Consider the following 41,861-nt stretch of genomic DNA (forward strand, 5'->3'; position numbering starts at 1 on the left):
CCGTGTTCGCCCACGTCGCCGTCGTCCTCGACTTCGATCCGGTCGACGACGAGGGGCCACTCGGCAACGTCGTCGTCTTCGCGAGCGACGCACCGCTCGCGGCCGTGACGCACCCGCAGCTCTTCGGCGCTCCCGCCCCCGAGCAGCTGCACGGTGACGCCCTGACGGCCTGGATCGACGGCGCGACGATCATGACCGACGCCGACGGCGAGGACTCCCCCGACCCGGACGACCCTCGCTGGGACTGACGACCGGACCGTCAGCGGGCCCCTCCCTATGCGCGCTCAGCCCATTGCGCTACGGTGGGCGTAGCGCAATCGACCGATCCGACCGGACTCCGGCGTCGCGCGGAGGAGGTTGGTCGGTGCCCGTCTCCCGACGCGTCTCCCGCGCTCAGCAGATGAGCGACCGCATCCTCGACGCAGCCCTCGACCTCATGCGCTCGCGTGGCTCGGTCGCCGTCAACATCGAGGCGGTCGCGGAGACCACCGGCGTGGCGAAGACGACGATCTACCGGCGGTACCGCAACCGCTCGGAGCTGCTCACGGCGGCCGTCGCCCGCGCCATGGAGACTCCGGTCGAGATCCCCGAGAACCTCTCGACCTACGACACCTTCACCTGGCTGCTCCACGAAGCCCGGGCGATGATCGAGGACGTGGTGGGCCGGGGCACGATCGCGTCGATCCTGCTCCAGGACGACCCCGAGTTCTCGACGCTGCTCCGCGACCTCACGAGGAACCGGGCGCGCGCGCTGTCCAACCTGGTCGACGAACGGATCTCCACCGGCGATCTGAAGCCCGGACTCGACGGCCGGCTCGTCGCGACCCTGCTCCTCGGCGCGGTCCTCGGACAGCTCGTCCGCGGCGCCGACATGGACGACGACTGGGCGGAACAGGTCCTGTCCGTCCTCTGGCCGGCACTGGCCGCATGACGCGAGGCAGCACCCCGCCGCACGCTGCGGTGATCTACAACCCGACGCGCATCCAGCTCGAGCGCGTGACGAGGCTCGTCGACGCCGCAGCCGCCGAGGCCGGCTGGGGCCCGACCAGCTGGATCCCGACCCGCGAGCGGTCGACCGCGGTCGACCAGGTCGCGGAGGCCCTCGGGGGCGGCGCGGCACTCGTGATCGCCGCCGGCGGTGACGGGACGGTCCGCGAGGTGGCCGGGGCGATGCGTCACACCCGGACGCCGTTCGCCGTCGTCCCCGTCGGTACCGCGAACCTCTTCGCGCGGAACGCCGGGATCCCGATCGACACGGTCGCCGCGGTGCGGGCAGCGTTCACCGGCGAGGACCGCAGCGTCGACGTCGGCCTGATCGAGTACCGGAACCCGGAGGGCGTCCGGCGCAGCACCCCGTTCCTCGTCATGTCGGGCTTCGGTGTCGACGCGGACATGGTGGCCTACGCCGACCCGGTGCTCAAGCGCCGCTTCGGCTGGATCGCCTACGTCGTCCCGATCATCCGCGGACTCTTCCGCCGCGACCGGCCCCGCGTCTCCTGGAAGGAGGACGGCGGACCGATCCGGAGCGGACGGACGCACACGATGTTCGTCGGGAACTGCGGCACCGTCTCGGCGGGCCTCGACGTCCTCCCCGACGCACTCCTGGACGACGGTGTGCTCGACGTCCTCATGGTGCGGTCCCTCGAAGGGTGGGACGGGGTCCGGGTCACGCGCTGGCTGCACCGCGCGAACAATCCCGTCGCCCGGTTCTCCAAAGGCAGACGGACACGGGGCCGCCGCGTGCAGCCGAGTGCCGTCGAGACGGCCGGTTCCGCCGGAGGTGCGCTCCGCTACCTGCGCGTACGACGCATCGACGTGACGGTCTCACCGCCCGCCGAGTTCCAGGCCGACGGCGACGGAATCGGCCTGGTCTCTGCGGCCCGGCTGACCGTCGACCCTGGTGCACTCATCGTCCGGCTGCCGGCGACTGCGGTGCGATCGGGTCGGCTCCGGCCCTGAGCCCGCCCTTCGACAGGCTCAGGGACCGGAGAAACGGCTCAGGGACCGCAGGACCACTCAGGGACCGCAGGACCACTCAGCGACCGGGCTCAGTCCGCGAGGATCTTGCCGGGGTTGAAGTTCGAGCCGGGGTCCGCGCTGTCAAAGAGGCCGCGCATGATCGCGACGCCCTCGGTCGAGATGTCCTGCTCCATCCACGGCGAGTGCTCGACGCCGACCGCGTGGTGGTGCGAGAGGGTGCCACCGTGGTCGACGAAGGACTGCTGGATCGCCGACTTGACCTGCTCGTATTCGCCGATCGGGTCGTCGCCGGTGATGAACGCGAACGTGAAGTACAGGCACGCGCCGGAATGGTACGAGTGCGAGAGGTGGCACATGATCCACCCGTGCACCCCGAGCTTGTCGTACGCGGCGTTGGCGGCGTCGTTCGCGGCGTCGTAGACCTCCTGCAGGCGCGACCAGGGCGCTGCGGTCTCCGAGACGTCGGCCGCAGCTCCGCGGTCGAGGAGGAAGTCGCGCAGGTACGGGGTGTCGAACTTCTTCTGGTCGTAGAGGGCGCCGGGGCCCTTGCCGACGCCGATGCCGCCGTGCTTCCGGACGATCGAGCCGACGAGGCCCTTCTCGTATCGCACGTGCGACGCGCTGCCCTCGTAGCCGATGAAGGAGAGGCACAGCTGCTCGAGGTCCCAACCCCTGGCCGTGAGCACCTTCATGAGCCCCTTGGTGACCTGCGCCGAGACGCCGGTGCTGGCCTTGCGGGTCGCGAGCGAGAAGCCGCTCTCCCGGGCGTTCGACACCCGGGTGACCGAGGGGCTGGCGTCGCTCTCCGCGATCTCGTGCATCGCCGCGAGCCCGGCCTCCCAGGTGGGGAAGAAGTAGCCGAGGACCTCGCGGACGGCCGGCGTCCGGTGGACCTGCACGGTGACCTCGGTGATGATGCCGAGTCGACCCTCGCTGCCGATGATCATCTCGCGGACGCTCGGTCCGGTCGACGCGCTCGGGACGGGGCGGATCGCCACGATGCCGTTCGGGCGCACCATCCGCAGGCCCTTGGTGATGTCGGCGATGTCGCCGTACTTGTCGGACTGCATGCCCGAGGAGCGGGTCGCGACCCATCCGCCGAGCGTGGAGTGCGTGAAGCTGTCGGGGAAGTGGCCCATCGTCCAGCCCTTGGCGCCGAGCTGCTCCTCGATCGAGGGGCCCTGCGCACCGGCCTGGATGGTGGCGAGACCGGAGCCCTCGTCGATCGACAGGACGCGGTCGAGCCGGCCGAGGTCGAGCGAGATGATGACCCGCTCCTCCGTCGGCTGGGGGTCGAGCGAGCCGGCGATGTTGGTGCCACCGCCGAACGGGATGATCACGGCGTCTGCGGCGACGGCTGCAGCGACGACCGACGCGACCTCGGCCTCATCAGCCGGGTACACGACGAGGTCGGGCGTGCGGGGCAGGTCGTTCGCGCGGATCCGCAGCAGGTCGCGGATGCTCTTGCCGTAGGTGTGGACGACGCGCTCCTGGTCGTCCGTGGTCACGTGACCCTGGCCGACGAGCGTCGAGAGCTCGGCGATGAACTCCTCGGACGCACGGGACGCCGGGACGGTGAGCTCGTCGAAGCTGAGGTGTGACTGCGCCGGCTTCCGGAGGTCGAGACCGACGGCCTGCTTCACGAACGGCGCGAAGTCCGGCTTGTTGCTGTGCTCGAAGGCGACCCCTTCGACTCCCCAGCCCCACCACTTCATGTGCTCCACAGACGTCATCCGGCTTCCTTTCGTGGTGTGTCGATCGAAACGTGTGCTCCCGGCTCGACCGAGGCGCGCAGCGCGACGATCTCGGCGACGACGCGGTCCATGAGCTGGACGGGCGTCTCGTTCGGCTGCGGGTGGATCGGTTGCCCGAAGACGACGCGCACCGGCGGTCGTCCGGGGACGGGCCAGTTGCGACCCTTCGGCATGGCGGAGTGGGTGCCGAGGACGGCCACCGGGAGGCAGGGGATGCCCTGGCGGGTGGCGAGTGCCGCGGCACCGGGCTTGAACCGGCCGAGCTCGCCCGTCCGCGACCGGCCGCCCTCGGGGAAGATCAGGATCGGGACGCCGCTCTCGAGCAGCTGCCGAGACACGCCTGCACGCTTGCGGTCGCCCGAGCGGTCCACCGGGAAGGCGTTGAAGAAGAGCGCGGCGAAGATCCGACGGGCGGGGACGTCGAAGAAGTAGTCGGCCGCCACACCGGCGGCGAGGTAGCGCGACAGCCGACGAGGCATGGCCCCGACGACGAGCGGTGCGTCGAGGTGCGACTGGTGGTTGGCGACGACGATGTACGGCCCGGTCACGCCCGACAGGCGCTCGCGACCCGTCACCGTCACGCGGGTCAGCGACCAGACGAGCGGCTTCAGCAGCAGACGCTGGGCGACGAAGCGCGCGTTGGCGTGGAGGGAGGAGGTGAACCGCGGCTCTGCGGTCATCGGCGGGCTCCTGACTGGGCGGCGTTGGCGGCTCGACGGCTCGAGGACATCCGGCCGGAGATCCACCGGATGGACGCACGGGGCGCGAACTTGACGAGGGCCATGAGGGCTTTGAAGCGGAAGCTCGGGATGGAGATGACGACCCCCCTCCCGGCGTCGCGGAGGGCGTCGGCGACGAGCCGGTCCACATCGATCCACAGACCCGACGGGATCGAGCGGGTGCTGATGCCGGCGCGATCGTGGAACTCGGTGCGGACCCATCCGGGGCACAGGGCCGTCACGCGGACACCCGAGCCGGCGAGCTCGACGGCGAGCGCCTCGGTGTAGGTGGTGACGAACGCCTTCACCGCGGAGTACCCGCCGGTGGTGATGTACCCCGCCGTGCTCGAGACGTTGATGATGGTGCCGCGTCCGCGTTCCCGCATGGCGCGGGCCGCGGCGCCCGAGAGGGTGGTGACGCTCCGGCACATGACCTCGATCGCGTTGTCGAGCTCGCTCGTGTCGGGATCGGTGAGGCGGGCGTGCACGCCGAACCCGGCGTTGTTCACGACGACCTCGATCGGCGACGCCTGGTCCTCGATCCGTGCGGCGAGTCTCGCGACGTCGGCGCGGTCCGAGAGGTCGGCGCTGATCACCTCGACGGTGCGACCGGTCGCGCGCAGTCGCTCGGCCGATCGCTCGAGCCGCTCGACGTCACGGGCGACGAGCACCAGGTCGAAGCCCCGTCCGGCGAGCGCCGTGGCGAACGCGGCACCGATGCCGGACGTCCCACCGGTGACGAGAGCTGTAGCCATGGGGATCAGAATACGCTACGCGTTGCGTATCGTTGCAAGCTACAGTGATGAGGTCGGATCGTCACGGAACGGAGACGCCATGGTGAACCGGGATTCGCCGCGCGGAACAGCACCCGCAGCCCTCGAGGACGCGGAGCAGGAGAGCGCCATGCTGCGGCCTGCCCACGGGTTCAGCGTCCGCGACTACGCGAAATCCGCCGTCGGCAGTCGTCGCAAGGAGATCGACGCCGAGGCATTCGCCGAGACGCCGCTGAGTGCTGAGACGGTCGCGCTCCTCCGGGCCCTGTCGGACATCGAGCGCGCGACCATGCAGTACCTCCGCGGAGTGCTCGTCACCCCCACCCACAAGGACGCCAGGGTCACCGCGTTCCTCATCACCTGGGCGTACGAGAAGTACTGGATCACCGACACCCTCGACACCGTGCTCAAGGCGAACGGGACCCCTCGCGACAAGACGCGTTCGACGGGTCTCCGCCGCACCGTCCACGGCGTGCGCGACCGCTTCGCGCCCATCGGCCAGGCCCTCATCGCGAACGTGCTCGGCGAGGACATCATCGCCTGGCACATGACGATCGGGACGATCGACGACCTCATCACCCACGCGGCGTACCGCACGGTGCGCGAGCGCGAACCGCACCCCGTGCTCGACCGTCTCATCGACGAGATCCTGGAGACGAAGGCCAGGCACCTCGAATTCTTCACCGCGCAAGCGAGTGACCGCCTCGCCGCGTCGCCCCGTGCGCAGGGCATCACCCGTCGCCGCATCCGGAACGCCGTGTGGCCCACCGGCTCCGATGCGAACGGCCCCCGACAGACGGCACGGTTCGCCGCGCTCGTGTTCCGCAGTACCGCCACCTGGAGCGACCCCGCCGTCCTCGGCATCGACGCGTCGATCGACGCGCTGCCCGGTCAGTCGGGCCTCCATCTCGCCGCAAGACTTGCCCGCCGCGGACGCCGCGGCAGCCTCGAGGAGAACCGATGACCGACACCCCCACGCCAGACGCCGAGCAGCCCGCCGCGCAGGAGCCCGAGGCTCAGCAGCCCGCCGCTGAGCAGCCCGCCACCGTCCCGGACGCCCTCGACGGCGCGCACGTGCTCGTCACCGGCGGAACCGGTTTCCTCGGTCAGGCGGTGCTCGAGCGCCTGCTCGCCGATCACCCGACCACCCGTGTCAGCCTGCTCATCCGGAAGAAGGGGTCGGTGCGCGGAAGCGACCGTCTCCAGACCCTGCTCCGCAAGCCGGTGTTCAAGGCCTGGCGCGAACGCGTCGGCGCTGAAGCCGCTGCGGCGATCGTGGCCGAACGCGTCAGCGTGATCGAGGGTGGCCTCGACGAGATGGCACTGCCGGCCGACCTCGACGTCGTCATCCACAGCGCGTCGACCGTCTCCTTCGACCCGCCGATCGACGAGGCCTTCGCCACGAACGTCGGCGGCGCGACCACCCTGTACGCGGCGCTCGCGAAGAGCGGCGCGACCCCGCACGTCGTCCACGTCTCAACCGCCTACGTCGGCGGCACGCGGAAGGGCATCCAGCCGGAACGCAGCCTCGCACACGACGTCGACTGGCGCGTCGAGGCCGAGGCAGCCCGCTCGGCGCGCGTCCGCACCGAGGAGTCGTCCCGTCGTCCGGAGGTCCTGCGCAAGCTCATGCAGACCGCCCGCCGCGAGCACGGCAAGGCAGGCCCCCAGGCCGTCTCGAACGCCGCCGAGGCCGCACGCATCGCCTGGGTCGACGCCCGACTCGTCGCCCACGGCCGCGCACGCGCCGAGAGCCTCGGCTGGACCGACGTCTACACCTTCACGAAGGCCATGGCCGAGCGGGTCGCCGAAGAGCGCTGGGCCGGCGAGGGCAACCGACTGTCCGTCGTGCGCCCCTCGATCATCGAGAGCGCGCTCGCGCACCCCTTCCCCGGCTGGATCGACGGCTACAAGGTCGCCGACCCGCTGATCATCGCCTACGGCCGCGGGCAGCTGCCCGACTTCCCGGGCCTCCCCGACAGCGTGCTCGACATCATCCCCGTCGACTTCGTCGTCAACGCGATCCTCGCCGCGGCCCAGACCCCGCCGGAGCCGGCTGCGGCGCGCTACTTCCACGTGAGCTCAGGAGCCAGCAACCCGCTGCCGTTCCACAAGATGTACGCGAACGTGCACAGCTACTTCACCGAGCACCCGATCCCGGCGGACGCCGGCGACATCAGCGTGCCGACCTGGAACTTCCCCGGCGGGCGCGCGATCGAGCGCTCCATCGACCGGCGGCAGAAGGCGACGACGGCTGCCGGCCGGGTCGTGTCCCACCTGCCGGCGAACGCGACCACCCGCGGGTGGCAGGACCGGATCCGCAAGGCGTCGAGCGACCTCGGCTCGCTCCGCGACTTCACCGGGCTCTACCGCTCCTACGTGCAGAGCGAGATCGTCTTCGACGACCAGCGCACCCGTGCCCTGCACGCCTCGCTGACGCCCGAGCAGCAGGCGGACCGCGGGTTCGACGTCACGACGATCGACTGGGACGACTACTTCCAGCGCATCCACTTCCCCGCCGTCACGACGCTGACCCGCGCCTTCGCCAACCGCAAGGCGGGCGCCGCGAAGCAGCAGAAGATCCTGCCCGTGCGCGACGACGTCCTCGCGGTGTTCGACCTCGAGGGCACGGTGCTCGCCTGGAACCTCATCGAGCAGTACCTCTGGCTGCGGCTCGCCGCGACCTCGCGGTCGCGCTGGCCCATCGAGATCGCTGCGCTCGGCGCCTCCATGCCGGGGTACATCGGTGCTGAACTCCGCGACCGCGGTGAGTTCATCCGTACGTTCATGCGCCGCTACGAGGGCGTCGACGTGGCGCAGCTCGAGAAGATCGTCCGGGGCGGCTTCGGCAAGGCCGTGCGGTCCCGCCTCCTCCCCCAGGCGCTCGAGCAGATCGCCGCGCACCGGGCGGCCGGTCACCGGACGATCCTCGTCACGGGCACCATCGACCTCATGACGGCTCCGCTCGAGCCGTTCTTCGACGAGGTCGTGGCCGGGGCGATGCACGCCGAGAACGGTCGCCTCACGGGCTACCTCGACAGCCCGCCGCTCGTCGACGAAGCGCGCGGCGCCTGGCTCACCCAGTACGCCGAGCAGCACGGCATGGACCTCGCGCACTCCTACGGCTACGGCGACTCCCATGCGGACGCCGCCTGGCTGCAGCTGGTCGGGAACCCGGTCGCCGTCAACCCCGACCACACCCTGTACAAGCTGGCGCAGGCCGGGCGGTGGACGGTGCGAGAATGGGCACGAACCACCGGAGGCGTCCGCTCCGAAGACGAACTGACCCGCGCACCGCGCCCCGCACAGCCGAGAGGAGAGCGGACGGCCGAGGACACGATCCCCGACCGCCCCAACGCACATGGCGTTTGACATCGACAAGTTCACCGAGACGAGTGTCTCGGTGAACTGGAGCGACCTGGACTTCGACGAGTTCAAGACGAACCCGCTCCCCGCTTCCACCCTGCGCAGCCTGCGCTACATGTGCGACATCGAGTACCACACGGTCTGCTACCTGCGCGACATGCTCATGACGCCGTCCCATGAGGACGACGAGGTCGGCGCGTTCATGACGATGTGGAACCGTGAGGAGTTCTGGCACGGGGAGGCGCTCGCCGCCGTCCTCGCCGCCCACGACATCACGGTCGACTTCGACGAGCTCAAGGCGACGCGCCTGAAGCTCGGCTGGAAGGACCGCCTCGACCCCATCAAGCAGTCGATCCTCGGCAACCTCGTGGGCACCGACTTCATCGCGGTGCACATGAGCTGGGGCGCGGCGAACGAATGGTCCGCGACCGCCGCGTACACCCGCCTCGCACAGCTGGAGCGGCACCCGGTGCTCTCGGTCCTCCTCAAGCGGATCGCGAAGCAGGAGACCCGTCACGTGGCGTTCTACGCGAGCCAGGCCAGGGCACGCCTGGAGTCGTCGAAGAGCGCCCGTCGACTCACCCGGTTCCTCCTCCGCAAGGTGTGGGGCCCCGTCGGTTCCGGCGTCATGCCCGACTCCGAGGTCACACACGTCATGGGACACCTCTTCGGCGACGAGGACGGCCTGGCCGAGGTGCGCCGCATCGACGGGCACATCGCGAAGCTCCCCGGCATGGAGGGGCTCACGATCATCGAGAACTCGCTCCGCGTGCGCGGCGTCGCGGCCTGAACCGCACCACCTCGGACAGCAGCCCCGGTCGGATCTCCGACCGGGGCTGCTTCGTTCGTGCGGGCCGTGTCTCAGCTCTGCGAGACGATGCGGGCGCCGTGGACCGGCCCGTGGGCTCGGATGACCTTCAGCCCCGACGAGGCGAGCGTCACCTGCAGTTCGACGGCGTCGTCGGTGTCGGCCGTCAGGAAGGCGATCGTCGGCCCGGAGCCGGAGACGAGGCTGCCGAGGGCGCCCTGGGAGTCGCCGAACTCGAGCACCTCGCCCAGCACCGGACGCAGCTGCAGCGCGGCGGCCTGCAGGTCGTTGTAGAGGACCTCGCCGAGGAGGTGGGCGTCGCCCGCCCGCAACGCCTGCAGCACCGCGGCGTCGACCGTCGGCTGACGACCGGACGGCGAGATGTCGAGGATGTGCCGCGCCCGGTGGGCGTCGAGCTCCTGGTAGACCTGCGGGGTCGACATCCCGAAGTCGGCGAGGGCGAGGACCCACTCGAACTGCCCCTTGGCCAACGCACTGCTCAGTTGGTCGCCGCGGCCGGTGCCGACCGCGGTGCCGCCGAGCAGCGCGAAGGGAACGTCCGCGCCGAGGCGTGCCGCGAGCGCCAGGAGATCGTCGCGGCTGCGTTCGGTCCCCCAGAGGGCGTCACAGGCGAGCAGCGTGGCCGCCGCGTCGGCTGAGCCGCCGCCCATCCCGCCGGCGACCGGGACGTGCTTCTCGATCTCGAGCCGGACACCGCCGCGGTACCCCGTCCGGCGCGCAAGGGCCTTCGCGGCGCGGATGGCGAGGTTGCTCGTGTCGGTCGGCACACCCGACACGTCCACCGAGCCGGAGAACGACACGCTGAAGTCGTCGGCCGGGTACGCGTGCACGTCCTCGTACAAGGAGATCGCCTGGTACGCGGTCGCGACGTCGTGGTAGCCGTCGTCCATCACTTCGCCGACTTTGAGGAAGACGTTGATCTTCCCCGGTGCTCGCACGTGGACGTGCTTGAGGATGGCCTCGGTGGTCATTGTTCCAAGTTAGTCGATCGAGCAGGCGCCTCAGACCGCGTCACTTGTCGGAGGAGTCCGCCCAGATGTTGACGTCGGCGCCCTCCGCGAGTCGGTCGATCTCCTCGAGCTCCTCGGTCGTGAACGCGGGGCCGTCGAGCGCCGCCAGGTTCTCGTCGAGCTGCTCGGGGCGGGAGGCGCCGATGAGGGCGGAGGTGATCGCGGGGTTGTTCAGGACCCAGGCGAGCGACATCTGCGCGAGGGTCTGGCCACGCTCCACGGCGATGTCGTTGAGGGACCGGAGGCGGGTCGCCATCTCCTCGCTCACCTGGCGGTCGGGCAGGGAGGGACGGTTCGTCGCACGTTCGGCCGGGCCGTCGCCGAGGTACTTGTCGGTGAGCAGGCCCTGCGCGAGCGGCACGAAGGCGATCGCGCCGAGGCCGGACTCGGTCAGCACCTCGGTGAGGCCGTCCTCGACCCAGCGGTTGAGGATCGAGTACGACGGCTGGTGGATCACGAGCGGCGTGCCGAGCTCGCGAGCGACGGCGTGCGCGGCGGCGGTCCGCTCGGCCGAGTACGACGAGATGCCGACGTACAGGGCCTTGCCGGAGCGCACGATCGCGTCGAGCGCGCCCACGGTCTCCTCGATGGGCGTGACCTCGTCGACCCGGTGCGAGTAGAAGATGTCGACGTAGTCGAGACCCATCCGCTCGAGCGACTCGTCGAGGCTCGCGGTCAGGTACTTCTTCGAACCGAAGTTGCCGTACGGGCCTGGCCAGAAGTCGTAGCCGGCCTTCGAGGAGATGATGAGCTCGTTGCGGTACGGACCGAAGTCCTCGCGCATCATGCGACCGAAGTTCGTCTCGGCGGAACCGTAGGGCGGGCCGTAGTTGTTCGCGAGGTCGAAGTGGGTGATGCCGTGGTCGAACGCGTGGCGCAGCAGCGCGCGCTGCCCGTCGAACGGCCGGTTGTCGCCGAAGTTGTACCAGAGGCCGAGCGAGATCGGCGGGAGGAAGAGGCCCGAGGTGCCGACCTGGCGGTAGTCGTTCCGCGCGTATCGGTCGTCCGCCGCGGCGTACGGGCGGTGGATGTCGGGGACGTTCAGCGGGAATCGAGCATCAGCGGTCATGCGCCAACGTTATCGTCCCGCACGCACGATCGACAGGAAGTCGTGGACCGTGAGCTCCTCGCCGCGCGCCGTCGGCTTCACCCCGGCGGCCTCCATCTGCTCCGTCGCGGCCTGGGAGCTGCCGAGGACGCTCCCGAGTGCCTGCCGGAGCATCTTCCGACGCTGCTGGAACGCCGCGTCGATGAGCGCGAAGGTCTTGACACGCTCCTCCTCGGTGCCGATGACGTCGCTGCGTCGTTCGAATCCGACGAGCACGGAGTCGACGTTCGGGATGGGCCAGAACACCTGCCGGCTCACCTGGCCGGCGATGCGCCACGCGCCGTACCAGGCGGCCTTCGCGCTCGGGGCGCCGTAGACCTTGCTCCCCGGGACGGCGGCGAGTCGGTAGCCGACCTCGGCCTGCACCATGACGACACCGGCCGTCAGCGAGGTGAAGTGCTCCAGGAAGTGCAGGAGGACGGGCACGGAGATGTTGTACGGCAGGTTGGCGACGAGTCGGTTGGGCTGCGCCGGGAGTTCCTCGATGCGCATCGCGTCCTCGTGGACGACCGACAACCGGTCGATCATGCCCGGTGCCATCTCCCCGACGGTGAGCGGCAGCTGCTTGGCGAGCCGACCGTCGATCTCGACGGCGACGACGCTCGCGTCGGCCTCGAGCAGGCCGAGGGTCAACGAGCCGAGGCCGGGGCCGATCTCGACGACGACGTCGCCCGGAGCGACGTGCGCGACCGACACGATCTTGCGGACGGTGTTCGCGTCGATGACGAAGTTCTGACCGAGCTTCTTCGTCGGCGTCACGTCCAGCAGGGTGGCGAGATCTCGGATCTCGGCGGGGCCGAGCAGGGCGACGGAGGCGGTCATCCCTCCAGTATCCCTGATCGGGGAGCCGGTCCTCGTCGGGCGACGGGCGCGCGGCTCGGCGACGGGCTCGGTCGCTCAGTCGGCCCAGGAGCCGTAGACGCGCTCGGTGTTCGTCGCGAGCTGCGTCGCGAACGCTGCGACGTCCTCACCCAGGTGCTCGGCCATGCCGCGCACCGTGTACGGGAGGAGGTACGGCGCGTTCGGCCGACCGCGGAACGGGGCGGGCGTGAGGTAGGGCGCGTCGGTCTCGACCATGATCAGCTCGCGGGGCATGATCGCGAGCGCCTCACGCAGCGGTGCGGCGTTCTTGAACGTCACCGTACCGGCGAAGGAGGCGTACCAGCCGTGCTCGGCGCACAGCTGGGCGAGCTCCGGGCCGCCCGAGAAACAGTGGAAGACGGTGCGTTCCGGAGCGCCCACCCGCAGGAGCGTCTCGACGACCTCGTCGTGGGCGTCGCGATCGTGGATCTGCAGCGCGATACCGTGGCGCTTCGCGATGGCGATGTGCGCTTCGAACGACGCGAACTGCGCCGCTCGGCCGTCCTCCTCGGTGCGGAAGAAGTCGAGGCCGGTCTCGCCGACGGCGCGGACGCGAGGCTCCGCCGCCAGACGGTCGATCTCGGCCAGCGCCTCGTCCAGGGTGCCCGCGCGGTCGAGGTCCGGCGCGTCGTTGGGATGGATCGCGACCGCCGCGAGCACACGGGGGTCACGAGCGGCGATCGCCGCCGACCAACGGGAGGTCTCGACGTCGGTGCCGACCTGCACGATGCCTCGGACCCCGACGGAGCCCGCGCGGTCCAAGTGCTCCGACGGGGTCAGCGGGGCGTCGCCGTCGGCGTGCTCGAGGTGCGTGTGGTTGTCGTAGACCGCGACCGGCAGCGCCTCAGGTGCCTCGGGGTAGCTCAGCTGCTTCCGCTCCCCCGCTTCGCGCTGCCGCAGGTGCGGTGTGGCGGCCGGATCCGGCGCGACGCCCCCGCTCATTCGGCGACGGCCTCGATCCGCGGGAACAGGGGCTCGAGCCCTGCCACCGAAGTGCCGGCGGGCAGCTGCCCCCAGGTGCCGACATCGCCGATGCGCTGTGCCCCGAGCTCGCCGAGGGCGGCTTCGGCGCCGAGGGCGGACCACAGCTTGGTGGTCGCCTTCGGGACGAAGGGGTGGAGCAGGACCGACAGGGCGCGCAGGCCCTCGACCGCCGTGGCGAGCACGGTGCCGAGCCGCTCCCGCTTGGCCTCGTCCTTCGCGAGCGCCCACGGCTCCTGCTCGGTGATGTAGCCGTTCAGCTCGTCGACGATCCGCCAGATGGCAGCGAGCGCGTCCTGGATGGCGAGGCGCTCGATCGCGGCGTCGGCGTCGACTGCAGCCCGGGCGACCGTCTCCTGGATGGCCACGTCGGCCGGTTCGGCAGGGCCACTCGCCGGCACGACGCCGTCGAAGTACCGCGTCACCATGGCGAGCACGCGCGACGCGAGGTTGCCGAAGCCGTTCGCGAGCTCCGCCTGGTACCGCGCGGAGAGATCCTCCCAGCTGAACGAACCGTCCTGCCCGAAGGCGATGGCGCGCATGAAGTAGTAGCGGAACGCGTCGGAGCCGAAGGTGTCGGTGATCTCACTCGGTGCGATACCGGTGAGCTTCGACTTCGACATCTTCTCGCCGCCGACGAGCAGCCAGCCGTGACCGAAGACCCGCTTCGGCACCTCGAGCCCGGCGGCCATGAGCATGGCCGGCCAGATGACCGCGTGGAACCGCAGGATGTCCTTGCCGACGATCTGCGTGGCGGGCCAGCGCTCGGCGAACGCCTCCTCGTCGGAGCCGTACCCGGCGGCGGTGATGTAGTTGAGCAGGGCGTCGAACCACACGTAGACGACGTGGCTCTCGTCCCACGGGACCTTGATGCCCCAGTCGAATGTCGAGCGGGAGATGGACAGGTCCTTGAGCCCCTGGCGCACGAACTGGATGACCTCGTTGCGCGCCGACTCCGGCTGCACGAACTCCGGTCGCTCCTCGTAGAGGGCCAGTAGGCGCTCGGCGAAGTCGCTCATGCGGAAGAAGTAGTTGCTCTCCTGGAGCAGTTCGACCGGCTTCGAGTGGATCGCGCACACGAGCTGCCCGACGTACTCGCCGGTGCCCTGCACGAGGTCGCTCTCCTGCTTGTACTCCTCACAGCCGACGCAGTAGTACCCCTCGAACTCACCGGTGTAGATGAAGCCGGCGTCGTACAGACGCTGGAGGAAGAGCTGGACGTTCTGCTCGTGCCGTTCGTCCGTCGTGCGGATGAAGTCGTCGTTCGAGATGTCGATCGTGTCAAGCAGCGGGTACCAGGACTCGCTGACGAGCTTGTCGGCCCACTCCTTCGGCGTCACACCGTTCGCGGTCGCCGTGCGCAGGATCTTCTGGCCGTGCTCGTCGGTCCCGGTCAGGAACCAGGTGCGGTCGCCGGCCTGACGGTGCCAGCGCGCGAGGACGTCCGCGGCCACCTCCGTGTAGGCGTGCCCGATGTGCGGGGCGTCGTTGACGTAGAAGATGGGCGTGGTGATGTAGAACGAGGTGCCGTCGGCCATGGGGTCAATCCTAGGACGAGCGGGCGTCGCCACCGTGCCTGTTACGGTGCGGGACGCACCTGCGCGTCCGGCGACGCCTTCGGGGGCCGGGCTGCGAGGGCCGCCTGGTACAGGTCGCGCTTCGAGAGACCGGTGGCCTCGGCGACCTCGTTGGAAGCGTCCTTCAGGCGCGTGCCCGAGGCCACGAGCGCGAGCACCTGCTCGAGCGCGGTGGCCGGATCGGCCTCGACGGCCTCCGCACCGGCGATGACGATGCAGATCTCGCCTTTCACACCCCCGGACGCCCACTCGGCCAGTTCAGCGGCAGTCCCCCGCTTGACCTCCTCGAACAGCTTGGTCAGCTCCCGGCACACCGCCACGCGACGACCAGCACCGAGCACGGAGGCGATGTCCTCGAGGGAGGAGGCGAGTCGGTTGGGCGATTCGAAGAACACCATCGTGCGCGGCTCGGTCGCGAGCGCTCGGAGGCTGCTGCGTCGGTCGCCCGGCTTCCGCGGGAGGAACCCCTCGAAGGTGAAGCGGTCCGTCGCGAGGCCGGACACGGCGAGCGCCGTCACGACCGCCGACGGCCCGGGGATCGCGGTGACCTGGACGTCTGCGGCCGCCGCCGCGTCGACGAGGTGGAAGCCGGGGTCGGACACGGTCGGCATGCCGGCGTCGCTGAGCACGAGGACGTCGGTCTCGCGGGCCAGTTCGACGATCTCGGCCGCACGTTCGCGCTCGTTGTGGTCGTGCATGGCGATGAGCCGTGGCCGCGATTCCACACCGAGGGCGCGCAGCAGGTGGATGGCCGTCCTGGTGTCCTCGGCGACGATGACCTCAGCCGCGGCCAGCGCCTCCCGGAGTCGTGGCGACGCATCGCCGAGGTTGCCGATGGGGGTCGCTCCGAGGATGATCACCGGACCAGTCTCCCATCCGGTCGGGGTGGTTAGATGAGACGGTGTCGGTCGATCTCGTGAAAGCCCCTGAGACGGGATCCCGCCTCGACCGATGGTGGGAGCGGATGCTTCGCACCGAACGCCGCCGGAAGCTCTGGATCTGGGGCGGCCCGGCCGCCGTGACGCTCCTCGCGTTCGTGCTGCGGTTCTGGAACCTCGGTCACCCGCACTCGCTCGTCTTCGACGAGACCTTCTACGTGAAGGACTCGTGGTCGCTGTGGCTGAACGGCTACGAGAGCACCTGGGCGGACGGGGCGGACGAGGGCTTCGCGAACGGCGACGCGGGCAGCCCCAGCACGAACCCCTCCTACGTCGTGCACCCACCGCTCGGCAAGTGGCTGATCGCGCTCGGCATCGCCGTGTTCGGCATCGACGACAGCACCGGGTGGCGCATCTCCACCGTGATCGCCGGAACGCTCGCGGTCCTGCTCGTCACGCTCATCGCCAAGCGGTTGTTCACTTCCTCGATCCTCGCCGTCCTGGCCGGGTTCCTGTTCGCCATCGACGGGCACGCGATCGTCATGGCCCGGGTCTCGCTGCTCGACAACTTCGTCATGTTCTTCGTGCTGGCGGGATTCGGGGCGATCCTGTTGGACCGGTCGTGGCACGCGTCACGCCTGGCGGCGAAGGTCGCGTCAGCCCGGGCGAGGGGCGCCGACCCGGCCTGGGGTCCCGTCCTCTGGTGGCGGCCGTGGCTGCTCGCCGCAGGGGTCGCGTTCGGCGCGGCCACCGCGGTCAAATGGAACGGACTGTACTTCCTCGCCGCGTTCGGCGTGTACGTGATCGTCACGGATCTCCTGCTCCGACGCCGACTGGGCCTCAGCCTGTGGGCGAGCGCGGCGGTCCTCAAACAGGGCCCCGTGTCCTTCGTGACCCTCGTCCCCGTGGCCGCCGTCGTGTACCTCGCCAGCTGGACCGGGTGGATCAGGACGTCCGGCGGGTACGACCGTCAGTGGGCGGACGCGGTGGGGAACGCGTGGACCGGCACCTTCGCGTGGGTCCCCCACTGGTTCCAGAGCCTCCTCCACTACCACCAGAGCGCCTACAGCTTCCACGTCGGCCTCAGCACCCCGCACCCCTACGCCGCGAACCCGCTCGGCTGGCTGCTCATGATCCGGCCGACGAGCATGTACTACCAGTCCCCCGCCACCGGGACCGACGGCTGCGCGTGGGACGCCTGCTCCTCCGCGATCACCTCGATCGGCAACCCGCTCATCTGGTGGGGCGCCGCCGTCGCGCTCGGGTACTGCGTCTACCGGCTCGTCCGGTACCGCGAGTGGCAGGTCGGGCTCATCGTCCTCGGAGTCGCAGCGGGGTACCTGCCCTGGCTGCTCTACCTGAACCGGACGGTGTTCCAGTTCTACACGATCGTCTTCGAGCCGTACCTCATCCTGGCCCTCGTCTTCGCGATCGGGAAGATCCTCGGGTCCCGCGACGACCCGGAGGAACGACGGTTCGCCGGCGTCGGCGTGATCGGGGTGTTCGTGACCATCACGACGCTGTTGAGCATCTTCTGGTATCCGCTCTGGACCGCGATCACCGTGCCCTACTGGTTCTGGCACCTGCACGCCTGGTTGCCGTCATGGGTGTGACGGGAGGACGACGATGAAGGCGCTCCCCGGGGTGCTCGTCGCGGGTGCAGCGGCGCTCGCCGCCCTGGGCCTCCACACCCTCCTGCCGGTCGTCCCGCTGCTCACCGCGAGCGTCCTGCTCGGCATGGTCATGGGCCAGCTGCCGCCCTTCCAGCGGCTCGCGGCGGGCGTCCTGAAGCCGGGACTCGGGATGAGCGCGAAACGGTTCATGCGGATCGGTGTCGTCCTGCTGGGGCTGAAGCTGAGCCTCGTCGACATCGCCGGCCTGGGGTGGGTCACGCTCGCCACCACGGTCGCGATCGTCGTCGTCACCTTCTTCGTCACCCTCTGGCTCGGCCGGAGACTGGGGCTCACGGGCCCCGAACCGCTCCTCATCGCCACGGGCTTCTCCATCTGCGGCGCCTCCGCCATCGGCGCGATGAGCGGCGTCGTGAAGGCGAAGGACGAGGAACAGGCGACGCCCGTCGCGCTCGTCACGCTCTGCGGGACCCTCGCGATCTTCGTCCTCCCGGCGCTCCGCGGCCCCCTCGGGCTCAGTGACGAGCAGTTCGGCCACTGGGTGGGGGCGAGTGTGCACGACGTGGGTCAGGTCGTCGCGACCGCCCAGATCGCCGGCACGAGCGCACTCGCGATCGCCGTCGTCGTCAAGCTCACCCGCGTCGTACTCCTCGCCCCCATGGTCGCCGCCGCCGCGACGATCGAACGCCGCCGACTCCTGGCGGTGTCGGCCGGCGCCGGTGCGCAGGTCGACACCGACGGGACCGCGACCGCAGCCCGACCGCCGATCGTCCCGCTCTTCGTCGCGGGCTTCATCGCCGCGGTGCTCATCCGAACCCTGCTCCCGGTGCCCGAGCTCGTCCTCGACCTCGCCGACGGCGTGCAGACCGCACTGCTGGCGATGGCGCTCTTCGCGCTCGGTGCCGCTATCCGCGTCCGCACACTCGTCACCACCGGGTGGCGCGCGCTCGTCGTCGGGCTCGTCTCGTGGCTCCTCATCGCGGTGCTCGCGCTCGGAGCGGTGCACCTGGCCTGAGGCAGGCGTGCGTGCCTGACCAGCGCGGCTAGGCCGTGTCTGGTTATCGCAGGTCTCGGGCGACGTGCTCTTCTACGGGCGTTCATCTAGGGTCGGGTCATGCGCGAAGTAACGGGGACCGTAGCTCGAATCCTCAGCACGACCGGGTTGGCTGGCGTATCCGTGCTCCATGCGGTGTGGGCAACCGGCTCGCCGTGGCCGGCAAAGGATGAGAAACACCTTGCTGAGGCTGTGATCGGGTCTCACGGACCGATGCCGGGCGTTGCTCCGACGCTGGTGGTCGCTGGTGGGACGGCCGTAGCGGCGCTTCTCGCGTCGGGGGCTCTGGGAGAGGGCCGTGTGCAACGGCTCGGTCTTCGGGCGATAGGAACAGTCATGCTGATGCGCGCACTGTTTGGCGGTAACGCAGCCATCGCCGCGATGGGGCTTCCTCCCGCGGGCCGTACCTTCCGGCAGCTCGACAGCCACTTCTATCGTCCGCTTACTGCGCTACTGGGCGTCTCGCTGTGGCTTTCCTTGCGCGCGCCCAAACGCTAGGACGCATGTGACAGTCGTCGAGTCCAGGCGATGGCGGCGTGGATGAGGACGGCGGCGCGATACGTGATTGCATGTTCGTCGTAGCGGGTTGCGAGGCCGCGCCATTGTTCGGTGCGGCAGAAGCGGCGCTCAATCACGTTGCGGTTCCTACAGTCGGCGGCGTCCAGGCCGATGGGCCTGCCACCCCGTGATCCGCGGCGCTTGCGAAGACCTTGCTGGTCGCGGGGTTCTGGGATCACTGCCTTGATCCCGCGACCGCGCAGGTGTGACCGGATCGCGCGGCGGCCGACGAGGCGCGGGACCCGGAGTTGTTCCAGCAACGGGATCGACACCGGCGAATCACCGACCTGTCCTGGGCGTGATTACCGTGACCAGGGGAAGCCCGTGGCCATCCGATGGTGCCACGTCCACCCCGTCTGCCTCGACACCCGACCAGGATCTCAGCCCACCACCGACCTGTTTGTCAGACACGCCCTAGTGCTCGCCGCCCACGATCTTCAGGCCGATGACGCAGCCGATGAGCCCGAGGATGAGGAGCACCTTGATCACCGACAGCTGCTCGCCGCCGAAGGTCATGGCGTACCCGACGGTGAGCGCTGCGCCGATCCCGACCCAGACCGCGTAGGCGGTGCCCACCGGGATGTCGCGCATGGCCCAGGCGAGGCCGGCCATGCTGAGCACGAGCGCCCCCGCGAACGTCACGGTCGGCCAGAGCTTCGTGAAGCCCTCGGACTTGCCGAGCGCGGTGGCCCAGACTGCTTCCAGGACGCCGGAGGCGATGAGTACGATCCACGACATGACGATCACTCCCAAGTGGTCAGTCTTGTCGCGTTCCGGGTACTGCGCCCTCGTCCGGCAACCCGATCAGGGCTGTGACGCACACGATACGCCGACGCCCTGGGCAGGCCCTGTGCAGCGCGGTCGAATGCGACGCAATGTTGCAGCACGGTGAAGCGCTCGACGGTGCTCCGGTAGCGTGAACGCATGGCAGATCGTGAGTATGGCTTCCGCACGCGTGCGATCCACGCGGGCAACATCCCCGACCAGGTGACCGGCGCACGGGCGCTGCCCATCTACCAGTCGAGCGCCTTCGTCTTCGACGACACCGCCGACGCCGCCGCCCGCTTCGCACTGCAGAAGTACGGGAACGTCTACTCCCGCCTCGCCAACCCGACGGTCGCGAGCTTCGAGGAGCGCATCGCCAGCCTCGAGGGCGGCCTCGGTGCCGTCGCGACCGCCTCCGGTCTCGCCGCGCAGTACATCACCTTCGCCTCGCTGGCCGGTCAGGGCGATCACATCGTCGCCTCGGCCAACCTCTACGGCGGCTCGATCACGCAGCTCGACGTCACCCTCCGCCGGTTCGGTATCGAGACCACCTTCGTGCAGTCCTCCGACGCCGCCGACTACGCCGCCGCCATCCAGGAGAACACGAAGCTCGTCTTCGCCGAGACGGTCGCGAACCCCTCGGGCGAGATCGCCGACATCGAGGGCCTCGCCGACGTGGCGCACGCACACGGCATTCCGCTCATCATCGACTCGACCATCGCGACGCCCTACCTCAACCGCCCGATCGAGTGGGGTGCCGACATCGTCACGCACTCGGCCACCAAGTTCCTCGGCGGCCACGGCACGACCCTCGGTGGCGTCGTCGTCGAGAGCGGGCGCTTCGACTGGAACACCGACAAGTTCCCCCTGTTCGGCCAGCCCGTCCCGAGCTACGGCGGCCTGCAGTGGTCGGGCAACTTCGGCGAGTACGCCTTCCTCACCCGGCTGCGCGCCGAGCAGCTCCGCGACATCGGTCCGGCGCTCGCACCGCACTCGGCCTTCCTCCTCGCCCAGGGAGTCGAGACGCTGCCGTTCCGGATCCAGGCCCACGTCGACAACGCGCGGATCGTCGCCGAGTGGCTCGACGCCGACCCGCGCATCGCCGCCGTCAACTGGGCCGGACTCCCGGATCACCCGCATCACGAGCGCGCGAATAAGTACCTGCCGAAGGGGCCGGGCTCGGTCTTCAGCTTCGAGGTGAAGGGCGGCCGTCAGGTCGGCCAGAAGCTCATCGAGTCCGTCGATCTCGCGAGCCACCTGGCGAACATCGGCGACGCGAAGACGCTCATCATCCACCCCGCATCGACGACGCACGCGCAGCTCTCCGACCAGCAGCTCGTCGACGCCGGTGTGCTGCCGGGCATCGTCCGACTGAGCGTGGGCATCGAGGACCCGGACGACATCATCTACGACCTCGACCAGGCGCTCGCCGCAGCGGTGAAGGAGTAATGGCATGAGCACTTCGACAAGCTCAGTGACCGGTGAGGGCGCGACCGAGACGGTCCGGCTCACCAACGGCCTCACCTGCGCGCTGCCCGCCGATTCGCCGCTCGCGAAGCTGCTGCGTTCGCAGCGCACCTGGGCGGGCCCCGACGCGAAGGCCCGTCTGAAGCTCCTCCGCGAGGCGAAGTCCGTCGCGATCGTCGGCGCCTCCCCGAACCCGGCGCGTTCCTCGTACTTCGTGGGCACCTACCTGCAGCAGTCGAGCGACTTCAGGATCTACTTCGTGAACCCGAACGCCACGCAGATCCTCGGGCAGCCCGCCTACCCCGACCTCGCCTCCCTGCCGGAGGTACCCGACATCGTCGACGTCTTCCGCAAGGCGAGCGACATCCCCCAGGTCATCGACGAGGTCGTCGCCGTCGGAGCTCCGACCGTCTGGGTGCAGCTCGGCATCTGGAACCAGGAGGCCGCCGAGTACGGCGAGTCGAAGGGCCTGAACGTCGTGATGGACCGCTGCATCAAGGTGGAGCACGCCCGGTTCCACGGTGGACTCCACCTGCTCGGATTCGACACCGGCCAGATCACCGCCCGCAAGACCCTGCGCTGACGCCTCGGTTCCCTGAACTCGTCGGCAGGTCGCACTTCGACAGGCTCAGTGACCGGGGGGGCGGCTCAGTGACCGGGGGGCGGCTCAGTGACCGGGGACGGCTCAGTGACCGGGGGCGGCTCAGTGACCGGGACGGTACGGGATACGGCCCTGGATACACTCGTGACGTGCCTGCGTCGAACCTCCGAGTGACCGTCCTGGGGCCGGTGCTCGTCGAGGGACGCACCGGCCGGCTCGTCGAACCCGGCGGCCGGCTCGCCAAAGCGCTGGTGACGATCCTGGTGCTCGCGGACGGGCGCGCCGTGTCGACAGCCGCCCTCATCGACGAGCTGTGGGACGACGCACCGCCCGCGGGTGCGAAAGCTGCACTGCAGACCCTGGTCTCACGGGTGCGCGCCGTGTCGGCACCCGACCTCATCGACTCCTCGGCCGCCGGCTATCGACTGTCGATCGACCAGTCCCTGGTCGACCTCCACGTCGCCGCGCGGGCGGCCGATGCGGCGTCGACGGCCATCCGCGCCGCAGACCCGGACACCGCTGGCATGCTCGCCCGGGACGCGCTCCTCCTCTGGACGGGTGATCCCGGCGCTGAACTGGACGGTCCGATCGGCGAGGAGCTGGCGCACCGCGCGGCGCGACTCCGCGACGAGCTGCGTCGGGTGCGTGCTCAGAGCCGCCTCGAGCTCGGCGACGGCGCGGCCGTGATCACCGATCTCGAGGCGCTCGTCGCCGCCGACCCGCTCGACGACGCCACCCAGCTCATGCTCTTCAACGCCTACGCGCAGAGCGGACGTCGCTCCGACGCGATGCAGCTCTTCGCCGATCACCGTCACCGGCTCCGCGACGAACTCGGTGCCGACCCGACGTCGGCACTGGTCGCGGCACACACGGCGCTCCTGCAGGACGCCGTCGAGCCGTCTCCGCCGGTGGCCACTCCGGTGACCACCCGGGTATCCAGCATGGTGCTCGGGCTCCGGACGGCGCCGAACGAACTCCTCGGTCGCGACACCGACCTCGACGCGATCGGCACGCTCGTGTCCGAGGTCCGCCTGACCACGATCCTCGGCCCCGGTGGCCTCGGGAAGACCCGACTCGCCCAGGAGGTCGCCCGGCGTGCTACCACGACCACACCCGGCGTCGTCGTGGTGGAACTGGCGAGCGTGCGGGACCCGGACGATCTGCCGCTCGCGGTCGCGACCGCACTCGGCATCCGCGAGGCTCCGACCCCGCGTCGGCTGAGCGAAGCGATCATGGTGCAACCGGTCGAACTGCGCGAGCGCATCATCGACCGTCTCTCGGAACGGCCGACGCTGCTCGTGATGGACAACTGCGAGCACCTCGTGGACGCGGCGGCACGCTGGATCGCCGATGCGCTGGCCTGGGCCGGCGGCCTCCGCGTCCTCGCGACGAGTCGGAGCCCGTTGTCGATCGCCGCCGAGCACGTCTACCAGCTCGACCCGCTGGACGCTGCCGTGGACGGCTCCGACCTCGAACACGCGGGCCCGGCGGTGCGGCTGTTCGTCGAGCGTGCCCGCGCCGCCCGTCCGGGTCTCCATGTGCCACTCGACGTCGCGGCGCGTCTCTGCGCGAAACTCGACGGCCTGCCGCTGGCGATCGAACTCGCGGCGGCGCGCACCAGATCCATGTCGGTCGAGGAGGTCGAGCGACGACTCGGGAACCGCTTCACCCTGCTGACCGCCGGTGATCGCAGTGCGCCTGAGCGCCACCGCACCCTGCTCGCCGTCATCGACTGGAGTTGGAACCTCCTAGGCGAGCACGAACGTGTCGTCCTCCGTCGCATGTCCAGGTTCCCCGACGGCTTCGATCTGGAGGCGACTGCAGCGCTCGCCCCCGAGGTCGAGGTCGTGGAAGCGCTCGACGCGCTCGTCGGCCAGTCGTTGCTCACCGTGCAGGACGACCCGGCCACCGGGACCGTGCGATTCCGGATGCTGGAGACGGTCCGCGAGTTCGGCGCGATCAAGTCCGCCGAGGCGCACGAGGACGACCTCGTACTCGACCGCACGCGGACCTGGGCGGTCGCACTCGCCGAGACGCTCCTCCCCGCCATGCAAGGGCCTCGACAGGTGGCGGCGTTCGCGCGCCTCGCCGTCGAACAGGACACCCTGGTGGACGTGCTCCGCGGGGCCGTCGCCGAGGATCGCGCCGATGTCGTCGCCCCGGTCTACGCAGCACTCGCCCTCTTCTGGACGATCCGCAGCGCGCATCAGGAGGTCCTGGTCTTCGGCGCGGCCGTCCTCGACGTGCTCCGCCACCAGGACCCGGAGTCGGTGTCGACCGACACCCCCGCCATCGCCGTCGCCATCATCACCGTGACGTTCCTCGCCACCGATCCCCGCACGTCCGCGCGGGCGATCGGCGTCCTCCGCCGACTCGAACGGGCGCGGACGACACAGGCCCCACGGATGCGCGCGATGGTCAGCCTGTTGCTGGCCGCGGGTCGCCCCGAACGCGCGGAGGCCCTCCTCCGCGAGTACTCCCGGTCGACCGACCCGCACGTCGCGAACCTCGGAAACCTCATGTCGGCACAGGCGGCGGAGAACGACGGCGACCCCCGCGCCGCCGAAGCGGCCGCCCTGCGCGCGAACGACCTCTCGCTCACGCTCGGAGATGTCTGGGGCGCCGCCATGAGTGCGCACATGCTCGCCCAACTGCACAGCCAGAACGACGAGCCGGAGGAGGCGCTCGTCTGGGCGGCCCGCGCTGCCGAGGGGCTGACCGCGATCGGTGCCGAGGCGGACCTCCGTCAACTCGAGTGGCTGATCGCGATCGGCGACATCGCCCGTGGTGACCACGCCGCCGCCGCCACCGTGCTCGACCGGTTCCTCTCGGACGACGTCTCGTTCTCCGCGTTCGCCCCGCTCCCCGAACGCCGGTCGATCGGCTGGGCCGGTCTCGCCGAGATAGCGCGGGCCCAGGGCGACGCCGCACGGGGAGCCGAGCTCTACGGGAAGGCGCTCGTGGCGTTCGCTCCGGGTGAGTCGCGCCGATCGCCGTGGTTCCCCCTCGTCGGCTCCGCCGCGATCGCCGCCGCCGTGCTGGACGGTGTCCCGGACGCCACCGAGGTCCAGCATCTCGTGCGGCGGGTCCGCACCCGCACCATCGCGCTGGGACGCCTCCTCCCGAACCGGTTCGACCGACCGGTGCTGGGTTCCACCGTCGTCGCCCTCGGCGCCTGGTACGTCCGCTCGGACGACGACGAGGTGCGGTTGATCGGCGCCGAGCTCGTCGCGCTCGCCAGTGCGCTCGCCTCCCGTCAGGACATCCCATCGCTCGTCCGCACACCACACGAGGCAGCAGCGGCGGCGCGCCTCACGGCGACCGAGCGCGACCGCCTCGCCGAGCGGACCCTCTCCCTGCAGGCGCACGAGAGCGCCGCCAGGGCGTTCGAACTGCTCGGCAGTCCTGCCCTGGCGGCGCGCTGATCGCTCGCTGCGGTCGTCTCGTCGTCAGGCGCGGCGCATGTACGCCCGCACGGTGAGCGGTGCGAAGACCGCGACGATGACGGCGGCTCCGAGGAGCGCCAGCCAGGCGTCGCCGCCGAAGACACCCGTGTTCGCGAGGTCGCGGACCGCGGTCACGAGGTGCGAGACGGGGTTCACGTCCACGAAGCCCTGGAGGAAGCTCGGCATCGTCTCCGGGTTCACGAAGGCGTTGGAGAGGAACGTGAGCGGGAACAGGACGAGGAACGAGATGCCCTGCACGCTGCTCGCGCTCCGGGCGATGACCCCGAAGAACGCGAAGATCCAGCTGATGGCCCAGGCGCAGACGATCACGAGGAGGCCGGCGAGGGCCACGAAGCCGATGCCGCCCTCCGGTCGGTACCCCATGACGAAGCCCATCGCGAAGGTGAGCGTCGTGGCGATCGTGTAGCGCACCGTGTCGGCGAGGAGGGCACCGGCCAGCGGTGCGATGCGGGCGATGGGCATCGACTTGAAGCGGTCGAACACGCCCTTGTCCATGTCCTCGCGGAGCTGGATGCCGGTCACGACCGAGGTCGTGATGACGGTCTGGACCAGGATGCCCGGGATGATGATCGGCAGATAGCTCGCGACGTCGCCGGCGATCGCGCCGCCGAAGATGTACGTGAACATCAGCGTGAAGATGATCGGCTGGACCGTCACGTCGATCAGCTGCTCGGGCGTGCGCTTGATCTTGAGCAGTCCGCGATACGCCATGGTGAAGGAGTTGCGGACCGTCTGCGAGAGGCTGACGTGGTTCCGGAGGGACCGGTCTGCGGCCGGGGTGATGGTGATGGTGCTCATGCGTGGACCTGCTCTGCGGTGTCGAGGGAATCGGTGTCGGACACGGCGTCGGCGTCGTCCGCGTCGACGCCGTGCCCGGTGAGGGTGAGGAAGACCTCGTCGAGCGTCGGCTTCTGGACGCTCATCTCCGCGAGCCGGATCTCGGCTTCCCGGAGCGTGATGAACAGGTCGGTCACGGCGTCGGGGTCGCGCATCGGGGCCGTGATGCGGGTGGCCTCCGGCGACACGACGGTGTCCACACCGAGGACGCTCGAGATGACCCGTCGCGCATCCTCCAGGTCGGCGGGGTCCGCGAGCCGCAGCTGCAGCGACGACTCGCCGACGGAGGCCTTCAGCTCGTCGGAAGTGCCCTCGGCGACGACGAGACCGCGGTCGATGACGGCGATCCGGTCGGCGAGCTGATCCGCCTCGTCGAGGTACTGGGTGGTCAGGAGGACGGTCGAGCCCGTCGCGACCAGGCGGCGGATCGTGTCCCACATCTGCGCGCGGGTCCGCGGGTCGAGGCCCGTGGTCGGCTCGTCGAGGAAGATGAGGGGCGGCTGGGCGATGAGGCTCGCCGCGAGGTCGAGACGACGACGCATGCCGCCGGAGAACTTCTTCAGTGGTCGCGACGCCGCGTCGCTCAGGCCGAACTCCTCGAGGAGTTCCGCGCTCTTGCGCTTCGCCTCCGCGCGGCCGAGTCCGAGCAGTCGCGAGAAGATGACGAGGTTCTCGGTGGCCGAGAGGTTCTCGTCGACAGACGCGAACTGCGCGGTAACGCCGATGAGCTGGCGCACGACCTGCGACTCCCGCTGGATGTCGTGTCCGAAGACGGTGGCGGTGCCGGCGTCAGGACGCAGGAGCGTCGCCAGCATGCTGATGGTGGTGGTCTTGCCGGCGCCGTTCGGGCCGAGGACGCCGTAGACGGTGCCGGTGCGGACCGAGAGGTCGACACCGTCGACCGCCCGGTTGTCGCCGAAGGTCTTCACGAGGCCGTGGGCTTCGATCGCCCAGTCGGAGCTGATGCTCATGCGGATGCCTTTCGAAATCAGGTGTGGGGCGCCGGTGGGCGACCCGGACAACAGTGTGGGCTGGGGCACTCACGGAGTGCTCACCTGCCGCTGACACCCGCTGACACCGCACCCGGCGCTGAAGACGCTTAGAGTGAGAGGAGCCAGTCGCACCGAAGGGGGTCGTCCAGTGACCGCATACGTGTCCGCGTTCGACCTCTTCTCCATCGGGATCGGGCCGTCCAGCTCGCACACGGTCGGACCGATGCGGGCGGCCCAGGCCTTCGCCACCGGGCTCGCGGACGACGGCCTGCTCGACCGGGTCGACCGCGTCACGTGCTCGTTGTACGGATCGCTCGGCGCGACCGGCATCGGCCACGGCACCCCCGACGCCGTCGTCGCGGGACTCCACGGGCTCACCCCCGAAGGGTGCGATCCCGCCGAGGTCCGACGGGCCTGGAGCGACCACCCCGACGGCGCTCCGCTCACGCTCGCCGGGACGCGGGTCATCGCGTTCTCGAAGGACGACGTCTCGTTCGTGCCCAGGACGAGGCTGCCGGGCCACCCGAACGCCATGACGCTCCACGCCTGGGATCAGCGGAGCGACCTCCCGGTGCGCTCCGAGACGTACTACTCGGTCGGCGGCGGCTTCATCCGTCGTGACGGCGACGACCCGAGCACGGTGCTGCCGTCGACACCCGTGCCGATGCCGTTCCGGACCGCTGAGGCGCTCATCGGGCTCTGCGACGAGACGGGACTCCCGATCGACGCGATCGCGAGACGCAACGAGGAAGCCCTGCGGCCAACCGTCGAGGTCGACGCCGGCCTCGACGCCATCTGGACGGCCATGCACGAGTGCGTGACCGCCGGGCTCGCCGACACCGGCACCCTCCCGGGCGGTCTCGGCGTCAAGCGCCGGGCACGTGCCGTCCGTGAGCGCCTCGACGTGGCCGAGGCCGAGAGCGGGCGTGAGCTCCCCACGGAGTGGCTGCACGCGTTCGCCCTGGCGGTCAACGAGCAGAACGCCTCCGGCGGGCGGGTCGTGACCGCACCCACGAACGGGGCCGCGGGGATCATCCCGGCCGTCGGAAGCTACTACCTGCGGTTCGTGCCGGGCGCCTCGCTCGACGGTATCCGTCGCTACCTGCTCACGGCGACCGCCATCGGCTCGCTCTTCAAGGCGAACGCGTCCATCTCCGGGGCCGAGGGCGGCTGCCAGGCCGAGGTCGGCTCGGCCTGCGCCATGGCCGCCGGTGCCCTGTGCGCCGTCCTCGGCGGCACACCGCGTCAGGTCGAGAACGCCGCGGAGATCGCGATGGAGCACCACCTCGGCCTCACCTGCGACCCGGTGGGCGGGCTCGTCCAGGTCCCGTGCATCGAACGCAACGCGATCGCCTCCTCGACGGCCGTCAGCGCCGCACGGCTGTCGCTGCACGGCGACGGGACGCACCTGGTGTCGCTCGACACCGTGATCGAGACCATGCGCCAGACCGGCGTCGACATGTCGACGAAGTACAAGGAGACGAGCGAGGGCGGTCTCGCGGTCAACGTCATCGAGTGCTGAACGCCGGCGTCGTGTGACCGCGTGTTGCCGACCACCGTGGTCATCCGGGCCGCGGCCTCCTACGGTGGGCGCATGACCTCCAAGCACGCGCCGTTCCTGGTGGACCCGCTCGTCTCCACCCAGTGGCTCGCGGACCATCTCGGCAGCGAAAGCCTCATCGTCCTCGACGCGAGTGTCGTCGAGCTGCCTGCGCTGGACGGCGGCCCGGTGCGACTGGTGAGCGGCTACGACCTGTACCTCTTCGACGGGCACGTCCCCGGCGCCGTGTTCGTCGAACTGCTCGATACAGGCCGGGGGCTCGGAGCGTCCTCAGCGGAGGAGGTCCGACGCGGTGCGGCGGCCATCGGCGTCACGGAGCAGCACACGCTCGTCCTGTACGACCAGTTGGACGGGCGCTCCGCCGAGCGCCTGCGAGCGGCGCTGACCGGAGCCGGGTACGAACGCGTCGCGCTCCTCGACGGTGGACTCGGGCGCTGGCGCTCCGAAGCACGCGAGCTGCGGTTCGGCCGTCCGGACGGCTCGTTCGGCACCTGACCCACCCAGGTGTCGGGTCGACGGGTGCGCTGGATCAGCGGGCGTCGAGCTGCGCCACGTCCGTCACGGGGAGACGGCAGACGAAGTCCCGGCACTGGTAGGCGGTCGACCGGCCGTCGCGACTCGTCCGTTCGGCGAAGACGTCGAACCCGCTCGTCGCCCAATCCGCCGCCTGCCGCTCGGAGACCACCGCCACGACGTCGTCCCGACGCGTCCTGACCGCGTCGCGCATCGCCCGATCCGCCGTCGCGCGATCCTCGTCCTGGTCCGAGTCCACCCGATCCGGCCCGACGACGATGAGTTGCGACGCCGGCCCGGTGAGCGATGCCGCCAGGGCCAGACTCGCGCCGAACGCGGTCGGTGCCGACAGCGCAGCCGACGCGGCGAACCGGACCGCGCCCTCTGCGGCGTCCCGGAACCGGCCGTCGGCCGTCAGCTGGAACAGTAGCAGCGACGCGCGTCCGAGCGACGATATCCCCGAGGGATACGCGCCCTCCGACGGGTCGCCGTCGATCCGCATGCCCTGGGCCGACAGCACCGGGTCGCCGCCGCCCGGCAGGATGAAGCCGGCCACCGCGGCGGAGGAGGCGTCGGTCACGGTGTCGTCGGGCAGGGTCTCGTCTGACAAGCACCGGTCGACGAGGTCGCGGGCGACCTCCGCGTAGCGGACCTCGCCCGTCGCGAGGCCGAGGCGCAGGAGCCCCTCCGCGAGCATCCCGTAGTCCTCGAGGGTCGCCGACGCATCCGACCGCCGTTCATCGAGCGAGGCCCGAGCGAGCGTGCCGTCCGAGCCGAGGTGGTTCTCGACCACCGCGTCCGCCGCCCACCTCGCCGATTCGAGCCACTCGGGGCGGTCGAAGACCGTCGAGGCCTCCGCCAGCGCGCCGATCGCGAGCCCGTTCCACCCGGTGAGCACCTTGCGGTCGACGGCCGGCGGGTTCAGCGTCGCCCGGCCGTCCGCATCGCGTCGGTAGTAGCCGCCCTCCGATCCGACGCCGTCGACGATGCTCTCGGAGTCCTGCGCCGACCCGAAGCCGCCGCTCGGCTGCTGCAGCGTGCCGATGAGGAACTCGGCGATCCCGGCGGCGACACCGGCCGCCCACGAGCTCGGACGCTCGGCCCACGCCCGGGTGTAGGCGGTGAGGAGGAGCGCATTGTCCGTCAGCATGCGTTCGTAGTGCGGCTCGCTCCAGTCCCGGTTGACCGCGTACCGGAAGAACCCGCCTTCGACCGGGTCACGGAGCGCCGATGCCCCCATCGTCCTGAGGGTGCGTTGCGCGAGGTCGACACCACGGCGAGCGGCGTCCCCCTCGCGCGGCGTGAGTAGGAAGTCGAACAGCGGGGCCATCGGGAACTTCGGAGCCGTGCCGAAGCCACCGAGCTCCCGGTCCTCGAGCGCCTCGACCGCCTCGACCGCCGCATCGAGCTCGCCGGTCTCCGGCAGCGGCGCGTCATCCGTGGACGACATCGTCTCGGCGATCGCCCGCGCGAGCCCGTCGGCGCTCGCGACGACCTGCTCACGTCGCTCGGTCCACGCGACCCTGACGGCCTCGAGCACCTGCGGGAACGAGGGATGCCCGCGGAGCGGCACGGGAGGCGAGTAGGTCCCCGCGTGGAAGACGTGTCCGCGCGGCGTCACGAACACGTTCAGCGGCCAACCGAGGTCACGGGTGAACGCGCCGGCGGCGGCGAGGTAACTGGCGTCCACGTCGGGATGCTCCTCGCGGTCGACCTTCACCGCCACGAAGTCGCGTCGGAGGAGCTCGGCGATGTGCTCGTCCGAGAACGACTCGCGTGCCATGACGTGACACCAGTGACACGTCGAGTAGCCGATCGAGACGAGCAGGGGGACGTCGCGACGGGCCGCCTCGGCGAAGGCCTCCGGTCCCCACGGGTACCAGTCGACCGGCTGCTCGGCGTGCGATCGGAGGTACGGGCTCATCGCCTCGGCGAGCCGGTTCGTCATGCGGGGTCCGTGGCTCTGGACCTACTGGCCGAGCGGCAATCGCTCGCCCGCCGTGATCCGCGTTCGGAGCCGGTTGTTCGGTGCCGGCAGCGGGCACACGTAGTGGTCGCTGAACGCGCACGGCGGCAGGTACGCGCGGTTGAAGTCGACGAGGACGTGGCCGTCCGAGGTCGGGGCCGGCATGCTGATGAAACGGAACCGGTAGCTCTCGTCGCCACTCGTGCCGTCGGAGAACACCGCCCAGAGTCCGTTCGGGCCGCCGGTGACCGTCAGCGACACCGCTTCATCACCGAGCTCGAACTCGACCCGGCCGACAGGGGTCTCGGTGGTGACGTGGCCGTCGATCGACTCGGTCTCGACCGTGACGTCCGGAGACGGCACGAACCGTGCCGGCCGGATCCAGGCGACGTCGGGGGCGAACGCGCTGATGCCGTCGAGCGAGGTCCGCGTCGGCGCCTCCGGATCGAGCACGCGCAGGGCGTACACGCCGTCCCGCTCCATGCCTCGGAGCAGCGCGTCGCCGAAGTGCAGTTCGTCGCCGTGGACCAGCTCGACGCGGTCGGTCATGATCTGGGCGCCACTCGGCGTGGTCAGTCCGGTCCCCGTGAGCCGCTCACCGACGACGCCGGTCGCGTCCGCACGCCAGGTGCCCGGCGCGCCCTCGAGGGCGGTCGCCTCCTCGGTCAGCCAGTGGGTGAACCGGAGGGCGGCGATACCGTGGGGTGCTCGGACGGAACGCTCGCGAGCGGTGTGCCAGGCGGTCCAGGACGCGATGAACTCTGCGGGGGTCTCGGAACTCATACCCTGACGCTACCAACTCCTCAGGTGTCGGAGACCCCCTGGACATCCGGCTGCAGCCGGATGCGCTCCCCGCGAACAGCGCGATGGCGCCGCCCGGAGGACCGGACGACGCCATCGACGTGTGGCTGCTGCTCAGTCGAAGAGCTTCTTGTCCTTCAGCCAGTCGGCCGCGAGGGTCTTCGGAGCTGCCTTCTCGTCGCCCTGGTTGCGGGCGTTGAGCTCGATGAGGTCTTCGGTGGTCAGCTCCGCCGACACGGCGTTCAAGACCTCCTTGACCTTGTCGCTGGCCTTGGCCGAGTTGATCAGCGGCAGGACGTTCTGCGGGAGGATCAGGTTCTCCGGGTCCTCGAGCGTGACGAAGTCGTTCTCGGTGATCGACGGGGTCGTGGTGTAGATGTCGGCGAGCTGGACCGTACCGTCGAGCAGGGCCGCGGTGGTCTGGGCGCCGCCGCCGTCGCTGATCGGGACGAAGGTGAGCTTGTCGGCGGGGACGCCGTACACCTCGGTCAGGCCCTTCGGGCCGTACGGACGCTCAGCCAACTCGGGTGCGCCGCCGATGGCGAGCGGGATGGTGAGGGCCGCGAGGTCGGCGAGGCTCGTGACGTTGTTCGCCTCGCTGAACTCCTTCGTGACGTTGTAGGAGTCCTTGTCCTCCGCCTTGGACTGGTCGAGGACCTCGTAGCCCTTGGGCGTGGCCTCCTGCAGGGCGGAGTAGACCTCGTCGCTCGACGTGGCCGTGGCGGAGTCGTCGAAGAACTGCAGCAGGTTGCCGCTGTAGTCGGGGACGAGGTCGATCGAGCCGTCTTCGAGCGCTGCGATGTAGACGTCGCGAGCGCCGATGTTCAGGGACTCGGCCGTCTTGATGTCGTTGGCCTCGAGCGCCTGGATGTAGATCTGCGCGATGATCTCCGACTCGGGGAATCCGGCCGAGCCGACCGTGATCGTGTCGGATGCCGCGGTCTCCCCGGCGGTCGGGTCGCCTGCGGAGCAGGCGCTGAGTGCGAGGGCCGCGACGGCGGTCGCGGCGATGCCGACGGCGAGGCGTCGACCCTGTCGAACTGTGAACATGGTGTTTCCTATCTGTGATGGGCGAGAACGGTGGTGCCGTTGTGGGTCTGGGAGCCGGGCGGTGCTGTCACCCGGGGTGGTGGGACGCTTCAGTCGTTGCGGTATGCCGCGGTCTGCATGTTCGCCTCCGCTTCTGCGACGACGGGGTCTGGAGCGGTGGACCGGTCGCCACCGCTCGTGGCGTGACCCCGGGTCTCGTCGACCCGTGTGTGGGTCGCCTGGACGCCGCGCGGCACGACGGCACGCTGCAGCAGGGAGAAGACGCCCTCGAGGAGGAGGGCGAGCACGATGATGATGATCGAGCCGGCGAGCATCTGCGCGTAGTCCCGTACGGGCAGACCGTCGAGGATGTAGCGACCGAGACCGGGGCCGTTGGTGAGGAACGCGACGACGGTCGCGGTCGCGATCGTCTGCAGGACGGCCGAGCGCACGCCACCGATCATGAGCGGGAGCGCGAGCGGAATCTCCACCTTGCCGAGGATCTGCCACTCGTTCATCCCGACGGCACGCGCGGCGTCGATGGTCTGGCGGTCGATCGCCTCGACCCCTCCGTACGCACCGGCCAGGACCGGCGGGACGGCGAGCACGACGAGGGCCGTGATCGCGGGGACGAGACTCGTGCTGGAGAAGCCCCACCCGAGGGTGATGAGGGCGAGGAGCGAGAGCAGACCGAGCGTGGGCAGCGCCCGGAGCGCGCCGGTGATCGCGACCGCGACCTCTCGTCCCTTCCCGGTGTGCCCGATGAGGAGCCCGAGCGGGATCGCGATGACGCAGGCGATGAGCACGGTCAGGCCGGTCACGGCCAGGTGCTGGAGCACCCGCACGGGGATGCCGCCCGGGCCCTCCCAGTGCGCGGGGTCGAGGATCCAGGCGAAGGCGGCGAGGAAGTTGATCATGCGGTTCCTCCCCCGGCGGTCGCCAGCTCACGGGCTTCGGTGGCCGCGCGACGACGACGGATCGCACCCTTCGAGCTGGTCCGCGTCCACGGCATGAGGATTCGGCCGAGGAGCACCAGCAGGACGTCGAACACGATCGCGATCACGACCGTCCCGACGATGCCGGTCAGGATCTCGATCGGGAACTGCCGGTTGTAGCCGTCGGTGAAGAGGTAGCCGAGGTTCGTCACGCCGATGAGGGCGCCGACGCTCAGCAAGCTGATGGTGCTCGCGGAGACCACGCGGACGCCGGCGAGCATGAGTGGGCCCGCCAGTGGGAACTCGACCCGCCAGAACCGCTGGCCGGCGGAGAACCCCACGGCCTGTGCCGACTGCCGGACCCCGGCGTCGACGGCGTCGAGCGCGTCGGCGACCGTGCGGACGAGCAGGGCCACGGCGTAGATGGTGAGCGCGATCACGACGTTCGCCGGATCGAGGATCTTCGTGCCGATGAGGGACGGCATGAGGACGAAGAGCGGCAGGGACGGGATCGCGTAGAGGATGCCGCTCAGCGTGAGCAGCACGCCTCGCGACCACCGGTACCGGTGCGCGAGCCAGCCGAGGGGTAGGGAGATGAGGAAGCCCAGGATGATCGGGGGCAGGCTCAGCTGGACATGGGTGAGGGTGAGGTCCCAGATCATGTCCCAGTTCGCGATGACCCAGCTCATGTGGATGCGCCGTCCTTCCGGACGTCCAGGCCGGTGCGGTCGCCTGCGCCGGGCCCGGCTCCGAGGACGCCGGCGGGGCGGCCCGACTCGTCGACGACGACGTCGCGTCCGTCGACGCGCTCGACGTGCAGGGTCCGCTGGCCGCGATCGGCGCCGATGAACTGGGCGACGAAGTCGTCGGCTGGGTTGGCGACGATCTCGGCCGGCGTGCCGACCTGGGCGATGTGGCCGCCCTTCTGCAGGATGACGACCTGGTCGCCGAGGAGGAAGGCCTCGTCGATGTCGTGGGTGACGAACACGATCGTCTTCGCGATGTCGCGCTGCAGTCGGAGCAGCTCCCGCTGGAGCTCGGCACGCACGAGCGGGTCGACGGCACCGAACGGCTCGTCCATCAGCAGGATGTTCGGGTCGATCGCAAGGCCTCGTGCGACGCCGACGCGCTGCTGCTGGCCACCGGACAACTGACTCGGGTACCGGTCGGCGAGCGCGCGATCGAGTCCGACGGTGTCGAGGAGGGTGAGGGCGTCCGCCCGGGCCTGCTTCTTGTTGACGCCGGTGAGCATGGGCACCGTCGCCACGTTGTCGATCACGGTGCGGTGCGGGAGGAGACCGGAGTTCTGCATGACGTAGCCGATGCGGCGACGGAGACGGACGGGGTCGACGGCGGAGACGACCTCGTCGTCGATGACGATGCGTCCCTCGCTCGGATCGACCATGCGGTTGATCATCCGCAGGAGCGTGGTCTTGCCACAGCCTGAGGACCCGACGAAGACCGTGGTGGAACGCGACGGGATCGTGAGGGAGAAGTCGTCGACCGCGAGGGTGCCGTCGTCGAAGCGCTTGGAGACGTGTTCGAAGGAGATCATGCTGGACCGATGCCTCTTCTCTGCACGGCTGTTCGTGACAGGTCGTCTTCCAAGGGCCGTCGCCGCCGCGGTCGGTGGCTCGCTGAACGTCTCTCGGTCGGTGGTCCGAACCTACCGGAGGGCACCGACATCGCCCACCCCCTCGACACGTGTCGAAATACATGGCATGCGACGACGTGGGTGCGCCCGCGCACCGTCACCCGCCGGCCGCCGTCGCTCAGGATCGGTCGACGCCCAACGCGGCGAGGGCCGCCGTGACGAGCTGCTGACCGTGCAGCTCCTGCTCGATCGCCGACCGGAGGCCGGCATGGGCGACGGAGAACCCGACCGCCCACTCGTCGTGCTCGCCCGGGCCGAGCGCGTCCGCCGCGACGATCGCCTCGACCGCCAGCACGTCCGCGAAGAGGGCGGTCGAACGTTCCAGCAGTCGCAGCGAGGTCCCGGCGAAGGAGGCCGGGTCGTCCGAGCCCTCGTCCGGCACGCCGGCGGTGACGACCGGCGTCGCGAGCACGCGCAGTTCGGCGACGAGGTCCGCGGCCGACTGACCGAGCCGACCCGGTACGAGCCCGTGCCCGGTCCCCCGGTGGTCGGCCCCGCCTCCGTCGACGCGTCTGAGCCGTCGCTCGGCCGCAGCGGCGGTGTGCGCGATGGCCACGCGCAGCCCGTCGAAGGCGCGGGCGAGCCGCGCGCCGTGGAGCAACCCGCCGGCCCGCAGGACACCCGACGCCTGGTCGACGAGTGGATCCTCCGAGGCCGTTCCGAGCGTCGCTTCCACGAGCTGGACGGCCGCGGTGACCTCGTCGGCGAGGGCACCGTTGATCTGCGGGGTCGCCCGGAGCCGCAGTCCGTCCAGGTCCCGCCCGCCACGCGCACCCTCTGGGCCGACCGGCGTCGCCAACAACTCGGAGATCCGCTCGCCACTCGCCCGGGTGCCGGCCGAAGGGGTGCCGGCGAGGACCGTCGCGTCGAACGCCGGTCCTCGCCCGCCGCGCCCGGACCGCGCAGCCGCCCGGGACGAGAGGGCGCTCGTGGTGTCCGCGAGTCGACTGAGCGCGCCGAGCCGGTGGAGGGCGAGCGCGCCGACGCCGAGGGAGTAGGCGTTGTGGTGGACGAACGCCAGCCCCTCGTGCACAGCGAGGTCGAGCGGCGCGAGCCCGACCCGTGACAGGGCGACCTGCGCGGGGAGCCGTTCGCCCGCGAGGACCGCCTCCCCCTGTCCGATCACGAGCGTCGCGACGGATGCCAGGTGGGTCTCGTCGCCGTCGCCGAGGGAGCCGATGGACGGGATCACCGGGGTCACCCCACGGTTGAGGAGTTCCGCGACGAACACGGCGGTCTCGAGGCGGATCCCGGATGCCCCACGGGTCCAGCCGGCGAGCCGGGCGGCGACCACCGCCCGAGCACGGTCCACCGAGAGCGGCAGTCCGATGCCGCCACGGCGGTCATGGACGACGCGCTCCTCCACCGCCGAGACGTCGAGCGTCGCGGTGCGCGGAGCCGCTCGTCCCCCGGCGGCCCCAGGGATCCGTGGACCATGGGGCCGAGAACCCTGCGCGCCGACTCCGACCGGCGTCGTCTGCCGGTCGATGATGGCCCGGCCGGCGCCGATGCGGTCGAGCGCCGGGGTGTCGAGGACGACGATGGCGTCGTCACGGGACACGGCCACGAGGTCGTCGACCGAGATCGGGCCGGTGCCGAACACGACGGGCGCTCCCATCAGTGCGCGCCCGTCGATCGGTCGGCGGCGTTCGTCTGGTCTGCGCTGCTGGACACGGGTCGCTCCATCCGCTCGTCGAGGGGCCGTGGACCGGCCGGGATGGACGTCAGCGTACGAGCGCCTCGCGGCCGGTGCACGGTGTGTGTCGACGTATGACGGCACGCGGGAACAGCCCGTGTTCGGCGAGGTGTCCGTCGACCTCAGCGGTAGCGGCGGCCCTCGTCGCGGCGGTGGAGGGCGAGGACGACGACGGTCAGGACGAGCGTCCACGCCAGGACGCCGACCCACGACCACCACGGCAACTCGCCACCCTGGACCGCCCAGACGACGAGCTCCCGGGTCTGACGGCTCGGGAGGAACATGGACAGCCGGTCGAGCCACGGGGCGAAGAGGAACGGTGGGATGAACAGTCCGCCGGCGAAGGCCAGCGAGAACATGACCACCTGCACCACGGCGATCGCGGCCTTGCTCGGGAGGGCGTACCCGATCGCGGTGCCGAGGAGCATGAACGGCAGGGCACCCACCAGGAGCGCCACGATGCCGCCGAGCAGTCCCATCGGAGTCGTGGTGGCTGCGGTCAGGAACGCGCCGAGCACGACGACCGGTATGACGGCCGCGAACCCGAGGAGGCCGACCGAGCACAGGTGCGAGAGAACACGGGCGACACCCGTCACCGGAAGCGTGCGGAGGTACGGATCCCACGCCTGTTCCCTCGCCTGGGCGATGGTCAGGCCGAAGCCGAACAGGGAGTTGGCGAGCACGGCGAACACGATGAGGGAGATGACCGCCTGGGTCGCGATGACGGGATCGCCGGCGACCTGCGCCTGCGGGACGACGAAGAACAGTAGCGAGAGCGCCGGGAAAACGAGCGAGCCGATCAGCGCGATCGGGACGCGCACGGTCTCGAGCAGGGAGTACCGCGCGTGCAGGGCGGTGAGCTGGACTGTGCTGGCCATCAGGCGGCGCTCCGTTCGACGTCCGCCCGGGCATCCGCGGTGAGGGTCAGGAACGCCTCCTCGAGGGTCGCTCCGCGCACGGCGAGATCGGTGAACGGGGCCTCGGACCGGACGAGCTCGCGCACGAACGCGTCGGCGTCACGGACGTCCAGTTCGACGGCGTCACCGTCACGACTCGCCTGGACGACCCCGGTGAGCCGCTCCACCGCTCCGGGGTCGGTGGTCCGGAGCCGCACCCGGTGGATACCGACGAGCCCGAGGACGTCGCGCAGCGGGGCGTCGGTGATGACCCGTCCGCCACCCAGGACCACGACACGCTCGGCGAGCGCTTCGATCTCCTCAAGGTAGTGACTGGTGAGGACGATGGTCGCCCCGAGCTCGTGTTGCCGGCGGATCGCGTCCCAGAGGGTTCGGCGGGCGTCGACGTCGAGGCCCGTCGTCGGCTCGTCGAGGAGCACGAGACGCGGTCTGCCGACGAACGCGAGCGCGACCGCGAGGCGGCGCTGCTGGCCGCCCGAGAGCGAGCCCGTCTGGCGTCGGAGGAGGTCACCGAGACCGAACTGTTCCGCCAGGGCGGTCGTCGGCACGCGGTCCGCGAAGTGGCGTCCGATGAAGTCGACGACCTCTCCCACCCGGAGCGTGGGCGGCAGTGCCGTCTCCTGCGGTGTCGATCCGAGCCTGGTGCGGTTGACCGCATGGGCGGGATCGCCGCCGAAGAGCGTCACCGTGCCGGTCGTCGGACGTCGGGTGCCCTGCAGCAGGGAGAGCACGGTGGACTTGCCGGCGCCGTTGGGCCCGAGGAGCCCGACGAGCGAGCCCGGCTCGATACTGAAGTCGACGTCGTGCAGCGCGGTCACGTCGCCGTAACGTCGTGTCACGCCCTCGAGGGTGGCCAGTGGTGTGATCGTCATGATGTCCCCGTTCCCGACGCGCCGCCGAGCATCGCTCGGAGCCCGGTCATGTAGTCCTCGAACGCGCGGCGCCCGAGCGTGGTGAGTTCCAGGTAGGTGACCGGGGTGCGTCCCCGGTGGGTCTTCGTGACGAGGACGTAGGCGCCGTCCTCGAGCTTCCGCAGATGCGTGGAGAGGTTCCCGGCGGTCATGTCGAGCATCTCCTGCAGGCGGGGGAACGACATACTGCTGTCCGCATCGATCGCCGCGAGCGTCGACATGATGCGCAGGCGGGCCTGTGCATGGATGAGGGGGTCGAGTTCGTCCATCGGTCACGCCGCCGATCGGTTGGCACGCCGACGGCGGGTCGCTTCGAGGAAGGTCGCGTACACGAGGAACCCGCCTCCGCCGGCGATGGCCATGATGAGCGCGTTGCCCGGCGAGCCGAAGAACGGCGCGGCCATGCCGACCACGATGATCCAGATGCCCATGCCGTACATGAGGCGGTCGCGCCAGACTGCTCCACCTGCGAGGTAGAGCAGACCGACCACGAGGCTGTAGATCGCCGGGTAGAAGATGGCGGCGAGTGCGGGTGCCATCCCCGCAGCGAACAGTGCGCCGCCGAACACCGCCGCTGCCGTGCACCCGATCGCCCAGGCGATGCCGTACATCGTCCCCTGCACCTGCTGTGCTCCCTGGATCCCACGCGACACACGGGAGCCGATGATCGACGACGAGACGATGCCGCCCACCATGAGGATCCCGAAGAGCCATCCGGCGACCGCCGGCGGCGTGGTGAACCAGGGGTTCTCGTCGCTCGCGGACCAGAGGGCGAGGAACCCGACGGTCCACGCGACACCCCAGACGTACACGATCGCGATGGTGGGCCTCGTGAAGATGTCGTCGACACGGCTCGCCTGTCGCTCCTGCAGAGCGAGCATGGCGGCCGGGTCGAGCGCGTCCGAGCCGTCGGTGGGTTCCATCGGTGAAGTCATACCTACTTTGTAACGCAAACCACTCTGCGAGGCAACCCTGTTTGCGACACCGCGCATGAATATCCCCGCTTCGCACCGAGGCGCCGCAGCCCAACTGCCCTTCGACAGGCTCAGGGAGCGAATCGCCTCCGGCGAGCCCCTCCAGCGACTCAGCTCGGAAACCGAGGCGGTGCGAACACACTCTTCCCGGTCACTGAGCTTGTCGAAGTGCCCACGAGGACGCCTCGCCATTTCGAGCACACCTCTCCCGGTCACTGAGCCCGTCGAAGTGCCCGCGGGAAACCCTTCGACAGGCTCAGGGACCGGAGCTGGTCAGAACGGCGCGGGCTCTGGTTCCGTCCGGTGGTGTTTGCCGTCGGGTGTCGTCCACTCGAGGACACCACCGGGCCCATGGTCGAGATTCCACCCGGGAAGGTGCTTCATCCGATGGTGATGTCGACAGAGGCAGGCAAGGTTCCCGATATCCGTCGTCCCGCCGTCCTCCCACGCGACCGAATGATCGAGATCGCACGCTCTGGCGCGCCTGCCGCAGCCCGGTGCTCGACAGGTGCCGTCTCGTAGGCGGACCGCGCGTTGCAGGTCGGCCGGCACCCGGTACTGGTTCCGCCCGACGGAGAGCACGGATCCGGTTTCCGGTTGGACGAGGATCCGGGTGAAGCTCGGCGCGTTCACCGCGATACGTGCCGCGGTCTCCGGGTCGATGGGACCATACCCGTCGAGGGTAGCCGGTGCGTCGGAGACACAGGCCATGCTCAGCGCGGGGACCGTGATCTGCACGGTCGGCACGATGTGCTCCTGGACCTCGATGGGGTGCGGGAGCCTCAGGCTCGACATCACGTCCTCCGGGGTCACGCCGGTGAGGGCGAGGGCTGCGAGGGCGTCGGCCTCCAGTTGTGCGCAGGTGCGGGTGTCACCCGCCGAGCGTGACTCGGCCGCGGCCGCTTCGACCCGCTCGACGATGCCCTGCGCGATCGGCGCCGTGGTGAAGAGGTGCACCCAGGCCATGCCGTCGGCGGCGGGCTCGAACTCCACCCGGCGGTCCGCCTCCGAGCGGACCGCGCGGGCGGTGATGGACTCGGGGTGCAGGCGCTCGCGGAGCACACGGGCGCGGTTCTTGAGTCCTGCTGCGGTCATGCGCTCCGCTTCCGGCAGGACCTGCTCGAGGAACGCAGCCCGCCCGGCGGCCGGGACGTCGCAGAGCTGGTCCGTGATCACCTGCGCATGCCGCGCCGAGATGCGCCCCGCCTCGAGCGACGCCAGCACGGCCGGCGCGTCGTTCACGAGCCGCTCGGCGTCGTTCGTCGCACACTGGACCGTCCGCTCCGGCATCCGGGTCGCCATCGCGAGAGCCGCACACGTCGACCGACGAGACAGTGCCTGGCGCTCGGCCGGCGGGAAGACCGCCGGCACGGTGGCGTCGGCGAAAGCGTCCGCGTAGGCAGCTGAACGGGCCAGGAGGCGCGCTTTCCGTGCGTCCAGGACGGCCTGCTGGCGGTGGAGGTCCGCCCACTCATCCGAGAACTCCGCGAGGCGCGTGGCGTGCTCGTCGCTCGCGCGGATCGCGGCGGAGGTGGTCTCGGTCATGACTCCAGTCCACCACGAGCCACTGACATTCCAGATGCCGAGTCGAGGCGGTTGTGGAAGTCCTCCCGTGTGCCCTTCGACAGGCTCAGAAACCGGGATGAACAGCCCCGGAACCGTGGGGTTCTCCGTGTGCCCTTCGACAAGCTCAGGG

38 protein-coding genes, 1 pseudogene and 1 riboswitch (1 of these 40 running past the window's edge) are annotated in these 41,861 nt (G+C 70.3%); of the genes and pseudogenes, 14 read left to right on the plus strand and 25 right to left on the minus strand.

Going from position 1 to position 41,861, the window contains the following annotated elements; genetic code table 11:
* From QRN44_RS13160 to QRN44_RS13170, 3 genes are all read left to right on the plus strand, one after another.
* On the plus strand, window positions 1-248 hold the 3' portion of the coding sequence (locus QRN44_RS13160) for a spermidine synthase (protein ID WP_121289885.1). Its footprint begins 628 nt before the window's first position; 248 of the gene's 876 nt are visible here — the last part of the coding sequence; its start codon lies beyond the left edge, outside the window; the stop codon is at window positions 246-248.
* A gap of 116 nt (window positions 249-364) precedes the next feature.
* Window positions 365-931 (plus strand): TetR/AcrR family transcriptional regulator, encoded by a 567-nt coding sequence (locus QRN44_RS13165; protein WP_121289883.1) that lies wholly within the window; start codon window positions 365-367, stop codon window positions 929-931.
* A complete protein-coding gene (locus tag QRN44_RS13170; protein ID WP_121289880.1) occupies window positions 928-1,959 on the plus strand; it encodes a diacylglycerol/lipid kinase family protein in 1,032 nt (343 codons plus the stop codon). Before QRN44_RS13165 ends, QRN44_RS13170 begins: the two co-directional genes overlap by 4 nt.
* An 89-nt stretch (window positions 1,960-2,048) precedes the next feature.
* On the opposite strand, the gene QRN44_RS13175 is transcribed toward QRN44_RS13170, so the two are convergent.
* The 3 genes from QRN44_RS13175 to QRN44_RS13185 are packed head-to-tail and all read right to left on the minus strand — an operon-like array spanning window position 2,049 to window position 5,208.
* Window positions 2,049-3,713 (minus strand): FAD-binding oxidoreductase, encoded by a 1,665-nt coding sequence (locus tag QRN44_RS13175; protein ID WP_175116167.1) that lies wholly within the window; start codon window positions 3,711-3,713, stop codon window positions 2,049-2,051.
* The gene (locus tag QRN44_RS13180) at window positions 3,710-4,414 is read right to left on the minus strand and encodes a lysophospholipid acyltransferase family protein (RefSeq protein WP_071261107.1); all 705 of its coding nucleotides are present in this window, start codon (window positions 4,412-4,414) and stop codon (window positions 3,710-3,712) included. Before QRN44_RS13180 ends, QRN44_RS13175 begins: the two co-directional genes overlap by 4 nt.
* Window positions 4,411-5,208, minus strand: coding sequence for an SDR family NAD(P)-dependent oxidoreductase (locus QRN44_RS13185; protein WP_285039336.1), 798 nt, complete (start codon window positions 5,206-5,208; stop codon window positions 4,411-4,413). The genes QRN44_RS13180 and QRN44_RS13185 overlap by 4 nt, the downstream gene beginning before the upstream one ends.
* Before the next feature lie 79 nt (window positions 5,209-5,287).
* Between QRN44_RS13185 and QRN44_RS13190 the strand changes: the two genes are divergently transcribed.
* From QRN44_RS13190 to QRN44_RS13200, 3 genes are read left to right on the plus strand one after another with little or no spacing between them, the layout of a single operon-like run.
* Window positions 5,288-6,190: a hypothetical protein gene (locus tag QRN44_RS13190; protein WP_121289874.1), complete on the plus strand. Its 903-nt coding sequence runs from the start codon at window positions 5,288-5,290 to the stop codon at window positions 6,188-6,190.
* Window positions 6,187-8,598: an SDR family oxidoreductase gene (locus QRN44_RS13195; RefSeq protein WP_285039337.1), complete on the plus strand. Its 2,412-nt coding sequence runs from the start codon at window positions 6,187-6,189 to the stop codon at window positions 8,596-8,598. Before QRN44_RS13190 ends, QRN44_RS13195 begins: the two co-directional genes overlap by 4 nt.
* On the plus strand, window positions 8,588-9,382 hold the full coding sequence (locus tag QRN44_RS13200) for a ferritin family protein (protein WP_056007527.1): 795 nt from the start codon (window positions 8,588-8,590) through the stop codon (window positions 9,380-9,382). Before QRN44_RS13195 ends, QRN44_RS13200 begins: the two co-directional genes overlap by 11 nt.
* Window positions 9,383-9,453: 71 nt before the next feature.
* Here the strand turns inward: QRN44_RS13200 and QRN44_RS13205 are convergent, their stop codons facing one another.
* The 6 genes from QRN44_RS13205 to rsmI form a co-directional block, all read right to left on the minus strand.
* Window positions 9,454-10,392 carry a 4-(cytidine 5'-diphospho)-2-C-methyl-D-erythritol kinase gene (locus QRN44_RS13205; RefSeq protein ID WP_121289871.1) on the minus strand — a complete coding sequence of 313 codons (939 nt, stop codon included), beginning with the start codon at window positions 10,390-10,392 and terminating at the stop codon, window positions 9,454-9,456.
* 40 nt (window positions 10,393-10,432) lie between these two features.
* Window positions 10,433-11,500 (minus strand): L-glyceraldehyde 3-phosphate reductase, encoded by a 1,068-nt coding sequence (mgrA, locus tag QRN44_RS13210; protein WP_285039338.1) that lies wholly within the window; start codon window positions 11,498-11,500, stop codon window positions 10,433-10,435.
* 9 nt (window positions 11,501-11,509) lie between these two features.
* A complete protein-coding gene (gene rsmA / locus QRN44_RS13215) occupies window positions 11,510-12,361 on the minus strand; it encodes a 16S rRNA (adenine(1518)-N(6)/adenine(1519)-N(6))-dimethyltransferase RsmA (RefSeq protein ID WP_071261112.1) in 852 nt (283 codons plus the stop codon).
* A gap of 75 nt (window positions 12,362-12,436) precedes the next feature.
* Window positions 12,437-13,342 (minus strand): TatD family hydrolase, encoded by a 906-nt coding sequence (locus QRN44_RS13220; protein WP_285039339.1) that lies wholly within the window; start codon window positions 13,340-13,342, stop codon window positions 12,437-12,439.
* Window positions 13,339-14,919, minus strand: coding sequence for a methionine--tRNA ligase (gene metG, locus QRN44_RS13225; protein WP_121289865.1), 1,581 nt, complete (start codon window positions 14,917-14,919; stop codon window positions 13,339-13,341). Before metG ends, QRN44_RS13220 begins: the two co-directional genes overlap by 4 nt.
* A 41-nt stretch (window positions 14,920-14,960) precedes the next feature.
* Entirely contained in the window at window positions 14,961-15,818 is an 858-nt protein-coding gene (rsmI, locus tag QRN44_RS13230; RefSeq protein ID WP_175116172.1) for a 16S rRNA (cytidine(1402)-2'-O)-methyltransferase, read from the minus strand.
* Between the two features lie 104 nt (window positions 15,819-15,922).
* On the opposite strand from rsmI, the gene QRN44_RS13235 reads away from it, so the two are divergent.
* From QRN44_RS13235 to QRN44_RS13245, 3 genes are all read left to right on the plus strand, one after another.
* Complete coding sequence (locus QRN44_RS13235) at window positions 15,923-17,449, plus strand: dolichyl-phosphate-mannose--protein mannosyltransferase (RefSeq protein ID WP_175116173.1); 1,527 nt, start codon at window positions 15,923-15,925, stop codon at window positions 17,447-17,449.
* A gap of 13 nt (window positions 17,450-17,462) precedes the next feature.
* Window positions 17,463-18,482 (plus strand): YeiH family protein, encoded by a 1,020-nt coding sequence (locus tag QRN44_RS13240; RefSeq protein ID WP_121289861.1) that lies wholly within the window; start codon window positions 17,463-17,465, stop codon window positions 18,480-18,482.
* A gap of 99 nt (window positions 18,483-18,581) precedes the next feature.
* Window positions 18,582-19,019 (plus strand): DUF3995 domain-containing protein, encoded by a 438-nt coding sequence (locus tag QRN44_RS13245; protein ID WP_121289859.1) that lies wholly within the window; start codon window positions 18,582-18,584, stop codon window positions 19,017-19,019.
* On the opposite strand, the pseudogene QRN44_RS13250 reads toward QRN44_RS13245, so the two are convergent.
* Together QRN44_RS13250 and QRN44_RS13255 are read right to left on the minus strand one after the other, a co-directional pair.
* Window positions 19,016-19,412, minus strand: a pseudogene (locus QRN44_RS13250) (transposase); the annotation flags it as partial. The gene QRN44_RS13245 and the pseudogene QRN44_RS13250 sit on opposite strands and share 4 nt — an antisense overlap.
* Window positions 19,413-19,493: 81 nt before the next feature.
* Window positions 19,494-19,817 (minus strand): DMT family transporter, encoded by a 324-nt coding sequence (locus tag QRN44_RS13255; protein WP_121290354.1) that lies wholly within the window; start codon window positions 19,815-19,817, stop codon window positions 19,494-19,496.
* A gap of 14 nt (window positions 19,818-19,831) precedes the next feature.
* Window positions 19,832-19,896, minus strand: a riboswitch (guanidine-III (ykkC-III) riboswitch).
* A 107-nt stretch (window positions 19,897-20,003) separates the two neighbouring features.
* Between QRN44_RS13255 and QRN44_RS13260 the strand changes: the two genes are divergently transcribed.
* The 3 genes from QRN44_RS13260 (at window position 20,004) to QRN44_RS13270 (ending at window position 25,337) form a co-directional block, all read left to right on the plus strand.
* Complete coding sequence (locus tag QRN44_RS13260; RefSeq protein ID WP_285039340.1) at window positions 20,004-21,293, plus strand: O-acetylhomoserine aminocarboxypropyltransferase/cysteine synthase family protein; 1,290 nt, start codon at window positions 20,004-20,006, stop codon at window positions 21,291-21,293.
* A 4-nt stretch (window positions 21,294-21,297) separates the two neighbouring features.
* Window positions 21,298-21,894, plus strand: coding sequence for a CoA-binding protein (locus QRN44_RS13265; RefSeq protein ID WP_285039341.1), 597 nt, complete (start codon window positions 21,298-21,300; stop codon window positions 21,892-21,894).
* A 167-nt stretch (window positions 21,895-22,061) separates the two neighbouring features.
* Window positions 22,062-25,337, plus strand: a complete 3,276-nt coding sequence (locus QRN44_RS13270; protein ID WP_285039342.1) for an AfsR/SARP family transcriptional regulator — start codon at window positions 22,062-22,064, stop codon at window positions 25,335-25,337.
* 24 nt (window positions 25,338-25,361) lie between these two features.
* On the opposite strand, the gene QRN44_RS13275 is transcribed toward QRN44_RS13270, so the two are convergent.
* Together QRN44_RS13275 and QRN44_RS13280 are read right to left on the minus strand one after the other, a co-directional pair.
* Window positions 25,362-26,177, minus strand: coding sequence for an ABC transporter permease (locus QRN44_RS13275; protein WP_064296503.1), 816 nt, complete (start codon window positions 26,175-26,177; stop codon window positions 25,362-25,364).
* Entirely contained in the window at window positions 26,174-27,187 is a 1,014-nt protein-coding gene (locus tag QRN44_RS13280; RefSeq protein WP_285039343.1) for an ATP-binding cassette domain-containing protein, read from the minus strand. The genes QRN44_RS13275 and QRN44_RS13280 overlap by 4 nt, the downstream gene beginning before the upstream one ends.
* A gap of 169 nt (window positions 27,188-27,356) precedes the next feature.
* On the opposite strand from QRN44_RS13280, the gene QRN44_RS13285 reads away from it, so the two are divergent.
* Window positions 27,357-28,730, plus strand: a complete 1,374-nt coding sequence (locus QRN44_RS13285) for an L-serine ammonia-lyase (RefSeq protein WP_285039344.1) — start codon at window positions 27,357-27,359, stop codon at window positions 28,728-28,730.
* Between the two features lie 72 nt (window positions 28,731-28,802).
* Window positions 28,803-29,264, plus strand: a complete 462-nt coding sequence (locus tag QRN44_RS13290; RefSeq protein WP_285039345.1) for a rhodanese-like domain-containing protein — start codon at window positions 28,803-28,805, stop codon at window positions 29,262-29,264.
* Window positions 29,265-29,298: 34 nt separating this feature from the next.
* Here QRN44_RS13290 and QRN44_RS13295 read toward each other — a convergent pair whose 3' ends face one another.
* The 12 genes from QRN44_RS13295 to QRN44_RS13350 all read right to left on the minus strand — a co-directional run bounded on the left by QRN44_RS13295 (window position 29,299) and on the right by QRN44_RS13350 (window position 41,710).
* Window positions 29,299-31,230 carry a thioredoxin domain-containing protein gene (locus tag QRN44_RS13295; RefSeq protein ID WP_121289852.1) on the minus strand — a complete coding sequence of 644 codons (1,932 nt, stop codon included), beginning with the start codon at window positions 31,228-31,230 and terminating at the stop codon, window positions 29,299-29,301.
* Between the two features lie 21 nt (window positions 31,231-31,251).
* Entirely contained in the window at window positions 31,252-32,031 is a 780-nt protein-coding gene (locus tag QRN44_RS13300; RefSeq protein WP_285039346.1) for a DUF1684 domain-containing protein, read from the minus strand.
* 132 nt (window positions 32,032-32,163) lie between these two features.
* A complete protein-coding gene (locus QRN44_RS13305; RefSeq protein WP_064296509.1) occupies window positions 32,164-33,099 on the minus strand; it encodes an ABC transporter substrate-binding protein in 936 nt (311 codons plus the stop codon).
* An 89-nt stretch (window positions 33,100-33,188) separates the two neighbouring features.
* Window positions 33,189-33,995 carry an ABC transporter permease gene (locus tag QRN44_RS13310; RefSeq protein ID WP_064296510.1) on the minus strand — a complete coding sequence of 269 codons (807 nt, stop codon included), beginning with the start codon at window positions 33,993-33,995 and terminating at the stop codon, window positions 33,189-33,191.
* Window positions 33,992-34,702, minus strand: coding sequence for an ABC transporter permease (locus QRN44_RS13315; protein WP_285039347.1), 711 nt, complete (start codon window positions 34,700-34,702; stop codon window positions 33,992-33,994). Before QRN44_RS13315 ends, QRN44_RS13310 begins: the two co-directional genes overlap by 4 nt.
* A complete protein-coding gene (locus QRN44_RS13320) occupies window positions 34,699-35,568 on the minus strand; it encodes an ABC transporter ATP-binding protein (protein WP_064296512.1) in 870 nt (289 codons plus the stop codon). Before QRN44_RS13320 ends, QRN44_RS13315 begins: the two co-directional genes overlap by 4 nt.
* A 217-nt stretch (window positions 35,569-35,785) precedes the next feature.
* Window positions 35,786-37,285 carry an aromatic amino acid lyase gene (locus QRN44_RS13325; protein ID WP_285039348.1) on the minus strand — a complete coding sequence of 500 codons (1,500 nt, stop codon included), beginning with the start codon at window positions 37,283-37,285 and terminating at the stop codon, window positions 35,786-35,788.
* A gap of 200 nt (window positions 37,286-37,485) precedes the next feature.
* The gene (locus tag QRN44_RS13330) at window positions 37,486-38,241 is read right to left on the minus strand and encodes an ABC transporter permease (protein WP_285039349.1); all 756 of its coding nucleotides are present in this window, start codon (window positions 38,239-38,241) and stop codon (window positions 37,486-37,488) included.
* A complete protein-coding gene (locus QRN44_RS13335) occupies window positions 38,241-39,152 on the minus strand; it encodes an ABC transporter ATP-binding protein (protein ID WP_285039350.1) in 912 nt (303 codons plus the stop codon). The genes QRN44_RS13330 and QRN44_RS13335 overlap by 1 nt, the downstream gene beginning before the upstream one ends.
* Entirely contained in the window at window positions 39,149-39,460 is a 312-nt protein-coding gene (locus tag QRN44_RS13340; RefSeq protein ID WP_064296516.1) for a transcriptional regulator, read from the minus strand. Before QRN44_RS13340 ends, QRN44_RS13335 begins: the two co-directional genes overlap by 4 nt.
* 3 nt (window positions 39,461-39,463) lie before the next feature.
* A complete protein-coding gene (locus QRN44_RS13345; RefSeq protein ID WP_147427089.1) occupies window positions 39,464-40,126 on the minus strand; it encodes a hypothetical protein in 663 nt (220 codons plus the stop codon).
* A gap of 312 nt (window positions 40,127-40,438) precedes the next feature.
* Entirely contained in the window at window positions 40,439-41,710 is a 1,272-nt protein-coding gene (locus QRN44_RS13350) for an HNH endonuclease signature motif containing protein (RefSeq protein ID WP_285039351.1), read from the minus strand.
* Window positions 41,711-41,861: the final 151 nt, after the last annotated feature.

The organism is Plantibacter sp. lyk4-40-MEA-4, from assembly GCF_030209415.1.
GTDB lineage: Bacteria > Actinomycetota > Actinomycetes > Actinomycetales > Microbacteriaceae > Plantibacter > Plantibacter flavus_A.

Excerpts from the sequence above, each read along its gene's own strand:
- QRN44_RS13170 (WP_121289880.1), top strand. The coding sequence starts at position 928 with ATGACGCGAGGCAGCACCCCGCCGCACGCTGCGGTGATCTACAACCCG.
- QRN44_RS13350 (WP_285039351.1), bottom strand. The coding sequence starts at position 41,710 with ATGACCGAGACCACCTCCGCCGCGATCCGCGCGAGCGACGAGCACGCC.
- QRN44_RS13335 (WP_285039350.1), bottom strand. The coding sequence starts at position 39,152 with ATGACGATCACACCACTGGCCACCCTCGAGGGCGTGACACGACGTTAC.
- QRN44_RS13245 (WP_121289859.1), top strand. The coding sequence starts at position 18,582 with ATGCGCGAAGTAACGGGGACCGTAGCTCGAATCCTCAGCACGACCGGG.
- QRN44_RS13175 (WP_175116167.1), bottom strand. The coding sequence starts at position 3,713 with ATGACGTCTGTGGAGCACATGAAGTGGTGGGGCTGGGGAGTCGAAGGG.
- QRN44_RS13305 (WP_064296509.1), bottom strand. The coding sequence starts at position 33,099 with ATGTTCACAGTTCGACAGGGTCGACGCCTCGCCGTCGGCATCGCCGCG.
- QRN44_RS13275 (WP_064296503.1), bottom strand. The coding sequence starts at position 26,177 with ATGAGCACCATCACCATCACCCCGGCCGCAGACCGGTCCCTCCGGAAC.
- QRN44_RS13240 (WP_121289861.1), top strand. The coding sequence starts at position 17,463 with ATGAAGGCGCTCCCCGGGGTGCTCGTCGCGGGTGCAGCGGCGCTCGCC.
- QRN44_RS13220 (WP_285039339.1), bottom strand. The coding sequence starts at position 13,342 with ATGAGCGGGGGCGTCGCGCCGGATCCGGCCGCCACACCGCACCTGCGG.
- mgrA (WP_285039338.1), bottom strand. The coding sequence starts at position 11,500 with ATGACCGCTGATGCTCGATTCCCGCTGAACGTCCCCGACATCCACCGC.
- QRN44_RS13205 (WP_121289871.1), bottom strand. The coding sequence starts at position 10,392 with ATGACCACCGAGGCCATCCTCAAGCACGTCCACGTGCGAGCACCGGGG.
- QRN44_RS13185 (WP_285039336.1), bottom strand. The coding sequence starts at position 5,208 with ATGGCTACAGCTCTCGTCACCGGTGGGACGTCCGGCATCGGTGCCGCG.
- QRN44_RS13235 (WP_175116173.1), top strand. The coding sequence starts at position 15,923 with ATGCTTCGCACCGAACGCCGCCGGAAGCTCTGGATCTGGGGCGGCCCG.
- QRN44_RS13290 (WP_285039345.1), top strand. The coding sequence starts at position 28,803 with ATGACCTCCAAGCACGCGCCGTTCCTGGTGGACCCGCTCGTCTCCACC.
- QRN44_RS13280 (WP_285039343.1), bottom strand. The coding sequence starts at position 27,187 with ATGAGCATCAGCTCCGACTGGGCGATCGAAGCCCACGGCCTCGTGAAG.
- rsmA (WP_071261112.1), bottom strand. The coding sequence starts at position 12,361 with ATGACCGCCTCCGTCGCCCTGCTCGGCCCCGCCGAGATCCGAGATCTC.
- QRN44_RS13315 (WP_285039347.1), bottom strand. The coding sequence starts at position 34,702 with ATGAGCTGGGTCATCGCGAACTGGGACATGATCTGGGACCTCACCCTC.
- QRN44_RS13325 (WP_285039348.1), bottom strand. The coding sequence starts at position 37,285 with ATGGGAGCGCCCGTCGTGTTCGGCACCGGCCCGATCTCGGTCGACGAC.
- QRN44_RS13310 (WP_064296510.1), bottom strand. The coding sequence starts at position 33,995 with ATGATCAACTTCCTCGCCGCCTTCGCCTGGATCCTCGACCCCGCGCAC.
- QRN44_RS13340 (WP_064296516.1), bottom strand. The coding sequence starts at position 39,460 with ATGGACGAACTCGACCCCCTCATCCATGCACAGGCCCGCCTGCGCATC.
- metG (WP_121289865.1), bottom strand. The coding sequence starts at position 14,919 with ATGGCCGACGGCACCTCGTTCTACATCACCACGCCCATCTTCTACGTC.
- QRN44_RS13300 (WP_285039346.1), bottom strand. The coding sequence starts at position 32,031 with ATGAGTTCCGAGACCCCCGCAGAGTTCATCGCGTCCTGGACCGCCTGG.
- QRN44_RS13265 (WP_285039341.1), top strand. The coding sequence starts at position 21,298 with ATGAGCACTTCGACAAGCTCAGTGACCGGTGAGGGCGCGACCGAGACG.
- QRN44_RS13180 (WP_071261107.1), bottom strand. The coding sequence starts at position 4,414 with ATGACCGCAGAGCCGCGGTTCACCTCCTCCCTCCACGCCAACGCGCGC.
- QRN44_RS13190 (WP_121289874.1), top strand. The coding sequence starts at position 5,288 with ATGGTGAACCGGGATTCGCCGCGCGGAACAGCACCCGCAGCCCTCGAG.
- QRN44_RS13295 (WP_121289852.1), bottom strand. The coding sequence starts at position 31,230 with ATGACGAACCGGCTCGCCGAGGCGATGAGCCCGTACCTCCGATCGCAC.
- QRN44_RS13260 (WP_285039340.1), top strand. The coding sequence starts at position 20,004 with ATGGCAGATCGTGAGTATGGCTTCCGCACGCGTGCGATCCACGCGGGC.
- QRN44_RS13255 (WP_121290354.1), bottom strand. The coding sequence starts at position 19,817 with ATGTCGTGGATCGTACTCATCGCCTCCGGCGTCCTGGAAGCAGTCTGG.
- QRN44_RS13330 (WP_285039349.1), bottom strand. The coding sequence starts at position 38,241 with ATGGCCAGCACAGTCCAGCTCACCGCCCTGCACGCGCGGTACTCCCTG.
- QRN44_RS13345 (WP_147427089.1), bottom strand. The coding sequence starts at position 40,126 with ATGACTTCACCGATGGAACCCACCGACGGCTCGGACGCGCTCGACCCG.
- QRN44_RS13200 (WP_056007527.1), top strand. The coding sequence starts at position 8,588 with ATGGCGTTTGACATCGACAAGTTCACCGAGACGAGTGTCTCGGTGAAC.
- QRN44_RS13320 (WP_064296512.1), bottom strand. The coding sequence starts at position 35,568 with ATGATCTCCTTCGAACACGTCTCCAAGCGCTTCGACGACGGCACCCTC.
- QRN44_RS13195 (WP_285039337.1), top strand. The coding sequence starts at position 6,187 with ATGACCGACACCCCCACGCCAGACGCCGAGCAGCCCGCCGCGCAGGAG.